General features: G+C 47.5%; 50 protein-coding genes (1 of these 50 running past the window's edge). 20 read left to right on the top strand and 30 right to left on the bottom strand.

Features of this window, described 5'->3' with window-relative positions; translation table 11 throughout:
- Positions 1-190: 190 nt before the first annotated feature.
- From QUA02_RS04735 to QUA02_RS04745, 3 genes are all read left to right on the top strand, one after another.
- On the top strand, positions 191-517 hold the full coding sequence (locus tag QUA02_RS04735; protein ID WP_333025694.1) for a hypothetical protein: 327 nt from the start codon (positions 191-193) through the stop codon (positions 515-517).
- Between the two features lie 113 nt (positions 518-630).
- Positions 631-1,425, top strand: a complete 795-nt coding sequence (locus QUA02_RS04740) for a YdcF family protein (protein ID WP_333025695.1) — start codon at positions 631-633, stop codon at positions 1,423-1,425.
- Between the two features lie 241 nt (positions 1,426-1,666).
- Positions 1,667-1,942: a hypothetical protein gene (locus tag QUA02_RS04745; protein ID WP_445305143.1), complete on the top strand. Its 276-nt coding sequence runs from the start codon at positions 1,667-1,669 to the stop codon at positions 1,940-1,942.
- A gap of 296 nt (positions 1,943-2,238) precedes the next feature.
- Here QUA02_RS04745 and QUA02_RS04750 read toward each other — a convergent pair whose 3' ends face one another.
- From QUA02_RS04750 to QUA02_RS04760, 3 genes are read right to left on the bottom strand one after another with little or no spacing between them, the layout of a single operon-like run.
- A complete protein-coding gene (locus tag QUA02_RS04750) occupies positions 2,239-2,472 on the bottom strand; it encodes a ferredoxin-thioredoxin reductase variable chain (protein ID WP_333025696.1) in 234 nt (77 codons plus the stop codon).
- Between the two features lie 51 nt (positions 2,473-2,523).
- A complete protein-coding gene (locus QUA02_RS04755) occupies positions 2,524-2,688 on the bottom strand; it encodes a hypothetical protein (RefSeq protein WP_333025698.1) in 165 nt (54 codons plus the stop codon).
- A 49-nt stretch (positions 2,689-2,737) separates the two neighbouring features.
- Positions 2,738-5,521, bottom strand: a complete 2,784-nt coding sequence (locus QUA02_RS04760; RefSeq protein WP_333025699.1) for a DUF3536 domain-containing protein — start codon at positions 5,519-5,521, stop codon at positions 2,738-2,740.
- Between the two features lie 510 nt (positions 5,522-6,031).
- On the opposite strand from QUA02_RS04760, the gene QUA02_RS04765 reads away from it, so the two are divergent.
- The 4 genes from QUA02_RS04765 to QUA02_RS04780 all read left to right on the top strand — a co-directional run bounded on the left by QUA02_RS04765 (position 6,032) and on the right by QUA02_RS04780 (position 8,550).
- Complete coding sequence (locus QUA02_RS04765) at positions 6,032-6,481, top strand: DUF1016 N-terminal domain-containing protein (protein WP_333025701.1); 450 nt, start codon at positions 6,032-6,034, stop codon at positions 6,479-6,481.
- Positions 6,482-6,714: 233 nt separating this feature from the next.
- Positions 6,715-7,458, top strand: coding sequence for a DUF4145 domain-containing protein (locus QUA02_RS04770; RefSeq protein ID WP_333025702.1), 744 nt, complete (start codon positions 6,715-6,717; stop codon positions 7,456-7,458).
- Between the two features lie 55 nt (positions 7,459-7,513).
- Positions 7,514-8,011 (top strand): DUF4365 domain-containing protein, encoded by a 498-nt coding sequence (locus QUA02_RS04775; protein ID WP_333025704.1) that lies wholly within the window; start codon positions 7,514-7,516, stop codon positions 8,009-8,011.
- Positions 8,008-8,550 (top strand): hypothetical protein, encoded by a 543-nt coding sequence (locus tag QUA02_RS04780; RefSeq protein WP_333025706.1) that lies wholly within the window; start codon positions 8,008-8,010, stop codon positions 8,548-8,550. The genes QUA02_RS04775 and QUA02_RS04780 overlap by 4 nt, the downstream gene beginning before the upstream one ends.
- Before the next feature lie 27 nt (positions 8,551-8,577).
- On the opposite strand, the gene QUA02_RS04785 is transcribed toward QUA02_RS04780, so the two are convergent.
- The 6 genes from QUA02_RS04785 to QUA02_RS04810 form a co-directional block, all read right to left on the bottom strand.
- Positions 8,578-9,393 (bottom strand): alpha/beta fold hydrolase, encoded by an 816-nt coding sequence (locus tag QUA02_RS04785; RefSeq protein ID WP_333025709.1) that lies wholly within the window; start codon positions 9,391-9,393, stop codon positions 8,578-8,580.
- 32 nt (positions 9,394-9,425) lie between these two features.
- On the bottom strand, positions 9,426-10,625 hold the full coding sequence (locus QUA02_RS04790; protein WP_333025710.1) for an FAD-dependent monooxygenase: 1,200 nt from the start codon (positions 10,623-10,625) through the stop codon (positions 9,426-9,428).
- A gap of 78 nt (positions 10,626-10,703) precedes the next feature.
- The gene (locus QUA02_RS04795; RefSeq protein ID WP_333025712.1) at positions 10,704-11,300 is read right to left on the bottom strand and encodes a Uma2 family endonuclease; all 597 of its coding nucleotides are present in this window, start codon (positions 11,298-11,300) and stop codon (positions 10,704-10,706) included.
- 67 nt (positions 11,301-11,367) lie between these two features.
- Positions 11,368-11,784 (bottom strand): VOC family protein, encoded by a 417-nt coding sequence (locus QUA02_RS04800; protein WP_333025714.1) that lies wholly within the window; start codon positions 11,782-11,784, stop codon positions 11,368-11,370.
- Between the two features lie 64 nt (positions 11,785-11,848).
- Positions 11,849-12,388, bottom strand: coding sequence for a GrpB family protein (locus QUA02_RS04805; RefSeq protein ID WP_333025715.1), 540 nt, complete (start codon positions 12,386-12,388; stop codon positions 11,849-11,851).
- Between the two features lie 83 nt (positions 12,389-12,471).
- Complete coding sequence (locus QUA02_RS04810) at positions 12,472-13,023, bottom strand: GNAT family N-acetyltransferase (protein WP_333025716.1); 552 nt, start codon at positions 13,021-13,023, stop codon at positions 12,472-12,474.
- A gap of 171 nt (positions 13,024-13,194) precedes the next feature.
- On the opposite strand from QUA02_RS04810, the gene cax reads away from it, so the two are divergent.
- The 3 genes from cax to QUA02_RS04825 all read left to right on the top strand — a co-directional run bounded on the left by cax (position 13,195) and on the right by QUA02_RS04825 (position 17,137).
- Positions 13,195-14,316 (top strand): calcium/proton exchanger, encoded by a 1,122-nt coding sequence (cax, locus tag QUA02_RS04815; protein ID WP_333025717.1) that lies wholly within the window; start codon positions 13,195-13,197, stop codon positions 14,314-14,316.
- A gap of 11 nt (positions 14,317-14,327) precedes the next feature.
- Positions 14,328-14,597, top strand: coding sequence for a hypothetical protein (locus QUA02_RS04820; protein ID WP_333025719.1), 270 nt, complete (start codon positions 14,328-14,330; stop codon positions 14,595-14,597).
- Positions 14,598-15,064: 467 nt separating this feature from the next.
- Entirely contained in the window at positions 15,065-17,137 is a 2,073-nt protein-coding gene (locus tag QUA02_RS04825) for a protein kinase domain-containing protein (protein WP_333025720.1), read from the top strand.
- Positions 17,138-17,281: 144 nt separating this feature from the next.
- Here QUA02_RS04825 and QUA02_RS04830 read toward each other — a convergent pair whose 3' ends face one another.
- Positions 17,282-17,923, bottom strand: a complete 642-nt coding sequence (locus tag QUA02_RS04830) for a transaldolase family protein (protein ID WP_333025721.1) — start codon at positions 17,921-17,923, stop codon at positions 17,282-17,284.
- Positions 17,924-19,008: 1,085 nt separating this feature from the next.
- On the opposite strand from QUA02_RS04830, the gene QUA02_RS04835 reads away from it, so the two are divergent.
- Positions 19,009-19,236, top strand: coding sequence for a hypothetical protein (locus QUA02_RS04835; RefSeq protein WP_333025723.1), 228 nt, complete (start codon positions 19,009-19,011; stop codon positions 19,234-19,236).
- Positions 19,237-19,542: 306 nt separating this feature from the next.
- Here the strand turns inward: QUA02_RS04835 and QUA02_RS04840 are convergent, their stop codons facing one another.
- Positions 19,543-20,706: a quinone-dependent dihydroorotate dehydrogenase gene (locus tag QUA02_RS04840; RefSeq protein ID WP_333025724.1), complete on the bottom strand. Its 1,164-nt coding sequence runs from the start codon at positions 20,704-20,706 to the stop codon at positions 19,543-19,545.
- 236 nt (positions 20,707-20,942) lie between these two features.
- On the opposite strand from QUA02_RS04840, the gene QUA02_RS04845 reads away from it, so the two are divergent.
- A complete protein-coding gene (locus QUA02_RS04845) occupies positions 20,943-23,861 on the top strand; it encodes a sensor histidine kinase (RefSeq protein ID WP_333025725.1) in 2,919 nt (972 codons plus the stop codon).
- 428 nt (positions 23,862-24,289) lie between these two features.
- On the opposite strand, the gene QUA02_RS04850 is transcribed toward QUA02_RS04845, so the two are convergent.
- Complete coding sequence (locus QUA02_RS04850) at positions 24,290-25,270, bottom strand: ABC transporter ATP-binding protein (RefSeq protein ID WP_332983421.1); 981 nt, start codon at positions 25,268-25,270, stop codon at positions 24,290-24,292.
- Between the two features lie 110 nt (positions 25,271-25,380).
- On the opposite strand from QUA02_RS04850, the gene QUA02_RS04855 reads away from it, so the two are divergent.
- Positions 25,381-25,569 (top strand): hypothetical protein, encoded by a 189-nt coding sequence (locus tag QUA02_RS04855; protein WP_333025726.1) that lies wholly within the window; start codon positions 25,381-25,383, stop codon positions 25,567-25,569.
- A gap of 68 nt (positions 25,570-25,637) precedes the next feature.
- Here QUA02_RS04855 and QUA02_RS04860 read toward each other — a convergent pair whose 3' ends face one another.
- Positions 25,638-26,567 (bottom strand): phosphoribulokinase, encoded by a 930-nt coding sequence (locus QUA02_RS04860; protein WP_333025727.1) that lies wholly within the window; start codon positions 26,565-26,567, stop codon positions 25,638-25,640.
- 205 nt (positions 26,568-26,772) lie between these two features.
- Here QUA02_RS04860 and QUA02_RS04865 point away from each other — a divergent pair, with 205 nt between their 5' ends.
- A complete protein-coding gene (locus QUA02_RS04865) occupies positions 26,773-26,952 on the top strand; it encodes an adenylate/guanylate cyclase domain-containing protein (RefSeq protein WP_333025729.1) in 180 nt (59 codons plus the stop codon).
- Positions 26,953-26,971: 19 nt separating this feature from the next.
- Here QUA02_RS04865 and QUA02_RS04870 read toward each other — a convergent pair whose 3' ends face one another.
- Positions 26,972-28,615, bottom strand: coding sequence for a YcjF family protein (locus QUA02_RS04870; RefSeq protein WP_333025731.1), 1,644 nt, complete (start codon positions 28,613-28,615; stop codon positions 26,972-26,974).
- 96 nt (positions 28,616-28,711) lie between these two features.
- On the opposite strand from QUA02_RS04870, the gene QUA02_RS04875 reads away from it, so the two are divergent.
- Entirely contained in the window at positions 28,712-29,242 is a 531-nt protein-coding gene (locus QUA02_RS04875; RefSeq protein ID WP_333025733.1) for a hypothetical protein, read from the top strand.
- 85 nt (positions 29,243-29,327) lie between these two features.
- Here the strand turns inward: QUA02_RS04875 and QUA02_RS04880 are convergent, their stop codons facing one another.
- The 3 genes from QUA02_RS04880 to ilvD form a co-directional block, all read right to left on the bottom strand.
- A complete protein-coding gene (locus QUA02_RS04880; protein WP_333025734.1) occupies positions 29,328-29,639 on the bottom strand; it encodes a hypothetical protein in 312 nt (103 codons plus the stop codon).
- 68 nt (positions 29,640-29,707) lie between these two features.
- Complete coding sequence (locus tag QUA02_RS04885) at positions 29,708-29,977, bottom strand: hypothetical protein (RefSeq protein WP_333025736.1); 270 nt, start codon at positions 29,975-29,977, stop codon at positions 29,708-29,710.
- A gap of 174 nt (positions 29,978-30,151) precedes the next feature.
- Positions 30,152-31,837, bottom strand: a complete 1,686-nt coding sequence (ilvD, locus tag QUA02_RS04890) for a dihydroxy-acid dehydratase (RefSeq protein ID WP_333025738.1) — start codon at positions 31,835-31,837, stop codon at positions 30,152-30,154.
- Between the two features lie 288 nt (positions 31,838-32,125).
- Between ilvD and QUA02_RS04895 the strand changes: the two genes are divergently transcribed.
- Both QUA02_RS04895 and QUA02_RS04900 read left to right on the top strand, forming a co-directional pair.
- Positions 32,126-32,968, top strand: coding sequence for a pentapeptide repeat-containing protein (locus QUA02_RS04895; RefSeq protein ID WP_333025867.1), 843 nt, complete (start codon positions 32,126-32,128; stop codon positions 32,966-32,968).
- A 59-nt stretch (positions 32,969-33,027) separates the two neighbouring features.
- Positions 33,028-33,891 carry a sulfite exporter TauE/SafE family protein gene (locus QUA02_RS04900; protein WP_333025740.1) on the top strand — a complete coding sequence of 288 codons (864 nt, stop codon included), beginning with the start codon at positions 33,028-33,030 and terminating at the stop codon, positions 33,889-33,891.
- 94 nt (positions 33,892-33,985) lie between these two features.
- Here QUA02_RS04900 and QUA02_RS04905 read toward each other — a convergent pair whose 3' ends face one another.
- Complete coding sequence (locus tag QUA02_RS04905) at positions 33,986-34,786, bottom strand: hypothetical protein (RefSeq protein WP_333025742.1); 801 nt, start codon at positions 34,784-34,786, stop codon at positions 33,986-33,988.
- A gap of 382 nt (positions 34,787-35,168) precedes the next feature.
- Here QUA02_RS04905 and QUA02_RS04910 point away from each other — a divergent pair, with 382 nt between their 5' ends.
- Together QUA02_RS04910 and QUA02_RS04915 are read left to right on the top strand one after the other, a co-directional pair.
- Positions 35,169-35,495 (top strand): hypothetical protein, encoded by a 327-nt coding sequence (locus tag QUA02_RS04910; protein WP_333025744.1) that lies wholly within the window; start codon positions 35,169-35,171, stop codon positions 35,493-35,495.
- A gap of 59 nt (positions 35,496-35,554) precedes the next feature.
- On the top strand, positions 35,555-36,094 hold the full coding sequence (locus QUA02_RS04915) for a GIY-YIG nuclease family protein (protein ID WP_333025745.1): 540 nt from the start codon (positions 35,555-35,557) through the stop codon (positions 36,092-36,094).
- A gap of 145 nt (positions 36,095-36,239) precedes the next feature.
- On the opposite strand, the gene QUA02_RS04920 is transcribed toward QUA02_RS04915, so the two are convergent.
- From QUA02_RS04920 to QUA02_RS04935, 6 genes are all read right to left on the bottom strand, one after another.
- Positions 36,240-37,562 carry a hybrid sensor histidine kinase/response regulator gene (locus tag QUA02_RS04920; RefSeq protein ID WP_333025746.1) on the bottom strand — a complete coding sequence of 441 codons (1,323 nt, stop codon included), beginning with the start codon at positions 37,560-37,562 and terminating at the stop codon, positions 36,240-36,242.
- 105 nt (positions 37,563-37,667) lie between these two features.
- Positions 37,668-41,798: an ATP-binding protein gene (locus QUA02_RS04925; protein WP_333025748.1), complete on the bottom strand. Its 4,131-nt coding sequence runs from the start codon at positions 41,796-41,798 to the stop codon at positions 37,668-37,670.
- Between the two features lie 75 nt (positions 41,799-41,873).
- Entirely contained in the window at positions 41,874-42,359 is a 486-nt protein-coding gene (locus QUA02_RS04930; protein WP_333025749.1) for a DUF6887 family protein, read from the bottom strand.
- Positions 42,346-42,426, bottom strand: a complete 81-nt coding sequence (locus QUA02_RS33550) for a DUF6888 family protein (RefSeq protein WP_445305144.1) — start codon at positions 42,424-42,426, stop codon at positions 42,346-42,348. Before QUA02_RS33550 ends, QUA02_RS04930 begins: the two co-directional genes overlap by 14 nt.
- Positions 42,427-42,678: 252 nt before the next feature.
- Positions 42,679-42,846: a DUF6888 family protein gene (locus QUA02_RS33555; RefSeq protein WP_445305145.1), complete on the bottom strand. Its 168-nt coding sequence runs from the start codon at positions 42,844-42,846 to the stop codon at positions 42,679-42,681.
- Between the two features lie 81 nt (positions 42,847-42,927).
- Positions 42,928-48,435 (bottom strand): PAS domain S-box protein, encoded by a 5,508-nt coding sequence (locus QUA02_RS04935; RefSeq protein WP_333025750.1) that lies wholly within the window; start codon positions 48,433-48,435, stop codon positions 42,928-42,930.
- A 229-nt stretch (positions 48,436-48,664) separates the two neighbouring features.
- Here QUA02_RS04935 and QUA02_RS04940 point away from each other — a divergent pair, with 229 nt between their 5' ends.
- Complete coding sequence (locus QUA02_RS04940) at positions 48,665-52,480, top strand: glycoside hydrolase family 2 protein (RefSeq protein ID WP_333025752.1); 3,816 nt, start codon at positions 48,665-48,667, stop codon at positions 52,478-52,480.
- 119 nt (positions 52,481-52,599) lie between these two features.
- Here QUA02_RS04940 and QUA02_RS04945 read toward each other — a convergent pair whose 3' ends face one another.
- The 6 genes from QUA02_RS04945 to QUA02_RS04970 all read right to left on the bottom strand — a co-directional run.
- On the bottom strand, positions 52,600-52,845 hold the full coding sequence (locus tag QUA02_RS04945; RefSeq protein WP_333025754.1) for an HNH endonuclease: 246 nt from the start codon (positions 52,843-52,845) through the stop codon (positions 52,600-52,602).
- Complete coding sequence (locus QUA02_RS04950; protein WP_333025756.1) at positions 52,842-53,282, bottom strand: KGK domain-containing protein; 441 nt, start codon at positions 53,280-53,282, stop codon at positions 52,842-52,844. Before QUA02_RS04950 ends, QUA02_RS04945 begins: the two co-directional genes overlap by 4 nt.
- Positions 53,283-53,310: 28 nt before the next feature.
- The gene (locus tag QUA02_RS04955; protein WP_333025757.1) at positions 53,311-53,694 is read right to left on the bottom strand and encodes a type II toxin-antitoxin system PemK/MazF family toxin; all 384 of its coding nucleotides are present in this window, start codon (positions 53,692-53,694) and stop codon (positions 53,311-53,313) included.
- Positions 53,657-53,860: a hypothetical protein gene (locus QUA02_RS04960; RefSeq protein ID WP_333025759.1), complete on the bottom strand. Its 204-nt coding sequence runs from the start codon at positions 53,858-53,860 to the stop codon at positions 53,657-53,659. Before QUA02_RS04960 ends, QUA02_RS04955 begins: the two co-directional genes overlap by 38 nt.
- 38 nt (positions 53,861-53,898) lie before the next feature.
- The gene (locus QUA02_RS04965) at positions 53,899-56,334 is read right to left on the bottom strand and encodes a dynamin family protein (protein ID WP_333025760.1); all 2,436 of its coding nucleotides are present in this window, start codon (positions 56,332-56,334) and stop codon (positions 53,899-53,901) included.
- Between the two features lie 372 nt (positions 56,335-56,706).
- On the bottom strand, positions 56,707-57,671 hold the 3' portion of the coding sequence (locus QUA02_RS04970) for a leucine-rich repeat domain-containing protein (RefSeq protein ID WP_333025761.1). The gene runs 85 nt beyond the window's last position; the window shows 965 of its 1,050 coding nt (coding positions 86-1,050); its start codon lies off the right edge, out of view; it ends in the stop codon at positions 56,707-56,709.

Consider the following 57,671-nt stretch of genomic DNA (forward strand, 5'->3'; position numbering starts at 1 on the left):
CTCGACTTTTTTTGACGCTTTTATTGATTTTAACTATTTTACACTTATTCGGATATTTACAAAACCGGGATGCTCCCCTATTAAACGAGATTTGTGGGGAATAGTTGTAGATCGATCGCCCTTGGCAATTTGATTGTCTGCTAATATTGTAAATATCTTTCTGTGTTATTACAAACACAACTTGCAGCTTATGCCAAAATTTACCGGAGACTCCAAGGGGTTTAGCCCCGCGCTGATATGGTTTGTGTTGTTTACCGTTGGGTTTCGCTTAGTAGGATGTACGCTGCCCCTGAGTCTGGGCTTTGGTGTCATCGGTGGCGTGGCAGCAGGTTTAATTGTCGCTTGGTGGCACAACGAATTACTACTCAACCCGAATATAAATTCCAAGGATAAAACCTCGGATGCTATCCTCAACAAAGAAGTAGTGCAAAGGGACGGTCATAAATATAGCAAAACCTCTAGGGGTGATGCTGCTACATTTTTTGGCTGGTTATCTGGACCAGAGGATCGTCGCTAGCTTTAGTCATTAGTCATTAGTCATTAGTTAACAGTCACTAATGCCCTTCGTCCCAACACTCAATACTTCGGCTACGCGAGCGTAGAAGTTCCCAATGCCAAATTCCCAATTGAATGTTTGTATTTCTATCGAAACTCCTGCCGCTGTTTATTTATCCTTTGGGGTTGAGTTGCCTGTTAATGATGGCGGCTTTAATCACACTTTGGAAGCGTCCCAAATGGGCGGCGGCACCAATTGCTGCGGCTCTAATTATTTTACTGCTCGGAAGTAGCGGTTGGGTTTCAAAATCGTTAGTTCGATCGCTCGAATGGCAAAACTTACCAACCGCCGAACTCCCCCAAGCTGAAGCGATTATCGTCTTGGGCGGCGGTGTCAAAGCAGCTTTACCTCCCCGTCCTTGGGTAGAATTAGGGGAAGCGGGCGATCGAATAATCTACGGTTCCCGACTTTACAAGCAAGGCAAAGCTTCCCTGTTAATTCTCAGCGGCGGTAGAGTAGATTGGAAAGGCGGCGGGTCTCCCGAATCGGCAGACATGGCAGAAATTGCCCAAACAATGGGTGTACCGGCATCAGCAATTTTGCAAGACCCCGATTCACACAACACTTATCAAAATGCCGTCCACGTGCGGAAAATTTTAGATGCTAAAGCTATAAAAGGGCCGATTTTGCTAGTGACATCGGCGATGCACATGACTCGATCGCTCTTAATTTTCCAGCGTCAGGGAATAAAAGCAATTGCCGCACCAACAGACTTTCAGATAACGCAGCAGGATATCGCAGCATCCCAAAGCAATTGGCAAGCAGTCGCCTTGGATTTATTGCCGGATACCTATTATCTACATCAGTCCACTAAAGCTTTGAAAGAATACCTCGGTTTAATCGTTTATCGTCTGCGGGGATGGCTTTAACAGAATTTTAGATTTTAAATTTTGGATTTTGGATTGAATAATTTAAACTAATATCAAATCCGGTTGCATCCCAATTATAGGGGCGGGGCGGGTTTATATAATTTGTCTATACTTATCAAATATCTGGGCGAACCGGCCCCTACAAAACTTCATCAGATAAGATTCCAAATCAAACGGATACGATCTAAAATCTAAAATCTAAAATCTAAAATCCAAAATTGATTGAGTGTGTTAGCTTAAAGTGATTACAGCCAATATTAGCCACAGTCGCCCCCAAACAATCATGCTGCCCCACGAGTTGCAAAACATTGCCCCAGAACCGACTCCCGCGGCCGAAATTTTTCAGAGACACCAAATTGTCCGCGAGTTTTACGACGAAATTAAGTACCGTCAAGAACTCGAACTTCACTGCCAGTGGTATTACGCTACAGCCAAGCAACATCAGCAGGAATTGCAGAAAATGCAGGGAGATTTGAATATCTTCGGTTGGTTTAGCCGCAGACGGTCGAAAAATTAATGATTAAATAAAAAAGATGGTTGGTAGTAAGGACTTTAGTCCCGCCGATCGACTAAAATCCACAGAAAAAACAGAAGTCCTCACTACAAACTCTACAACAGTTATATGACCACGCCCAAAAACGGATACTTGCGAAGGACAGGATTCGTGAGCCGCCCAAAATTTTAGACCAGAGTTCAAGCTCCCAGATTAATCTGTGGAGTAAATCTAAAATCTAAAATCTAAAATCTAAAATCTAAAATCGACTGACCGGATTGGATATTGTCTTTTGCCTCCGGCTTCAACTTTTGAGACAGCTAGACTTCCGAAGATATCAATTCGACCTCATCCTCTTTCAGGTGAGCTTTAAATTTTTTGTCAAACTGAACTAGAACCGGCCAATTGGCACTGACAGGTCTGCCGTGCCATTCGTGAACGATCGCCACGACTTCTCCTTCCATACCCTTAATATCAAATGGTTGACTGCGATTTTGAGGGTGGTGGTAGACAACAACAGAGTTTTTAATGCAAACGCGATCGCCAACTTTCATAGACTTATATTTAGTGTTCTCTCTTCAAAACTCTGCAAAGCCTACGGGTGCTTAACACTTGTACGCTTTGCCGACAGTCTTCTTATCTTCCCACAAGTAGAGCGAAAACTTAAACAAAGTTGGCGTTTCCCTGTCGGTGCTTCGATCGCCAGCCGCGATCCCGGGAAGCCTCCTGGCCGATCGATCCTCGGTTGAACCCGCAGGCCCGATCGGCATTTAAACCCCGATCTGGCGGATTTTCAAGCGCGGGAATTGATTTGGTTGGCTAATCGAGAAGTGATCGACTTAACTGGTTCAACCAACACTCAACATCAACGGCCAGAGTTTGACCCAACTCCAGCAACTGCCGGATCGAAGGCAACTCCCAGCCGCCGTCTGGTCGGGCGATATCCAAGGCAACGGGATCGACCGCACTTTCGCCCACCGAAGCAGCTCGCCGTTGCAGCCAGCCCAAACACAGAGGCACAATTTGACTGTACAGAGAATGGAAATACAGTTCCTGCGATTTGTCCAAACACAAACCCAGACTCAGCCGATCGCCCACAGCAATCAAACGCTCGATCGTGCGGATATCAGCTTCCAACATGAGGGGCGAGCGCTCCTCCACGCCCGATCCTGCTTGCAGCAGCGCGTCTAGCGATCGCCAAACCAGCTTTTCCAAAATTTGCTTGACTTCGGGAACGTTCAACCGACAGCGGAGATGGCCGCTTTCAGTGGCGATCGCCTCAATTTCCGCCAGCAGCGGTTCCACATCCTCCGTTTCCAGTTCCAGGGCCTTGGCCGCCGTCAAACAGCGGTGTCCCAAAGCCACCTCAGCAGCCACCTGCAACTCTACGGGCACCGGCAACTCGTCTCGGTGGAACGCCATCATCACCCCGTAATTTTCCCGGTAAACCTGAGTGTAAAGCTGATCCAACCGAGTCAAATTTTCCTGACTCAGCAACTGCACGATCCGGTGGCGTTCCTCAGCGAATAAATCCCGCAAGCTAAAGGACTGATCCCCAAACAAGCGTACCATTTCCAGAATGGCGTGGGCTGCCGAAGCTTCTTGCATAACTCCAAACAACCGCTCTTTCAGCATAGTGTAAGACCGGCGGCTGCCAAAAGGCTGAATGCAGCAGTGGAAGTCCCAGCCGCCGAGGTGGAACGCAGCAAACACATAAACCTCTGTTTCCCGCGTAATTTCCGAGGTTAACTGCAATTGACCCACAGCCAGAGTCATCGAGCCCATGCGCTGAATTTGGAAATCTTGCTGCTGGGCTTGATAGCAGTAAACTCGCTGTTCGCGCGGAAACTTGGCAAACAGAGAACTGATCGCGTAGTGGGCGGCCACTTGTCTGAGACTAATTTGGGCTGTCACAACCTGTAGGCGATAAACTTCGGCCCCTGTTTTGAAATAGTCAACGTTGCTGGGTACGAGGGCTAGTCGAGCGACAAAATCCTTTTCTAGCTGCACGCCGGTAACTTCGCCCGCCAATTCCAGCGCCCGGGCCGCGTAGCGCAAAATTTGCACGCCTTCTGGCCGCGAGATTTCTTCAAAAAACCAGCCGCAGCTAGTGAACATTAACAGGGTGTGGCGCTGCATTTCCAGCAGTCGCAGGGCGTCCACCTGTTCTCCGGCATCGAGGGGGCGCACTTGATGGCGTTGGAGGAAACTGTCAACATTAGCGGGCGATCGATCCCGGATGACCTCAATATATTCATCTCTGGCCTTCCAGGGATCGCACAACAGCTTGCGCCCCGCTTCTTCGTAAATCGGAATCAGCCGATCGCGCAGCCAATTGAGAGTATCCCGCAAAGGGCGGCGCCATTTTTGGTTCCACTCGCCGCCACCACCGCAGCCGCAATCATCTTGCCAGCGATCGACCCCGTGAGAGCAACTCCAGGCCGTCACGGGTTTGAGTTCCACTTCCCAAGCGGGAGGATTTTGACTTAAATAATGAGCAAAATTCGTCACCGTCCAGCCGCGGCGGGGAAACTCTTCTGTGAAGGCGTAGGCGAGGCATTTTTCGGTACTGTGTTTGTGGTGGCCGAAAGTTTCGCCGTCCGTCGCCACGCAGATTAATTGAGCCGGTCGGTGGTCTCCCCGTACTGCTTGACCCAAGCGCCCCGCCAAGTGGTGGCTGCTGCTGAGAACGTCGTTGAAGCCCATATCCCGCGAGATCGGGCCGTCGTAGAAAAAGATATCAATGTAGGGAGTGTTGGCAGGTGTGGCTGCGGAATTTTGGAAGTGTCGGCGGCCAAAATGGTGAGTGCTCAGCGGCGAGAGTTGGTGGTCTGCCATCAACCGCATTTCCGGTTTCAAATAGCAGCGGTACGGGCGAGTCGGATCGATTTGACCGCCGCCGACTTCGTGCCAGTCGGAATTTGACGCTGGTTCCCCTTCTTGGTTTTGCCCGATTAGCAGGCGGCAGCGTTCGGCTTGGGAGGGGGCTAATACAATGAAGCGGATGCCTTCAGCAACTAAAACTTCGAGGGTGGCGTAGTCTACGGCGGTTTCGGCGAGCCACATTCCTTCGGGATCGCGACCGAACCGGGAGCGAAAATCTGCGATCCCCCACCGAATTTGGGTGTATTTGTCTCGCTCGTTAGCCAGCGGCATGATGATGTGATTGTAGACTTGGGCGATCGCGTTGCCGTGACCGTTGAGACGCTGACAGCTTTTGCGATCGGCTTCCAGAATCCGCTGGTAGACTTCCGCGTCGTAGCGTTCCAGCCAGCTCATCAGGGTCGGCCCGATGTTGAAGCTCATATACTCGTAGTTGTTGGCGATCCCCGTGACTTCGCCGCGATCGTTGAGTATGCGGGCAAAGGCGTTGGGGCGGTAGCACTCGTTGTCAATGCGTTCGTTCCAGTCGTGGGCGGGAGAGGCGCTGGCTTGGCGTTCGATCGCGTCCAGGTAAGGGTTTTCCCGGGGCGGCTGGTAAAAGTGACCGTGAACCGTCACGCACACACCTGTTGCAGCAGTCACGCTGCTTTGGGTTGCAGCCGTAACGGTTGGCGAAGACAAAGGTAGCACATCGGATTGAGTTTTAGAAATCGAAACCATGCGATCGAATCCTCAAGTAGTTAAAGACAATAAAACCAGCCTAATTAAAAACTGAAACCTTACGCAGCAAGAGTTTCAGCTAGGTATCTGTTAGGGCTAAATTTGGCTGAGAAGTTTTGATACATTTGTAGTATTGCGAGCAAAGCATTCGATCCAAGATGCCAACCGTCGATCCCTGGGTTTTTCTGCCAATGCTTTGCTGTTGAAAGAGTTAAAAAAGGTAGCTTTTGCTGCTTTTTGGCACTTGCGACCCATTTCGGGTTAGTGTTTGCAGAGCTGTTCATTGAGAGTTTGATTTACATTGCTGGATTGTAAAGTGTTATTCATTAAATAGCAACTTTTCGCCGGAAAATTTTAATGTTTGGCAATAAATCTTGGCGGTTGTGGAGATCGGTTTAATGCCCGATCGATTTATAGAATAAGAGCTTTGCCCGAGTTTCGCATCATACTTTAGGTGCTTTTTACCTAAGTCTTGGAGAAGTTAGGCCAGTTGGGTTCGGGCGGGGCTGATTGGCTGCAAATGTACTTTCCAGAAGAGTTGTAACACTGGTGCGGAGTCAAAAGGCAACAAAAAAGCAAAACGGTAAGTGTTATGTTTTAACTCCTGAGAGGTATGTGAGGGCGGAGGGATTGGAGGAGGAGGAGGAGGGTTTGGACGAGAAGATGCTGCATTTGACGGCGAAGTTGGAGAGGCAATTTGCCGAGAGTGCGAAGTTAGAGGCGATGATTCGGGAAAATCTGCGGGGGTGGGTTCTGGCGGATAGTTCGTCAATTGCTGAAGATTATCACGATTTTTTGCCAGGACTTAAGGAAGGTATTGTGCAATATCAAGTGCGGGCCGTACTTTCTGTTAACTGCGAATTAGTGTTGCTTTACTGGCCAATTGAACGGAATATTTTAAACAGGCAACAGCAGCGAGGATGGGGAGAAAAAGTTATAGACCATTTAGCTGTTGACTGAGAAACAGCTTTTCCTGAAAGGATGTTTGCCGACGATTGAGCAGTTGGAAGCTGAGTTAGAAGCGGTGGATGTGGAAATTGAGGAGTAATGATAAAATCGGAGAGTGCGAAGTCAAGATAACTATTATCGAAAATCGCGCACACTTGGAGCCATTCGCGATACCCTACTCCACAAGGTTCTCTCGGGCGAGCTTCGTGTGAAAGATACGAATTTTTTTTTGAGGCATCATTGTAATGACACTACCGCCTAAAGTTTTCAACAAATATCTCGATCGATTTGATGAACTTATACAAGAAGGAGAAAGGATTTATAAAGTTATTAAATATGTTTCCAATGGTTTCTTCAGGGACCCGGTTCAAGTACCTCGACCTCTAACTCAACAAGAACTTGAAGAGCCACAAAAACTAGAGGCGTGGAATTTAAACTATTTAACGTTACTAGATCAAATCATTCCTCCAAGGAGTGTTAATCGAAAATTATTGGATGAAAAAGGAATAGTTCCCAGGGAAGCCCATGATAAATTAAATACCCGCATTTCTCGATTAAAAGGATTGAAAGATGACTTTCAAAAAGGTTATTTAGGAGATTTGGGACTTGAGATAGAAGCTGCAATAGTCGCAGATTATATGGGTCAAGCAGAACAGTTGTTAGCAGAGGGTCAGTCTGGTAAATATGACCATGTACCAGCAGCCGTATTAGCTGGAGCTGTTTTAGAGAAATCTCTACGAACTCTCTGTGATAAGCAGAGTCCGTCCATATCAACAGTCAATGATAAGGGTAAACCCCTAACACTCACCCCTTTGATTGAGGCATTGAAAAAAAATAAGGTATTTAATGAAGTAACAGCTAAGCAGCTTAGAGGTTGGGCTGATATTCGCAATAGTGCAGCTCACGGACATTTTGATAATTTTAATCGTAGCGATGTGGATCTGATGATTCAAGGAATTAATCATTTTTTGGCAACCCACATGATATGAATTTATCTATAATGTCCTACCAAATAGATTAACAAGAATAATCGCTACGTAAAAAGTGGACATCAACCAACAAAAAGAACAATTCAGCAACATCTACCTGCAAGCTGTCACCACCGTTGCCGGCTATTCCCTCTACAAACCTTTCGTAGACGATGACAGCGTGGATTGGGGAGTAGCTGCGAAAGGCGGGACAGGCCCCATCAGAGCACCTCGCTTAGAATTGCAGTTAAAATCTACATCAAGAGATATCCAAGACGATAACTCCATCCGCTACCCCCTCAAGCTCAAAAACTACGACGACTTAAGAATGGATAACTTCGCCATTCCCCGAATTTTAGTTGTCGTTTTAATCCCCGAAACACCGGAAGACTGGTTAACCCAGTCCGAAACAGAACTCTGCATCAGAAACTGCGGATATTGGATCTCGCTGCGGGGAAAGCCAAAAACACAAAACACAAACGCTGTCACCGTCGCCATCCCCAGAACCAACCAATTTACAGTCGCCGCCCTTCAGTCAATTATGGAGGGAATTAGCCAAGGAGTTCAACCATGAAAATCACCGTAAAAGATAGCCAAACTCTCGAAACAATCAAGCTAAATCAACTGAGAAATTACTTACAAACTCACGGCTGGCATGAAGACCAACCTTTCTTAGATAATGCCACACTTTGGCACAAACCAACAGCCGATGCAGAAGAATTTGAAATATTGCTACCTAACCGGGAAAACCTGGGAGATTATGCAGCCCGCATCCGCGAGGCAATCCAAACCCTAGAAAACGCAGAAAATCGCCCTCAAATTGAAATTTTAAGCGAACTACTTACCAGCATTCCCAACACGATTATTCAGGGAATTGTCATGCAAATTCACACCCCCAACACCGACAAATTAAGTGGCGAAATAACCTTAATAGGCGTCATTGCTGACAAATTGCGGAAAATTCAAACTTCACTCGCAGACAAAGATTATATCCTGGCGATTAAAGCTTATCAAGAACGCTTACCGATTCTCTGTAGCGGTGACTTAATCAAAGACAACAACGCCTTCATCCTCAAAAACCCCCACAACTTAACCCTCGATGAATTGTGGTAAAACTAACAGATTTTGTCGAAATCTATATTAAACACCTTCCAAACAGATATCAAGTTCCCTAGCAAAGGCCTCCGGCGCATCCAGCATCAGCCAGTGTCCGGTATCCGGGATCGTAGTTGTTGTCAGTGTGGGACGGAGGATGTGGAGGCTGAAGGGAAAAGTGTTTGAGGGAGCAATAATTGCGTGGGCTCGCGTTCCAGGGGTGGCTTTGTAGCGATCGAGAGCATCCACTGCGTCAAAGGCAAACATCCCGCGATACATTCCAAATAGCCGATCGCGTGGAGTCGTCGCCAAATTAGCCAGAATCCGATCGCGCGTATCCGCCGTGCTTCCTGTCAGTGCGTCGTTGAAGCCCGCTTCCACAGCCGATCGCCAATCCTCCGTCTCCAGCACCCTCTGGAACGGAACTAGCTGTGCCTCGTACACCTCTACAGGGAGCTTCGTAAAGTCTCCAGGCGGGTCTGCCAGGATCAACTGCGCGATGCGGTGCGGTGCTGCTGCTGCTGTGGCGAGGGCAATACAAGCACCGAAACTGTGCCCGACGATCGCCACTCGATCGAGTCCCAGCCCATCCAGTACCGCCAAAACATCCGCTGCACAGGAGGCGGGCGCATAGTTGCCGTCCTCCGGCGGTGCAGAATCACCGTGTCCCCGCATATCAAGGGCGATCGCGCGTCGGGTACGGGCGACACGGGCAAGCTGCGCCTCCCAGATGCTCGCGGAAACCGCCATACCGTGCACGAACACCACCGGCAGCGGTTCCGACTCCCCAGCGGTGACAGGGGCGCTGGCTTCGATGATGTGAATACTGCCGATCGGTCCTTTGATATTTGTCGATCGCATAAAATCTTCTCCTAACTTTGAATTTCCTCTTTTCACACAACCAATTTTACCTGCGTTACTCCTTGGCGCAATTCATACTGTTTTTTTACCCAAAATTGTTTAATTTTTTCACCCAAAAACGGATCAGTTTGCATCATCAATAAACGCAATAATCCATTTTTTCGCAGTTGTTCGCCTTTCCACGCTTCTTGCGCTTGCAGTTGTTGGGCGCGAATAATTTCTGGTTCGCGTTCTGCCTGAATCCGCGATAATGCTGAGTCAATATCCTCGTAATTAGCCCCTGCTTTCAATAAAGGTACAAGGTGATTGGCCGCAACAATTACATCGCGAAACGCCATGTTAATTCCTTGAGCGCGAACCGGAGACATGGGATGTGCAGCATCCCCCAAAAGTAGGATTCCTGGTCGATGCCAGCGCGGACAGCGACCAACTACAACAGATAATCGCATCGGAGATTCGATCGTATCGGCACAGTTGCGGAAATGTTCTGCCATCCACGCAGGAGATAGCGATGCGAAAGTTTCTGCCCAGTCTGTGTGTTTCCGATCGGTTTTGTCATCTGCCGATAGCACCCAAGCCAGATGAAGTTTTCCTGATTCTGCCCCGTGAAAGACACTGAATCCGCTACCGCCATTCAGGATGGAATAAAATACATTATCCGCCACAAACCGAGGATGAGCGGCAAGTTTAAACCACAGCACATCGATACTATTCTGCTGTTTTACTAACTCTAATTCTGCACGTTGTCGTACAACCGAGTTTCTACCATCTGTGCCAATGACAAGTGCAGCAGGAATCTCTCGCCCATCTCCTAGCTTTACACCCGCAATGCGATCGTTGCTGTAGAGTAAATCTTTTACGGGAACACCTGAGATAAATTCAAACTCTGGATGCAACTGAGCTTCTGAAATTAGTGTTTCTAGCAAAGGCGGTTGCGATACCAGCGTACAAGGTCGATTTGACCCCATTGGTTCATCAACTCGAAATAGTTGCCGATCGCCCACAATGAACTCCCAGGCATCAATTTGTCGGTGTGGAACACTTTCTAGCATTGTGGATAAGCCCATTTGTGCGATCGCATCCAATCCGCTGGGCATTAACGCTTCACCGCGAAACACTCGGTAAGAATCTTTTGCCGCCTCAACCAAAGTTACGGCAATACCTCGTTTCACCAGCAGCAAGGCAAGTGCCGCACCAGTTGGTCCCGATCCCACAATTACAACTTGCATCATTGCCATTCCCCATTGCTTTTTGCGGATATTGAGATGCGAACAGAGGTGGTGAAAGGATGCGCGACAATCTATCCCCAGCTATTTCTGGAGTGCCTGTTGAAAAGTCTTAACCGCATCAACATGATTCACCATATTGATGCAACGTAACAACAAATCCAAATCGATTCCTCTCACCTCCTCACTACTAGAAACCTTTTCATAATGAAGTGTATTGCCCTCTCCCCGCAGGTGATAAACCTCTAACAATCCATCTTCCCAAAACCACACTTCAGGAATTTTCAGCCGCTTGTATGCCTCCAGCTTGTCGATCCCGCCACTGGAAAACACGATCTCGATCGCCAAATCGGGTAGCCTGCGACCGGGAGCAAGTTTATAAGATTTATCGGCCTCTCGCTTGACTTTTCCGGTTTCACTTTCCAGAGTCATTGAGCCAGTTGGAGTAAAGTCAAACCCCGCCATCAGCAGGTACAGTTCCAACAATGCACCAATTCTTTCTTTAACGGTTTCGTGGGGTTCTCCAGGCATTAGTTTAATCTCCAAAACTCCATCCAGGAAAGAAAGTCGATATCCTGGACGGTCTAACAATTGCTCAACTGCTTTGAACTCTCTCCAAGTGAGTCCCTCAAACAGAAGGGGTGATTCTTTTCTGGGTGGTGCGATGATTGCTGCGGTCATTTGATTCTCCAGTCTATTTCCAGATGAGAAACGATCGGGTTTGGAGGGCGATTTGTTTATTATAACTTTAAGTAGCTTTCTCCACTGTAAATCCGATTTCTTGCCCGTAGGATAGTTCCAGGGTGTGACCGTCCGGGTCTCGCAAAAAAGCCCAGTAGCCGATCGGATATCCAGAATCTTTTGGTTCTTCAAGCAATACGCCTTCTTGACGTGCTTTGTCGCAGAGTTCGTCCATATATTCGCGACTCTTGCACCCAACTCCGAGGTGTGCGAGTGGAGACAAAACTGGATGTACGGAGTCTGTTTGAATTAGAACAATTACAAAAGGGCGAGTGCGATCGGAAAGCCAGACCACAGCAACACCAGTTTCTGCATCGATGCGGCGGTGAACGACCTGCATTCCAGCATACTTGGAGTAGAATTCAATACTGCGATCGACATCGGAAACGGGCAGTGCGATGTGTGTGAGACCGATATCACTCATATGTTATGTTGCTCCAGTCATATTAGGCTTAACATCAAGAATTGCCACTTCCAATATCATAATTTTAATGAGATGCTCGCCACTTTGCAGCTTTCAGCTCCATTGCTTTAATGAACCCATCTTTTCCGTCCATGTACCCCTGAATATTATCATGGTATTTGTTTGCGAGTTCTCGTTTGAGTTCGCTGTATTGCTGCGCGTCCTCAGAATGGGAAATTATATAATCTCGAAACGCTAAATGGCGCTCTATCTGCGCTGAGTTCACTTCAAACCCGTGAAGGTGGTGTGTTCTAATCCCTGCTTCATTACCCTTGCGAAAAAAACGACGACCGGATATCCCAAACTCACCCATTGCTTGATAACCTAATGCCTCTATTTCTGAACTATGTGTATCGATTTTAAGAATATCTTTAACCTCAACTAACATATCGATAATCGGCTTTGCATGAATTTGTGGAATGGCTGTGCTACCAATGTGATGTATAGCAACCACATTGTCCCTAAGTGCAAGTGCAATCAGTTTTGACTCACTTTCAAAGGCGCTTCGCCAATTTGGATCGTGCGGGACGACTTCTACTTTGAAAAAATCTACTTTTATTGACATGGCTGATAATTATTTGCTTTTTTTGTCATCTCATTGATTTACCATCGCATTTAACCGAAACTGATTTTATTATGCCTCATATTTTACGGGCTGCGCCCAAAGCTCTTAAACATACGGACAACGGGGAGAAACTGACTGTTTGGGAGAGAAATTTCAAACCGCTCAATCACCTGATAGTCAAATTTTGTGTAAAATGGCTCTCCTGCCAGCGTCGCAATCATCTCAACTTCCTTAAATCCAGCACGCTCAGCAGCCAGTTCACATACTCGCATAATCTGACTTCCAATTCCTCGACGTGCCCATGCTGGATGAACAAAGAATGCACGAATCTTTGCCGAGTCGCTGTCTGGGTTGAGGAGGCTGTCTTCTGCATTATTTTTGCCTGAATCACCTCCATAAAGCGTTTTACGCTTACTCCAACCACCGCAACCGACAATTGTTTGGTTATTGTTCTGAGCAACAAAGTATGTTTGGTCTAGAATCAGTTGAGTATCAACCCCAAAAACTATGCCCAGTGCGCCTTCAATCTGCTCTGAAGTGTAGTAGCCTGCTTGCAAAGCTCTAGCAGAATCAGGAATTAAAGTTGTCAGCTTAGGAATGTCTTCTAAGGAAGCTAATCGAATACCAAAATCCATTGAACCGATCGGCTAAACAAATCGCTCTCCTAGTTTGTCACATCCGTGAAAGCCGCATTGCAGCGATCGCCCGCCCCCAGCTTTAAGCCAACACCCAAATCCCTCACCCTCATCCTTTTTTTCATTTGGTCACAGGCTATGATTGACGGTTGGCAGCTTTTGAGAATCTAAATGCTAAACACAAATACAATTATTTCCAGCCTGCTGTTATTTATCCCAGTTTCCATCGCCGGACACTTTCTCGGCTGGGAATCCTCCACAATCTTCGTCACCTCGGCTTTAGCCATCATCCCTCTAGCCGCGTGGATGGGGACGGCCACCGAAGAAATCGCCGTCGTCCTCGGTGCCAACTTGGGGGGTTTGCTGAACGCTACCTTCGGAAATGCCACGGAACTGATTATCGGCATCGTCGCCCTCAACGCCGGACTCATAGATGTTGTCAAGGCCAGCATCACCGGTTCAATTATGAGCAACCTGCTGCTGGTGATGGGATTTGCGATGCTGCTGGGCGGCTTGCGCTACAAAGAACAAGAATTTCAGCCGACAGTCGCCCGGTTGAACGCTTCAGCGATGAACTTAGCGGTGATTGCCATTTTGGTGCCGACGGCAGTTAATGCCACCTCTATTGGCATCCCTCCCGAAACTATGCAGAACCTTTCTAGCGCTGTTGCTGTAGTGCTGATTATCGTCTACGTGCTGACGCTGCTGTTTTCGATGAAAACCCACAGTTATCTGTACGATGCAGGGGTGGCAGAAATAGGAATGCTCGAGGAATTAGCCGAAAATAACTTAGCACCAGACAGTCCCGACCACAAAGTCAACCTGCCGCTGTGGATTGGGGTGCTGTTGGCCTGTACGCTGATGGTAGCTGTCGAGTCGGAACTGCTGGTGGGTACTCTGGAAGAAGCGACGGCGCGTTTGGGACTAACATCACTGTTTACCGGGGTGATTTTAGTGCCGATTATTGGCAATGCGGCCGAACACACGACAGCGGTGACGGTGGCGATGAAAAATAAAATGGATTTGTCGGTTTCTGTGGCCGTGGGTTCGAGTTTGCAAATTGCTTTGTTTGTTGCCCCGGTGTTGGTTTTGGCAGGTTTTGTCTTGGGCAAACCGATGGACTTGAATTTCAACCCGTTTGAACTTGTAGCGGTTGCGGTGTCGGTGCTGATCGCCAATTCTATCAGTTCTGACGGCAACTCTAACTGGCTCGAAGGTACTTTGCTGTTGGCAGCTTATACGGTTTTGGCGCTGGCGTTCTACTTCCATCCGGTAATTGAGGGACTTGTTTAACAGGCTTTCTTATGCCGAAGGAAGAGGGAAGTTCGGCAACGGATTTTGTAACGGATGTAACGGATGTCGGGAAGAAGGAAGAAGGAAGTTCGGCAACGGATTTTGTAACGGATGTAACGGATGTAACGGATGTCGGGAAGAAGGAAGGGGGAAGATTTTTCCCACTCTCCCACTCTCCCACTCTCCCACTCTCCCACTCTCCCACTCTCCCTATGTCCCTATGTCCCACTCTCCCCCTCCCTTCCCTCTTCGCTCGGACTTCTGCCGAATGCCTTCGATAGTGGTCGCCCGCGATCGTACAATGGAAATGTGGCTCCTCTCTCGTTATAGAAAAAGACGGGATGCGGAAAACGAGGGAGACTTTAGTCCGCTTGACTTCAGCGACCCCTCTGGACTTCAGTCCCCGTATTCATGAGTCTTGTACTAGGTGTGCTACGATCGTGATATGTTGAAAATTGAGTATAACTAGACAACGTAAAAACTTAACTGGAATGTTGAGTACGCAGTCACGCCTAACGGTGTTGCCGTCTAGAAAAACTCGCATTTGAACAAAAACCGAACTAGATTAAGAGGACTAATCAAGTACGGTAGGGCATACCGGAATTTACGCTTGAGGAGAAGACACCCTTACTTTGGCTGGAGTAATCCAGTCCCAAGCAAGTGACTTCGCTGAATCAAGAATCTCAGTCACGAAGAGTGCCCAGAGTGTCAAAGTAAAACTTGATAGAGCAACCTCAATCAGGGTTATGTGGCTTCTGTGAGTTATTGCCTCAATCCCAAATGCCCGAATCCCTCCGATCCAGCAAACTCTGGCAAATCCGCGTGTATCCACTGCGGGTCTCAACTTTTGTTGGAAGGTCGATATCGGCTAGTCACGCCTCTCGGAAACGGCGGCTTTGGCAGAACATTTGAAGTGGACGACAACGGCGCCCGAAAAGTGCTCAAAGTCCTGCTCAAAGAACATCCCAAAGCTGTAGAACTTTTTAAGCAAGAAGCCGACGTATTGGTCAGGCTGAGACATCCAGGTATTCCAAAAGTCGATCGCGACGGTTATTTTACATTTTCGCCAGCTCACAGCACAGAGTCTTTTCACTGTCTGGTGATGGAGAAAATTGCTGGGGCAAATTTGCAAGACTGGCTGAAACATCGGGGCCGCCCGATCAGTCAAGAACAAGCTCTGAACTGGCTCAAACAACTGTCGGAAATTTTAGACCAAGTTCACAGACTAAACTATTTTCATCGGGATATCAAGCCGCACAATATTATGTGCAAGCCGAACGGGCAGTTAGTGCTGATTGACTTCGGGACTGCTAGGGAAGTGTCGGCGACTTATTTCGCTAAGGTGGGCCAGGGGCAAAACGTCACTGGTATTGTTTCTCCTGGCTACACGCCGCCGGAACAAACTAATGGCAAGGCTGTTCCGCAGTCGGATTTTTTTGCTCTGGGGCGCACTTTTGTTTATTTGCTGACTGGGAAGCCACCGACTGCGTTTCCCGAGAACCCGCGCACGGGCAGATTAATGTGGCGCAAAGGAGCTCCTCAAGTTTCCGACCCCCTAGCTAATGTGATCGATTACCTGATGGCGCCTTTTCCGGGAAATCGACCTCAAAGTCCGCAGATGGTTTTGCAGTGCTTGGAGGAAATTAATCTCGACGACGCAGAAACTCAGTTGCCGACTCAGTTGCCGACGACGGGGCAAACTAAAATTCGCGGACTTTCCGGGGGGTCTGGGGCGACGAAGCAGAGTTCCAGGAACCGCCTCAGACCTCTAAATTCGGGCTTGAAGAAGCCCGGGAAAGAGGCTTTTGATTGGTGGAAAAATAAGTTGCTGGCGGGCACTGCTGTTTTGATGCTGGGTATTGGCGGATCTCAAATTTACGGTTCGCTGCGTTACGGGGTGTTTCCGGCAAACCCGGTGTGGCTGCTTTCTAGTTTGCCTAGCAGTCAGTTTTTGCAAAGAAGTTTGGATAATGTCGGGAGTGTAAATGCGATCGCCCTGTCGCCGGACGGTCAAACTTTGGTGAGCGCAAGCTTTGGGACGATTAGAATTTGGAATGTGAGGACGGGACGCTTGGTGCGGACTCTCAATCCGGTGCATTCTAAAAAATCGGTCAACACGCTAGCCGTGAGCCCGGACAGCTCGATTTTGGCCAGCGGCGGCGACGACAATAATGTGATTTTGTGGGATTTGAAGACGGGGCGGCGGATGCGGACAATTCCCGCTCACAAAGCCGCCGTCAACGCGATCGCTTTTAGCAGCAACGGTCAAAATCTGGCTAGCGGCAGCGATGACAAAACTGTTCGCTTGTGGAATGTCAAAACCGGCAGCAGGTTGCTGACTTTGAGCGGCCACACCGGAGGAGTAAACGCGATCGCTTTGAGCCGGGACGGTAAAACTCTCGCTAGCGGCAGCCAGGACAAGACTGTGCGTTTGTGGAATCTCGACACCGGAGAAGTCAGAAGAATTATCACAGGTCACGGGGGCGCGGTTAATGCTGTGGCTTTTAGCCCGAACGGGCAAGTTGTGGCTAGTGCTAGCAGCGACAATACGATCCGTTTGTCGAACGTCCAAGACGGCAAGCGCACCCGCACTTTTAAAGGGGATTCGAGCTGGGTGAGGACGATCGCCTTTAGCGCGGACAGCCGCAGTTTAATCGGCGGGGGCGGAGATATTATAGTTTGGGATTTGAAGACGGGAAAAGAAAGAAGCACTCTTTCCGGTCACAGTCAGTTTGTGAATTCTGTTGCTATTGCCAGAGATAGCAAGACTTTTGTGAGCGGCAGTCCCGATCGCACTATTAAGATTTGGCGAATGCCATAATCATTAGTCATTAGTCATTAGTCATTAGTCATTAGTCATTAGTCATTAGTCATTAGTCATTAGTTATTTGTTAGTTCTAATAACTAATTCTCAATGCCCAATGCCCAATGCCCGATTCCCGATTCCCAATTCCCAATTCCCAAATTATCTATAAAAAATTCCCCGCCCGTTTTTGGCAAATTCCTCCACAGTTTGCTGGGACAACTCGTGAAGTGTCATTGCCTGCAATACATCAAAAGGCAATGTTAAATGATGCGCGCCAGCTAATAAAGTTTTTACCGCTTCTTCCGGCGATTTAATGCTAGCTGCCAAAATTTCAGTATTGCTTTTCTTCAAGACATCTGCCATATCTTGCACTAAGGCAAAACCGTCTCCCAACAATCTGGTGGCGCGATTCACGTAGGCGATCGCATATTTAGCCCCCGCTTCTGCTGAGACAACGGCCTGGGCCGCGCTGTAAATAGCTGTCACCGCACAAGGAATTTCCCCCGACAAATGCGCTACTGCTTGGAAACCCGCCACCGTTGCCGGAACTTTCAAAACAGTTTGCCGCCCGATCGACTCAAAAGCAGCCTTTCCTTCTGCTACCATGCCATCAAAATCTGATGCCATTAGCTGATAGTACACTTCTCCAGGAATCAGTTGTGCCAGTTGTTTGAGCGTCACTTCAGGAGATAACTCGCTTTTTGCCAAAAGTGTCGGATTAGTAGTAATTCCCGCTATCCATCCGAACTTGCTCGCCTGTGCGGCTTCCGTTACAATTGCAGTATCAACATAAATTGCCATCGGCTCTACACCTTCAGTTTGTTAATAATTTCCCGACGCTTGTTTCAGCTTGAGATAAATCAGAGCGAAATTAATTCTTAAGCTTTAACAATATCAGAATCTCGTAAATATTACTCTTAAGCAAATATAACAATTTAGTGATGTACCTCACTGGTAGTAGTCCGTGAGTTTTGAATTCAACAGGAATTGCGTCAAGAAACCGGGTTTATGAGGGAAAGCGATCGATCGGACACGGGAGATGGTTTCAATCTCAGAATATTCCTGCGATTGGGATCGCGGACAAGTTATTGACGGTAACGGAGAATTAGTCATGGGCCAATGAATTTGAGTTGCTTGAATAAAAAAAAATCGCCTTTTTTTTTATTGTTAAAACCTTGACTTTGGTCATTAGTTGAAGTACAATTAGATAATGGAAATAGTGGCAAAATTTAATTTTGATTTACTACTTCCATTATCTAAAATATATCCCAAAAGTCCAGAAAAATCAATAGGTAATAGTTCCTTTTTTTGGGAATGATTTTTTTAACAAGATTGAAAAAAACCCGGTTTTTCAAAAATACCTTTATGAGAGCATCCGGGCGCAATCTTGTGTATGAGGGTACATAAAAACGCGAAATCGAAGCGAGATCGGGCATACTCGCACTCTTAAAAAATGCTTTTTACTCTCCCAAAGAGATGCTTCCAGTGAGTAAGTGCTATTCAAGCAGGACTAAGGCAAGTGTGTCACAATTAGTAAAGTGCTCTACTATCCTATACCCTTGATAATCCATTCACAATCAAAGTAGTAGAACACCCTACAAGTCGATTCGAGTGTGCCAGTTCCCTAAGTGCTATTCAAGATAGCTCACAACAGAATTCAAAACTTGGAAGTGATACCAGTTAAAAAAGTAATGCAACTGTAGCCAAGGCTCCAAATCCTTAATTCGTCAGTAATTTCTCATCTAAAATCTCAATTCTAAAATGGTATAAGTTGGTAACTGCGATTGTCGGGTAGGGAAAACTTGACTCGCCAAATCCCGGATACAAAGAGCTTATATTTGTAGTTAGGGTTATGTATGCAATAACTCAAGGAGGGGACTCAGAAAATGACCGAAGAACAAAATCAGCAGCCACAAGTCAGCCTTAAGACATCTTCTGAACAAGCCCAGTTGGAACAACCAGCAGCCAGCGCTGAAGAATTGTCGATAAATGTTAACTCTGAAACTCTGTCTCAATTGGTTGAAAATAGTGGCAAAGACCGTTTGAAGGCTCTAGGGCGCTTGATGATGGTGAGCGTAACTTGGACGCTGGCTGAACTTTCCCAACGCAAGTAAGTTATGGAGTGCTACCGCAACGGGCGAGTTATGAGTTGGGAGTAGGGTTGAGAATTTTGTTTGACTCAAAACTTACTAATTTCCGGTTAATTATCAGAAAACCAGTTTGTAGTGAGAACTTTAGTGGGAGCATCCCATTTTTGCTTTCATATCATGGACGGTTGCATCAGAATAATATATTTGGATGATATAGCGCGCTCACGTCGTCCATAGCGAACGGCCTTTATCGCGAGCGAGACGCTCGCACTCCTAAAAAACGCTTTTTACCAAATTGGGATGCTCCCACTTTAGTCCTATCTCTAAGGACTACTTAATATTCCCGGAACCAACTGCCTGAGAAATCGAATTAAATCCTTTTTCTTCCAACTTTTGCAGCAAACCTTGGAGAATCCGGCGCACCATCCAAGGCCCTTCGTAAACCCAACCGGTGTAAACTTGAATTAAACTCGCACCGGCGGCTATTTTTTCCCAAGCATCTTCGGCGGTGAAAATGCCGCCCACTCCAATTATTGGTAATTCGCCTTTTGTGTACTGCCAGATAAATCTGATTACTTCTGTCGATCGCTCCCGCACTGGAAGCCCGCTAATTCCGCCGGCTTCTTCGGCGATCGGTTTGCCGGTTTCTGGCAATATTTGTGTTTTCAATCCGTCGCGGCGGATGGTGGTGTTTGTGGCGATAATTCCTGCTAGTTGGTAGGTTTTTGCTAAGTCGAGGATTGATGCGATCGCAAGCGGCTCCAAATCCGGCGCAATCTTGACTAAAATTGGCTTGATGCCCTGATTTTCTTGTTGCAAAATTTCCAAAATTGTGGTAAGCCCAGCAGCATCTTGGAGCGATCGCAATCCAGGCGTATTCGGAGAGGAAACGTTGACTACAAAATAGTCGCCCCAATCTTTGAGCAGCTTAAAACTCTCCAAATAGTCGGCTGCTGCCTGCTCTAACGGTGTTACCTTAGATTTACCGAGATTGATGCCGATCGGGAACGGGGACTGAGGCATGGGGCGCGAGGCATCGAATTTTGAATTTTTCTGTGCTGCCTCAAACCGGGCTGCCATTGCCGCGGCTCCTTGATTGTTAAATCCCATGCGGTTGAGGGCTGCACTGTCCTGAGTCAAGCGAAACAAGCGAGGCTGGGGGTTTCCCGGCTGCGGTTGACAAGTGACAGTGCCGAGTTCGGCAAAGCCAAAGCCAAAATTTGCCCAAATGTCAGCAGCTACGCCGTTTTTATCAAATCCCGCAGCCAAGCCCACAGGATTTTTTAAGCTCAGTCCCCACTTCGATTGTTCGAGGCGAGAATCTTGCACTCCCAAAGATTTCTGCAATTGGGAGAGCATTCGGCTGGTTGCGGGGTTTGACTGGGTTCTGGCTGCTAGTTCGAGAACTTGGAGAGTGCGGTTGTGCACCCACTCGGCATCGGTTTTCAATACGGAAAACAACAGCGGCCGCACACCTGATTGATAAATATCCAATGAGTTGTCCTGGGGCAGTTGACAATTGAGAAGGTCAATAAAAATATTCAGGAGGAAAAAGCGAAGGTGAAGTTTTTATTTCAACTTCTATTTCAACTTCGATCGACTCGATCCAATGTTTTAGATGGAAGGATAAGTGAGACGATTATATTATAAGTTGATTCTTTTCCATTTTATTTTTTTAAATTTTTAAGTGGGTAATTTTAAATTGGACAAAGGTGGGGGGAAGCTTGGAAATGGGGCATGAGCAAAGACCGAAGGATTTAGACGAACAAATCGCTGCCCTGGAGCGCGTTCTCCAAACTCTCCGAGAAGAGGAGAATGTTGAAGTGCTGCTGGAGACAACACTCGGTTACTTGCAAGCGGAATTTGACTGGCGGTTGATTTGGATCGGGTTGTACGATCGACAAGCCCACAGATTGTTCGGGAAAGGCGGCATGACTCCTAACGGCGACCTTTCTTTTCTCAAACAGCGGTTTGCCCTCAGTCCGGGGGATTTGCTGGAACAAGTAGTGATTCAGCTTCGGCCGGTGGGAGTCCCGGATTTGCGATCGGAAAACAGAGCCGGAGAATGGCGCAAAGCAGCTCAAACTTTTAACATTCAAGGCACGACTCTGTTTCCTCTCCGCTACAAAGACCGCTGCTACGGCGTGATTTTGCTCGGCACTGACGTGTGGGGAGCGTCGCCAAAGTCGGGGGAAAAAACGCAGTTGGCGCTCGTATTTGGATCGCTGGCCACTGCTCTTTATCAAATAGAAAAAGATTGGCAGCGAGAACAAGTAAAACGCCCAGATGAGTCTCTTTTAGCGCTGATTTCGCAGTTGCGGGAACTGCGATCGCTCGACCAATACTTGCAAGCGGTTGTCGAACAAGCCCATGAATTTATCGAGCCGACGCGCACCAATGTTTATTGGTTCGAGCGAGAGCGGCGCTATTTTTGGCGTCGAGTCAGCAACCGCCAAGTTACTCCGGGTTTGGGCGGGCCGGGCCGAGCGGCTTCGGGCATCACCGTCCAAGACTTGGGCGAATTTTATCAGGCTTTGGGCAGGGAAGAAATGGTTTGGATCGGTGAATCTCAAAGTTCTCTGAAAACTGAGCTGACGGGGCGGTTGATGCAGCAAATCCGCGCTCGCTCTCTGTTGGCTGCGCCGATTGTTTCAGAAGGGGAATTGTTGGGATTTTTGGCAGTCGAAGCCGGCGAGCCCCGGATTTGGCAAGACAATGAAAAGCATTACCTGCGGGGAGCGGCGCAGTTAGTGGCTCTGACGGCTCCTGTGTCCCAGATGGAGGAGAGGATTCAGCAAACTGAGATCGATCGAGATTTAACTGCCGGAATAGCTCGCGCCATCTACAGCGATGCTGACTGGGAGGAGACTTTGAAAAATACCGCCGAGCAGTTGTGCGGGAGACTCAAATGCGAATACTTTTTGCTGCTGCTGTACGGCGAAGAACAAAATCGCTTTGAAATTGTCTGCCAAAATCAGCCCCGCAACCGCAGGCCAGTGCCGTCGCCGCTCAACGCCCTCGATGTAGCTGACGTGGGGCTGTTGTTGATGCGCGAACCTCTGGCTATTGAAAATTGGGAGGAAGACGGGCGGTTGGGCGCTTGGCGGGAAGTGTTGGCGGAGGCGGGGGTGCGCTCGCTTTTGGCATCGAGCACTCAAGGGAAAAAGTTCGAGGGAGAAAACCCCAATCGAAAATCCCCAATCCCCAATCCCCAATCGATCGAGGGTTTGCTGGTTGTCGGGCACAGTGCAACTCGCACTTGGAGGCGATCGGAGCGAGAATTAGTTGCGATAGTGAGCCAACAGCTAGGATTGATCTTGCACTCCTGGCAGCAGAGTTCGGAAATCGACAAATATCAGCAATTTGAGCGATCGCTCAAATCGGGTTTGGCGGTTTTGCAGCATTCTGGCGAGGAGCAATCTGGGCAACAGATATCTGCTGCTTCACCGACGATGTTCCCAGAGTTGCCGCTGCAAAAGCTCGATCGTAACTTTGCTCAACACGTTTCCCAGACAATTTCCTGTCCTTTAGTAGCAGTAATTACTTGGAATCCCGGCCAGGAGGAAGCTTCAATCGCAGCGGCGGTAGCTGCCAATCCCGTATTTGCCCTCAATCCCGAGGCCGTGATTCCTGTCCAAACAGATGCTTTGATCCAACAAACCCTGGCATTCGCGGGCGTGCTGCGACAGAGCATGAGCCAAATGCCGCTGGCGACGAAGCGGTGGCTCCGCAGTCCGGGAATTGGCGAAATTCTGGCGGTGGCGCTGCGGACTTCCCCCGAACACGCTCCGGCGGGCATTGTGGTGGCTGCGGACGCTCCGGGCCGCCAGTGGTCGGAGTTGTCGGTGAATTTACTCAGCTCGATGGCGTCTCAGTTGGCTTGGTGGCGCAGGTATTTGGCGGTGCAATCGGCAAGCGAGTCGCAGCGATTGGATCTGGAGCTGCTCAACTGGTACAAGCAGCGCCGTTTCGAGGATTTTTACCGCACTGTGGGAGCGGGGGTGAAGGAGTTGGGGGAGTTGAGTCAGTCGATTTTGCAGTCGGCGAAGGAACAAAAGGATGCTCTGAAAACTTTGCGCTACCAACAGGTTTTGCGACAAATTGGCAATGCTTTGGGGTCAACTCATTTGTTGCTGAAACAGGAACAGTGGCGGCTGCAATTCGGACAAGATGCGGTGCCTGTGAACGCTTGGTTGAGGCGATCGATCGATCGAACGGCTCCCCTGGTCAAACAGTCGAAAATCTTGCTGGAAGTGCACAGAGAAAGTGCTGTGTCGCTGCCTGCGGGCCAGACTTTGAGCGTTCGCGCCGACAGCATCAAGCTGGATTTGATACTGTGCGAATTGCTGGGGGCGGCTTGCAGGCGCTCCTCTGTTGGCGACAAAATTGAGATTCGCTCTCAGTTGTTGGGGGAAGATTTGCTAGAATTGTCTGTTACTGATAGCGGCGCGATCGATCGACAGTTAATTGCTGCCTTCAACCGCGGTTCCCAGCCTGATATATTAGCGGTTTCTTCAAATAGGTCGATCGTTCAAAATCTCTTAATTTGTCAGCGAGCGGTACGCTTAATGGGGGGAAACTTTTCTTTAGAAATGTTAGAAAATAATTTAATGGTCGCCCGCTTAGTGCTGCCCCTAGCCAATACCTAAAATTATGTTGGGGCGAGCTAACTCCAACGTTATATGCCAATACGGTTCAGTTAGTGCTAAAAAACCGATCGCGCTACGGTTGGGCACGAGTGAACGAACCCTCCGTTTCACTCCGCCCAACATTTTCGCTACAATTTTCCTTAACCCAAGCGTATTGCGTTAAGCTGTTGTGCATTTAAATTGAAGGTCAAAAAACAATTCGCCGTCTTGTGGGGTGTCCCGCCCGCCCTCAATATGCAATTTAAATGCGTGACAGCTTATATGCTTGCTATGCAAGTATTATAATTCATTTAGCTCGTGTTTTTTGTTTAAGTCCCGTTAGTCGATTGATGGATATGTGCTGGGCTGCGGATTTTACAACCCCGTCGTTTGATGTTGGTAATGACAAGCCCTAAACCGCCGGGTTTCAACCGCCGATTTCATTGACTTCAACTACTAGAATAAATCCCTCTTTCTTCCAGTTGCTGCATAAAAAACTCTTCCAAAGTAGGTTTAGCTAAATTCATCCCAATTAGCTGCCCTCCCGTAGCGCTCAGACTAGAAAGAAACTCCTTCGGACTGCCCTGCAAATGACCGTACCACAAATCATTATCAACTTCCATATCCGGTATCCATTTTTGCAGGATATTCAAATGGCCGCCCCTACCTTCAACCCGGTAAGTTTCAGTATTACCCAAAAGTTGGTCGATCGCACCAATGCAGATTAATTCACCCTTCGCCAAAATTGCCACTCGATCGCAAATCTTCTCCACATCAGACAATATATGCGAATTAAAAAAAATTGTTTTTCCTTGATTTTTCAGCGATAAAATTATCTCCCGCATCTGATAGCGTCCCATCGGATCTAAACCCGACATCGGCTCATCTAAAAATACCACATCTGGATTGTTAATCAAAGCTTGAGCCATGCCGATCCGTTGCAGCATTCCCTTAGAATACTGGCGCAACTGTTTTTTAATTGCTGCCGATTGAGCTAGCCCAACTAAGTCTAGCAAATGCGGAATTCGCTGCCGCTGAATCGAGGGGGGAATTTGAAATAACCCCGCCGCAAATTGCAAGAATTCCCAGCCCGTGAGATAATCGTAAAAATAGGGATTTTCTGGCAAATAGCCGACTCGCTGCTTCACTGTGCGATCGCCCAAAGGCCTCCCCAACAGTAGCGCCCTCCCGGAAGTCGGCTGCACTATACCCAGCAAAGTTTTCAGCAGCGTAGTTTTCCCCGCTCCATTTTGCCCTAACAGCCCGAAAGTTTCCCCCTCAAAGACACTCAGAGTGCAACTTTTGAGCGATTCAATCTTTTGGTTCATCCAAAAGCCAGTACGGTAGAACTTGCCCAGATTAAATGTTTCCACTACTGGGGTAGATCCGGGCATCTCGGTGGGATTGGGCGCATCTACAAGAGGTTCCATTTTTGTCAGAGAAATAACTAGCACCTGATTATATTCTATTTCATAAGTTAAGTAATAATTGATTTTTTAAATGTTAAACTAATATTAGCTGCACTTAAATTTTTCTCAATATGGACCGTTCAAAAATTATTGCTATTATCACTGGGGTGATTTCTATAATTTTAGCAGTTGCCTATCTGCTGCTCGTCACCATCCTCGACTTCCGAGGGGAAATGCTGCCCGCACCTCAAAGTCAGTTGCCAGTCTCGCTGCCAATTCAGCAATTGGCTAATGCTAATCTGAGTTTGCGAGTACATTAGTTATTGGTTAGTTGTTATCGGTCATTGCAATAACAACTAACAACCAACAACTGCCAACCAACAACTAACTAATACACATGAATTGCTTTCATCATGTGATATGCAACTAGCAACTGCGTCAAAGCTAGCGGGTAACTTTGCAAAACTTCGCCAGTTGTGCCGATAAGTTTGCCAATTTCCGGGTTGCCTTGGGCGGAGCAAAATCCCCGCAGGTGCGGCAACTCGCTGCACAAAATCTTTTCCAGTTCGTTTACTTGCTCGCTGGTAGCGTGGGAGTCTACTTCCAAAACGTCAACCGGTTTGCCCATATCCCGATCGAGCCCCAAGCGAATTGCAGGTTTAAAACTTTCACTGCCTCGACCTAAAATCTCAGTAAAATTAGGGTGAGGAATTGTAGGTCTGAGCACTAAACGGACGCTCAAATTTGATTCTTTGTCCGCTTCGGGCGGGTAAAAACTAACTACAACATCGGCAAATTGACGCTGGGGGCGAATGAAGTCTTCTGAATCCGATTCCCGCTTTTGCATTTCTGCAAGCACCTGTTCTTCAGTATAACCGCGCTTCATGATATCGCGCTTAACTTTCCACTGAGTTCGCAGCTCTTCTGGGGGAGCGAGATACACTTTTACGTCGTAAGAATCGCGGATTGTTCGGGTTGCGTAACCCAGCAAACCCTCAACTATTACAAATTTGTTGGGCTTGATGTATTCCGGCGGGTCGAATGTACCTGATGTGTGGTTGTAGATGGGTTTGAGAATTGCTTGTCCGGTGCGTAGCAGGCTGAGGTGCTGCTGCATGATGTCGAGGTGATTGCAGTCGGGATGCAATGCTGTGATTCCGATTTCTGCCCGCTGCTTTCTGTCGTAGCGGTGATAGTCGTCAGTGCAAATCACAGTGACATTTTCTGGCCCCAATACTTGGGCAATTCCCCGCGTCAGGGTGGTTTTGCCCGCTGCGCTGTCTCCGACAATACCGAGAATAATTGGTCGATCGCTCATTGTTTTTACCCGGACGCACAATAGCAAATTTTGTTGTCAATCTTAAATCTTATCAAAATTGTGTTCGATCCGATCGCTCGCTCGGATGGTTTGACTCGATCCCCCGGAGTCTCCCCAATTTGTAAAATTATTGTAAAATTTCTTAATATAATGTGACACCGGAGACTCAGGGAGTCATTCGTTTAACTAAGTTTCGTGACGATTTGTGGGGGATACAGTAAATGTTGCTCAGCGGATGGAATCAAACGGTATTCCGGGGGAAATTCAGGTGACTGCTGCGGTTTACGAGCGTTTGAAAGATAAATTTTCGTTTAAAATGGGCGGTGCTGTTGAGATTAAAGGTAAGAAAGAAATGATAGTTTATTTCTGGCTGGGGCGAAATTAGTCATTTGACTAATGACTAATTACCACTCATCGTTTCGTTTGTTGCTGTAACTTTCCCAATCTTCGTATGGCGGCGACTGATACAATGGTTCTGGTTCTATTTCTGCTTCCAATTCTGCTGACATTTCTAATTCGGGTTCCGATTCCTGCTGATAGATGTTCAGAGGTTCGACAACGCGGGCGATCGCATCTTTGACAAATGCTTTTACAAACTCGTCTTTCCTATTTAACTGAAACTGCCTTTGCACGACTTCGGCGATGCCACCGTCGCCCCAATCTTGGTCGTGGCGGAAATATTCAATAAAACTTTTACCGGCAATTCTGGTTAAATAAGCGGCGCTGACTGCTTGAATTGCTTTGCCAAGTACAAACCCGGCTACGCTTAATTGCAGCGCCCTTGACACTACTTGAATTACGCCTTCAACTATTCCCAAACTGGCTAGGGTTTTTGCTAGAGAGAATGCCAATTCTTTCGCGCGATCGATATTTAATTCGCAGCCGTAAATTTTGGCAATTTCTACTACCATTTGAGCGTTAACTGCTGCTGTCGCTAACAAATCCACAACTGGCAAAGGCGTGACAGCAATTACTCCGGCTCCAATCCACTGAAATCGCTCTACTGCTTTATCAGCTTGCCGTCTCCTTTGAGCGTCAATTAACTTGCGCGCTTGGTCTCCCAAGTGCTGAGATTGCAGCAAAATATTGTCCGCAATTAAGTCTTCGCCTTCGGCTCGCAAAATAGCAGCGACGCGCCGAATTAATGGCATAATATCCGGGTCTGGCTGAAAAATTGTGCCGTCTTCTAGTACAACTTTTTGCGGATTGGCGCTAATCGCTACTACATCCATTGCTGATACAAAACCTTTGACTCGCTGCCGCAGCCTAGTGACAATTTCATCTCTGTCGCTGTCGGGATAAAGGTCAACTTTATTAAAAACCACGATCGACCTTTTGCCAATTTCCGCCAAAGTCCGCAGCGGTTCGTACTCGGATTTTCGCAAATCGCCGTCCAAAACAAATAAGATTAAATCCGCCCTCGCCGCCAACTGTCTCGCCAATTCCTCTCTGTAAGTTCCCGCAACTCCCGCTTCCAAGATGCCTGGGGTATCAGTAATTGCTAATTCTCGATCGATTCCTTTCAATGAAAGAGTGTAAGTTTCGCCAACTTCGGTAGTTCCCATCGGCGCGCCCACCTGTCCCGCCATCCGCCCCACCAGCGCATTGACAGCGGAAGTTTTGCCCGCAGAACCGGTACCGAAAACAACTACTCGAACGCTGCCGCGAGCCATGCTAGCTTCAATTTCGCGGGCTCTCAACAGCAAAGCTTGCCGCGCTACTTCATCTTGAATGCGATCGACTTGCTGCCTGATTGCTTTGAGATTTTCCGAAGCAGCTTCACTTTTCACAACAGGAACCTTCGGCTGAATCGCCCGTTTTCCCTTAACTTTCTGAGGGCGTTGCAGCAGCCTAAAATAATAAAACAGCGCAAAAATTAGGGTTCCCAAAAGTACAATTATCAGGAAAATCAGCAAATTAGCCAACAGCGGAGAGGCAGACCACGCAACTTGACTGTAAAGCCCTGTTAAGGAACTCACCAGCCCGATAATCAGCCCCAGGGTGAGGCAGAAAGCAGCAATTAATGTTAACAGGCGCGGCAAAGGCATGAGGGAGTGGCAAATAAAAGGCTTGATGGTTTGATTTTTAGATTTTCTTAAATCTTCTGATCTATAGTTTAGCAATCACACCAAGGAGCAAAAATTATGGGACTATTTGACCAAATTTTGAGCGCGATCGACAATCCCAACCAACAAGCAAGTCCCAATCAGTTGGGTAACATTCTCGGTGCGGTAGAGCAGTTGAGCAGCAACCAGGGCGTCAATACGGGCACGACTCAGCTAGCAATGTCGGTTTTGGGCGGATACGTGCGATCGGCATTGCAAGACGTGCGATCGCAGTCGGGAGACGCACAAGCTCAAGAAGTTGTCAACGAATTTAGCGGCACAAATCCCAATCCCCAAGCGGTAGAGAGTTTGTTCGGAGCAGGCGAACTGACGCAGATAGTGAACGATATCGCCCACAGAACCGGTTTGAATAACGCCACAGTGCAGGCGATGATACCTGTTTTGGTGCCGCTGGTGCTGAATTTGCTAAAAACCGGCAGCAACGCCCAAAACCCAGCCCCAGGCAGCAATCCCGTTTTGAATACGTTTTTAGATGCAGATGGAGACGGCGACGTAGATATTACTGACGCCATGTCGATGGCTAGCCGCTTTTTGAATCAGCGCAGTTAGCACTACCGAAATCACCGTAAGGGCGGGTTTTACCAACAATTTATGCATCAAACAAATCATCTCGTAAACCCGCCCCTGCCAAACTTCACGCATCGTCTGTGTTGCGCTGCTGCAATATATCCAGAATGCGCCGATTTTCCGTCTGGAGACCTCGAATATCTAATTCCACCACCTCCATCCGCTGAAGGCTTTGAGTCATGAGTTGAAGCATCGCATCAATATTGCGCTGATTAATTTCAATATTGCGGTTCATGGTTTCAATATTGCGGTTCATGGTTTCAATATTGCGCTGGTGTACTTCGGTGGTGGAAATTAAAGCACTAACAGCTACTTTAAGATCGATCGCGTCATTTTCGACGCGCTCGACACGATTAGGGAGATCGCTGGATTCACTCATGGGGGGTTTTGCATCGGTACTATAGACTCATTATTTTAGCAAATCGCTATTTCTCGTATTGCAAAACTTCACGCATCGTCAGTGTTTCGGTGCTGCAATATATCCAGAATTCGCCGATTTTCAGTCTGAAGGCCCCGGATGTCTGATTCCACCACCTCCATCCGCTGAAGGCTCTGAGTCATGAGTTGAAGCATCGCCTCAATATTGCGGTTCATGATTTCAATATTGCGCTGGTGTACTTCGGTGGTGGAAATTAAAGCACTAACAGCTACTTTAATATCGATCGCATCATTTTCGAGACGCTCGACACGATTAGGGAGATCGCTGGATTCACTCATGGGGTTTTTGCATCGATACCATACACCGATTATTTTAGCAATTTGTAGGGTGCGTCAGCACGCGATCGTCGCACAACACACAAAAGCGCACTTTGCTGACGCACCCTACTGCCCAATTCAACTGGTCAAATAACAATCAACAATCAACCGTCAACCGTCAACAATCAACAATTATCAACCCAAACCCAAATCAGTAACAGCACCGACACTGCTAGAAGAAACCAACTTAGCGTATTTAGCCAAAACGCCTTTAGTATACCGAGGTTTAGGAGGCTGCCAAAGAGCCATGCGCTGCTCCAATTCTGCATCAGAAACATTGAGCTGCAACAAGCGATTTTGAGCATCAATCGTTATCGAATCGCCCTCTTTTACCAGAGCAATTGTGCCACCAACTTGCGCTTCTGGTGCAACGTGACCTACAACCATGCCGTAAGTTCCGCCAGAGAAGCGACCGTCAGTAATTAATCCTACAGAATCGCCCAAACCTGCGCCAATAATTGCCGAAGTTGGTGCTAACATTTCGCGCATTCCCGGCCCGCCTTTCGGCCCTTCGTAGCGGATAACAATCACATCTCCGGGTTGAATTTTGCCGGCTAAAATTGCATCCAAACAATTTTCTTCAGATTCAAATACCCGCGCCGGCCCGGTAATTATCGGTTTTTTAACGCCTGTAATTTTAGCAACGGCTCCTTCTGTTGCCAGATTTCCCCTGAGAATTGCTAAATGTCCTTGCGCGTAAAGCGGGTTGTTCCAAGGGCGGATGACATCTTGGTCGGTGCGGGGTTCGGCTGGAATATCTGCCAACACTTCAGCAACAGTTTGACCGGTAATTGTCAGCGCGTCTCCGTGCAGCAAACCCTTTTCTAGCAGCATTTTCATTACTTGAGGAATGCCGCCGGCTTTGTGCAAATCGGTTGCTACATATTTACCGCTGGGTTTGAGGTCGCACAGCACCGGCACTTTCGCTCTAATATTTTCAAAATCGTCGAGGCACAACTCAACGCCGATCGCATTTGAAATCGCCAATAAATGCAGCACAGCATTGGTTGAACCGCCGATCGCCATAATTACCGCGATCGCATTTTCAAAGGCCTTGCGAGTCAAAATTTGGCTCGGTAACAACTGTTTGCGGATCGCTTCCACCACAACTTTTGCAGATTCGGCAGCGCTGTCAGCTTTTTCGGCATCCTCAGCAGCCATTGTCGAAGAATAAGGCAAACTCATGCCCATTGCTTCAAAAGCGCTGGACATGGTATTTGCTGTGTACATTCCGCCGCAAGAACCAGCGCCGGGACACGCTTTTTGTTCGACTGCATTGAGTTCTGTTTCGTCAATTTTGCCGGCGCTGAATTGACCGACTGCTTCAAAAACGCTGACGACGGTTAAATCGCGTCCGTTGTGGTGTCCTGGTTTGATCGTGCCGCCGTAAACAAAAATAGCAGGAATGTTCATGCGGGCGATCGCAATCATCGCCCCCGGCATATTTTTATCGCAACCGCCGACAGCCAGCAACCCGTCCATACTTTGGCCGTTGCAAACAGTTTCTATCGAATCAGCAATCACCTCTCTCGACACCAGAGAATATTTCATCCCTTCAGTTCCCATCGAGATCCCGTCGCTGATAGTAATCGTACCGAACATCTGCGGCATGGCACCGGCTTCCTTTGTCGCCGCAGTAGCCCGCAAAGCGAGGTCGTTCAATCCCATATTGCAGGGCGTAATCGTGCTGTAGCCGTTGGCAATGCCCACAATCGGCTTCGTGAAATCGCTGTCGCCAAAACCGACGGCCCGCAGCATTGCCCGGTTGGGCGCGCGCTGCACGCCTCCAGTCACAGCTTGGCTTCTCAAATTTTCAGGCATTTTAAAATTTCCTTTGTCAGTTGTCTGTTGTTGACTTGTCAGTTGTCTGTTTTTCTTTGCTGCTGGCTGTTTTACTGCCCAGTGCCGAGAGTTTTACCCTATGTTTGATTTTCTCAGAAGCGTTGATATTTGTCAGGCCCTTGAGGAGGGAGCACCACAGCAGTGCCACCAAAGCAGTGCAAAGATTCTACAGATACTACAGCCTGCAGGGTGAATACCGTGGTTATCTGGGATGATGTGGTAACACCCATCACTCTAACGTTTGAAAACAATTGCGAGGCGAATGACATGGAGGCCGATCGAATTCTGAGGCAATATGCGGCCGGAGAAAGAATTTTTCGAGAAATTAACCTCGCCGGGGCCGACTTACAAGGGGTAAACCTCAGCGAGGCTAACTTTACCAGAGCGAATTTCCAAGACGCAAACCTCAAAGGCGCTAACCTGACAGGAGCGAACTTGCGCGAGGTGAAATTGGCAGGGGTGGACTTGACGGAAGCTAATTTGACCGAAGCAAATCTGATCGGTACCGATTTGAGCCGCGCCAATCTCAGCGGGGCTAACCTGGTGGGAGCCAACCTGCGCGGCTCAATGGCGAGAGAAGTCAACATGACCAAGGCTAATTTGACGGAAGCTAATTTGACCGAAGCCAACTTTACCGAAGCGAATTTGTTTGCGGCCAACTTAACCGACGCTAGCATGATTCGCACTAATTTGATGAAAGCAAATTTGAGTTGGTCAACTCTCAAAGCGGTAAACCTGACAAATGCCATCCTCAGCGAGTCGCTTTTAGAAAGAGCTAACCTGAATCAGGCAATTCTTAGCGGGGCGATGCTGAGCGGGGCCAACCTGACTGGTGCAGACTTGCGCCAAGTAACGATGGTTGGAGCTAATCTGAGCGAAGCTAATCTGAGCAATGCTAATTTGAGAGTTGCTAATGTGAGCTGGTCAACGCTGGCAAGAGCTAATTTGAGCGGTGCTAATTTGTACCGGGCAAAGCTGTACTGGTCTAATTTCAGCGGGGCTGTTTTGGTGGAAGCGGTTTTGATTGATGCTAATCTCAATCGAGCTAACTTCCGCGATGCAGATTTGAGGCGGGCAATTATGCCCGACGGCACAACTAATGACTCTTAAAATTTGATTGTTGACTGTTGACTGTTGACTGTTCACTGTTAACTACAGACTAATGACTAATGACTATCAGTGAATTATTGATGTTGGGTGCGGCCGGAATTTTTGCCGGAATTCTAGCTGGATTTTTGGGCATCGGCGGCGGTACGGTGATCGTGCCTTTGTTGGTGACTCTCAATTACACTCCGGTGCAAGCGGTTGCTACTAGCGGTTTGTCGATCGTCATTACAGCTATTTCTGGCAGCATCCAGAATTGGCGCATGGGCTACCTCAGCTTGAGCCAAGTCGCAGGCATCGGATTTCCCGCCGTCATCACAGCACAAATCGGTGCTTATTTGGCGGGGATATTTCCGCCTTACTTGCTGTTACTTACTTTTGGGCTGTTGCTGTGGCTGAATATTTATTTGATTGAAGTTCGCAAGCGCGTGACAGCTAAGAAGAAAGCGGAAGCAGAACAAGGGCAACTGGGAGGACAAGCCGGACAAGGGGAAAATCCTCAATTACCAATTACCAATTACCAATTACCACATAATTCAAATATTTTATTCAATCCAACTTTTGCTAAAATTGCTACCGGCAGTGCCGCGGGTTTATTAGCGGGTTTGTTTGGCGTAGGCGGCGGCGTGATTATGGTTCCCCTGCAAATTTTGCTGTTAGGAGAAAGCATTAAAACCGCAATTCAAACGAGCTTGGGCGTCATCGTCATTACGGCAATTTCGGCGACGGCTGGACACGCGGCGCGCGGGAATGTTTTGTGGGTTGTGGGGTTGATTCTGGGCGGCGGCGGTTTGTTGGGCGTGCAGGTGAGCACGCGGTTTTTGCCGAGATTGCCCGATCGTATTGTTAGTTTAGCTTTTCGATCGCTCTTGGCAATCTTATCGATTTATATTTTCTGGCAAGCTTGGCAAAAATTTAGTAACGGGTAACTGGTAATTGGTAAGGTGCGCGGCCCGGCGCACCCTACGAAAGAAGGAGGGAAAGTGCGCGCGCAGCACCCTACGAAAAACTCCTAACTAACGACTAATTTGTGGATAGTTTCTTCACGGCGCGAGTCAGACGCTGCAAATAAGGCTTGACAATTTCTTGATTTTGCCGCTGCAATTGGGAAACTTGCTGCTGCAAATGCTGAATCTCGGTTTGCAGCTTCCCTGCGTCTATTGTGGGTCGATCGAGCACATCCTGCAATTGCTTCAAAGAACCTGGGATTTGATCCAAGTCTACTTTGTTCGATCGCTCCTGCAACTGAGCCGTAATAGTTTTAACTTCAGTTAACTTTTCGTCCATCAATAAAAATCGGACGTTGACATTTTCCCAATCTTGTGCTCTGAGGGCGCTATTTTCCAAAATGCCGAGTTTTTGCTGCAAATCCAACAGTTGCGTGTTGAACTCCTGAGAGTCTCCCGGAAGCGCCTGCGCTTGGCGTTCGAGTGAGGCTACGGCAGCTTGTACCTCGGCGATGGCGCCGGATTCCAAGCCCAGGATTTTATGCTGCAAGTCGGAGACAGCGGTGTAGAGTTCCGCAGGTTGTACAGGTAGCATCTGAACTTGCTGCGATCGACGTTCTACTGCGGCCTGTACGTCCGCGATCGCAGAATTTGCCTTGTGTTGCATTTGTTGCTCGAAACGCTGGCGATTGGCGAGATTCAGGGAGATTGCTGCGGTTAAAGGGGCAGCAGCGTAGAGAATTTGGCCCGACAATCCAGCAGCAATCGCGCCAATCGCTGAACCGGCAACAGAGGCGTATTCTGCGAATTCTAGCCAGTCCGGCTGGTTCGGGGCACTTCTGGAAGCTGGGAATGATGCTTTTTCAATCTTCTGCATAGCCTTTTAGTCGTAGTCTGATAGATGGCGATAGGGACATGATAAAAGCGATCGGCAAATAAATCAGGGCTATTTGTCAAAATTTCCTGATTGTGGTATTTTTGTTGACCGAAAGCATCCAGGATACAAGCCCCCGGATTCATCCGTCCAGAAATAAAAAACCTGTATCCGATGAAACTTGCCCCGCGAATTTATCCGTGGGGTCAATCCTTCAATTCTTTAATCTAAAATCTTTAATCTAAAATCTAAAATCGATTGACCTCATGCCGGATACCTTGTGCGTTTAAAACGGTCAGTCTCGGGTAAAATTCAGAATTAAGTCGATCGCTCAAAACATTTAACCGATAACCGTTAACCGCCGTCTGTCAGGAGTATACAGAAAATGGGTCTTAAGATTATTGAAAGCTACGATAGCAGTTTTGTCCTCGAACCTGATGCTAAAACTGCACTGTTCGGTTCATTAACCGGTGAAAGCTTTCTCCAACAAGTAGCGCTACAATTGCAATGCTCGCGCATTGAGTTTGCCGAGTTACTTTTTCAGCCCGTGCCTTACAGCAGCGAGACGCCGAAGGGAATGCCTGCTGAATTTGAAAAGTATCACGAATCGAGCGATTTTGCGATCGTCAACGTCCCGCCTAATTTCATGTTCCAAGCCAAAATATTTAAACCCAGCCGCCTCTGTGCAATTTATCGCGTTTTCAAGAGTTAGGTTAAGGCTGGTTCAACTGTGGTTTAATCTAAAATCTAAAATCTAAAATCTAAAATCGGATGACAGAAGACATTCACTCTCTCGCCAGCTTAGAATTCATTCCCTACATTGACTCCGAGGGAAAATTGCCCGAGTTGATCCAGGGAAAAATTGGCGTTTACGCGATTTTTGACAGCGAGAAAGTCCTGCAATTTGTCGGCTATTCTCGCGACATTTACCTCAGCCTCAAACAGCATTTGGTACGCCAAACCCAGTATTGCTACTGGCTGAAAGTCCAAACTATTGACAAGCCCAGCCGCACTATCCTAGAAAGCATCCGATCGAGTTGGATTGCGGAAAACGGTTCGCAGCCCCAAGGCAACGGTGTCGATGCTGCCAAGTGGAACGATCCCATCGACACCAAAACAGTGATGACTGCCCAAGAAACGGCAAATTATGAAGGTATCTTCGCCGATGAAATTGCCAAAGATAAATTGTTGAAAAATGTCGCGCGGCGCGTAGAAAATGAAATTTTATCGCTGCTGAAAGCTCGCGGTGTAACTGAAGAAATTCGGTTTAATCCCAAGCTAAAAACTAGCGGATTGCTCGATTTAAAATAAATACAATAGTCCTTACTGCGAACCGTAGGGAAACGGCAATGCCGTTTCCCTAATTCCCGCGCCGGACACGGCATTGCCGTTTCCCTACAGATTCTTGGCTACAATCTATCTGATATATCATCTCCGTCTGTTAACATTTTAACAGTTAAGATTTAACACAGATCGGAATCTGCACAATTAACTTAGCTCCTCGGCCCGGAGCAGAAATACAACTGATTTGCCCTCGATGTTTTTCCACTACAATATCGTGACTGATTGCCAACCCTAATCCAATACCGCTGCCTACAGGCTTCGTAGTAAAAAATGGGTCAAATATCTGGTGGCGCACTTCCTCACTCATCCCACAACCGTTATCGGCAATGTGAATAACAACGGATTTATAGTTGTGAGTGGCTAATTTTGAATCTTGATTGTGCAGGGCCGATTCTGACTCACAACTTACTGAAGTGCTGATGGTAATTTTTCGGGGAGACGGTTGGGTTTCCAGGGCATCAATAGCATTACTTAGGAGGTTCATGAACACCTGATTTAATTCACTGGCGTAACAGGTGACTCTTGGCAGTTGGCTGTAGTCTTTAATGACCTCTATCTCACCGGCCTTGTGTGCTCCCTTCAGCCGGTGCTGCAAAATAACTAAAGTATTGTCAATGCCTTCATGAATATCCACTGGCTTGTACTTTTCTTCGCCCAGGCGGGAGAAGTTGCGCAAAGACAGCACAATTTTGCTAATCCGAGAAGCACCATCTTTCATCGAATTCAGCAGTTTTGAATAATCCTCTGCGATGAAGTCGGGTTGAATCGCGTCCAATTCGTCGGTAATTTCTGCAACGGGGTGCGGGTAGTAATGTCGGTACAATTTGACGAGGCGAAGTAAATCTCGCGCATAGTCCGCCGCTAGAGCAATATTGCCGTAGATAAAGCTGACGGGATTGTTGATTTCGTGAGCAATTCCTGCCGCTAGCTGACCTAAAGAAGCCATTTTTTCCTTCTGTATTAACTGAGCTTGAGTCTTCTTGAGTTCAGTTAAGGTTTGTTGGAGTTGCTGGGCGTAGGATTGTGTTTGTTGGAACAACTGGCGCTGCACGAGTTGATTTGAGACGCGCGCCACAACTTCTTGTTCGTGAAACGGTTTTGTGATATAATCTATACCGCCAACTTCAAAGGCTTTGACTTTATCTAACACATCATTTAAAGCACTGATAAAAATAACGGGAATGTCCTTGGTTGTGGGAGAAGCTTTCAACGCTTGGCAGACTTTGTAGCCGTCCATACCGGGCATCATGATATCCAGCAATATCAAGTCAGGAGCAGTTAATTCGATCGACCTCAGAGCTAGTTGACCGTCGGGTGCCGTGCGTGTTTTGTACCCTTGCTTCGAGAGTATTTGAGCTAAAAGTTGCAAATTAGCCGAAATATCATCAACAATTAAAATATTCCCTTTTAAGAGGGTAGTTGCTTCGTAATTCATATCTAGTCTGGTAAAATAACCTTTGTAGGTTTGTAGTAAGGACTTTAGTTCTCTGGGTTTTATGAGGACTAAACTCCTCACTACAAACCCGATATAATATCGTTCTTATTGTGTTTCTGGATGGATGAGAGCTAGTATTTGATTGAAGTGAAACTCATTAGCTAATGCGGCTAAAGCGCTAGCTAAAGCGTCATTTCGATCGCGAATTAGTTCAATTTGGATAAGTATTAACTCTAAATCGCACTCAATTGTGGCTTTCTCTAAAGCTGCCAGCAAATCTGCGGGTAAAGCTGCAACAGTCTCTGGAGTGAGAGCTTCGATTTGAGTTGAGTCGGGAACACTCTCCGGTTCATCGTAAATGTAACGCACTCCGAGATGTTTGTGCAGGGTGGCAAAGATTTCTGTATCTCGAAAGGGTTTGTGGATAAAGTCATCGCAATCATCTGATGCAGTAACGGTTCGCGCTTCCTCGGCGTTACCGGCACTCACGGCAATAATTGCGGTAGCTTGACCTTTAACAGTGGCTTTAATGCGTTTCGTCGCTTCCTGTCCATCCATCACGGGCATCCACATATCCATAAAAATTAAGTGCGGCTCAAAACTCGACCATATGTCAATAGCTTCTATGCCGTTGCTGGCTTGTTTGAGTTCAAAGTCAAAGGCAGCGAGGAGTTCGATCAGCAGTTGGCGGTTGTCCGACCGATCGTCCACAATCAAAATACGATAGCGCGGTTGATTGGGTTCCAGGGCGATCGCCCGACGCGGTGCCTGTACGGGTTGAATGACCGCCACATCAACGGCGCTGACGGGGATATCAAACGCGAAGGTTGTGCCGGAGTGTACTTTGCTGCGCACAGTAATGATGCCGCCCATCAGCTTGACAAACTGTTGGCTGATAGCCAGCCCCAAGCCTGTTCCCTGCTGAGATATTTTCCCTGTTTTGGTTTGCACGAAGGCTTGAAAAAGCTTCTCTAACTCATCAGGAGCGATGCCGAAGCCAGTGTCTTCTATTTCAAAATGTAATTGATAATTACTGGTTGGTAATTGCTGATTTTCACCCTCCCTAACCGCACTTACTCTTACCGCAATGCCTCCCTCTTTCGTAAACTTAATGGCGTTAGAAAGTAGATTAATTAAAACTTGGCGCAACTTAAGTTGATCGGTTTGCACGTATTCGGGAATATCGCTAGAGCAGTTAAATATTAACTGCAAGTGTTGCTCCCGTGCCTGGAGTTGAAACATCTCTTCCACCTCGTTCAGCAGGCTGCTTAATTTAAAGTCTGTGGGGTTGAGGGTAATGCGTCCCGCCTCTATTTTGGCTAAATCTAATATTTGATCGATCAGAGCTAGCAAGTGTTCTCCGCTGCGGTTGATGATGCGGATATTTTCCTGCTGTTGGGGATTGAGGTTGGCAGAGCGCTGCATCAATTGGGAGAATCCCAGAATTGCGTTGAGGGGGGTGCGGAGTTCGTGGCTCATATTTGCCAGGAAAGTGCTTTTGGCGAGGTTGGCGGCTTCTGCTGCCCAGGCGGCTTGTTGGAGCTGTAGTGATTGCTGCTGAGTTGCTTCGAGCAATTGAGCTTGTTGTAAGGCGACTCCCAGTTGAATGCTAATTTGCAGCCCAATATTGATTTCTGCTTCGCGCCAAGTGCGGGGTGCAGAATTTTGATAGCTGGCGAGCAAACCCCAAAGTTGACTGCCGCAAAATATGGGGAAAATAACGTAGGATCTAGCTTGAAATTGTTTTAACACTTCCAGGTAACAAGGACTCAACCCAGCGCTGTATATGTCTTCAATTATGCGGTAAGGAACGCCTCTAGCGTACATACCGCCTTGATTTTTTTGTAGATAGGTATCCAGCACCGGTTCACCGCAGGCTTGCAGAGTTTTGACGGTACAGCTAGAGTCTTCTAAGAGATTGTTTGGCCAATTAAAATCGTCGGGTTGTTGCATCAGAGACATCCAGCCCGGAGCCATTGACTCGGCAACAAATTCCCCGCTCCAATCAGGATTAAAGCGATAGATACCGACACGATCGCACTTTAGGGTTTGTCGCAGTTCAGAGGTTGTGGTTTTGAATATTGTGTCAATATCTAAGGAGTGACGGATGCGATCGATGCTGCGGGCGATGGCTTGTTCCCGCTGCGCGCTTTCTCGCAAAGCTGACTCGGCTTGTTTGCGATCGCTAATATCCAAGACAGTGCCGAACAAACGGAGCAACTGCCCTTTTTCATCATAAACCGGTTTCCCTCTGACTTCAATGTAACTGAGCGAGCCATCTCTGCGGATCAGCCGCAGATCGATTTCAAAGCTTTGTCCTTTCATAGCTTTCTCGCGAAGTATTGTGAGATAGCGCGATCGATCTTCTGGATGAAAACGCTCGATTAATTGTTCGGTTGACAGCGGTTTTTGAGTCGGATCGAGCTCGTAAATGCGATAGAGTTCCTCACTCCAAGTGGTTGTTGCTGTGGCGAGATCGTGTTCCCAACTGCCAATACTGGCAATTTTTTGGGCTTCGAGCAGTCGCGATTCGGCCAACTGGCGATCGCTAATGTCGCGGGCTACCCAAACCGCAGAGCGATCGGACAGCGGCGAAATTTTAGCAGCAAACCAAACTTCTTGGTTATTAATCTGTAGACTGTAATCAAAACTAATCGTTTGTTGGATTTCCAATGCGTGTCGAACTTGAGCGAAATAAATCTCCTCGCTTTCGTCCTGAAAAAATAGTTCGATGATGGAGTCGCTCTGATTCGTCTGAAAGTTGTATTGAAAAATTCCCTTAGTCGGTATAATTTGGATGGTTTTTGCTCGCGGCTCTAAAATCAATACAATATCTGCGATCGACTCGAATATTTTCAGAACTTGCTCGGTAGAAGTGTAAAGTTTTTGTTCGAGCAATTTGCGATCGGCAATTTCATGTTGTAATACTTCGTTAGCACGAGCTAAGGCGCAGGTACGTTCTGCTACTTCGGCTTTTAAAGTGCGATTGTAGTCGGTTAAGATTTTTTCAGATTGTTTGCGCTGTGCGATGTTAGAAAAAATATTGATGGCATAAATAATGTTTCCGCCTGCGTCGAAAATTGGTGTGGCGCGCACCTCAAAAGGAATAAATTCCCCATCTCGATGAAGTTCTAAATCTTCCAGGAATACCGTTTCGCCGCGCAGCGCTCGGAATGCGGGCAGTTCTTCAGTTGGATACGGCTGGTTTTGGCGGTAGATTTGATAAACTTCTACTGCTTCTTCTAAAGTCCCATCGGGGATAGTTTCGACGCCGAGCCAATGCTTGGCAGTTTCGTTGAAGTACACGACTTTACCGGAGGCATCGTGGATAGATACTCCCGCAGGTATGGCTTCAATAAATTGCTTGAGTTGGCTCTCGCTCTGCGCTAAAGCTTCATTTAAAGATTTTTGGTCTGCAAAAGCCTGTTGCAGTTGCGCTGCCATAAGATTGAAGGAATTGGCGAGTTCTCCGACTTCATCCAAGCGTCTAATTTCTAACGGTCGATCCCAGTCGCCTTTTGCCACATTTTTGGCGGCCGTATTCAAGCGTCGAATTGGCTTTGTCACCCAACGGGAAGTCAACAATCCGATCGCGATCGCCAGCGGCAGCGTACCGACGCACAACCACAATGTGTTGCGGGTATTTGCTTGAAGGCGATCGATGAAATCAGACTCTGGCGCCACCACCACAATCAACCAATCCAAGCCGCGGGTATTTCGATAAGGAGTGACGCCGACAAACTGCCGCGAGCCCTTGCTCGTCAGGGTAAATTGCTGGGTTGTTTGCAGGGTGCGGAAGTTGCCAAATCGGTTGGCGAGTTGGCGAGCAATATCTCGCGTTCGGGCATCCTTGCTGTTGGTGGCTAGCAATGGCGTCGGTTGCTTTTTTGCTGGCGTCACCAAGGGTTTTTCTAGTGTTGATGTGGCAATCAGATTGCCCGATCGATCCATAATAAAAATATGTCCCGACGAGGAGAAGTGCAGCCTAGCCAGAAAGGTATTGATTTCCGAGGGCCCATCATTATCGGTGAGGCGATCGCGGGTACGTTCTCCTACTTGTTCGATTAGCTGATGCGCTACATCCTCGACTGCTTCCTGAGCGTTTTTGAAAGAAAGATAGCCCACTAGCCCGACTACACTTACCGTTTGCAAAACAAAGGGAACAATCAGAACCGTTCGCAGGGGAAGCTTGCTGAAAAGTTTGGCAACTGGGCGGTTGAGGGAATAAATGGGCATGGGTGTGAGGGAATTGCGCTCTTTATCGAATTTTAACTGCTGTAGCCTGCCTTTTCCCCCGGCAATTGGCGCGCCCTACAGGCTCTGAAATGTTCCTCCGGCTTCAATATAGCCAACTACCAGCGAAGATTGAGCGCGGATGTCAAAATTTGCTTCTGTCAGTTCTGTTTCTAGCTGTTTGGCTTTTGATTCATTTCTAGTGACAAAAACTGTCATAACTTCTCTATTTTTTTTCGGTGTCTCGGCAATTAGGTCATTAATTAAAAGCTCTATAAATGGCTTATTGGTTGGCAGAGAACTGCCCATTGTTTGAATTTTCACTTCTGTTTGATTTCCCTCTAAATCTGTCAAAGTCAAGCTAGAGTAGCTTTCGGGAAGTTTATTAATAGTTTGATTCGGGTGCTGGAAGTGCAACCATTTAACAACTGCTGCCTCTGTTACGGCTACAGATTCATGCAGCCGATCGACAAAAGTATAGAAAGCCTCATTATCTTCTCGGTGAGCAAGTACGTAAGCTCGCAATTCTTTTCGGCTCATAGTTTGAAAATTAGGTCTGTTCATCAGAGTATCTCCATTGCCCGTTAGGATAAATCTCTATTTCGATAGTTTCACCAGCCAAAATGTAGATGTTATATCAAATCCAGTAGCATCGGAATTATGTAGTGCGAGCGTCCCCGCTCGCGATCCACGCCGCGAGCGGGGACGCTCGCACTGACATTATCCAAATATATTATTCCGATGCAACCGGAAACGATATTATTTGTGCGTTCGTCGAGCCGCACTATAGCAATCCTAAATGATTTGAAAAATAGTACGCGAGCAAGATGCTCGCACTACAAGGATTCTGATCGGGATCGATTTTGCGACTGATTTAGGACTGCTATATGTAGATAGGCTGATACATATTTGTTAACTCGTAGCAAACTACAAAGCATTTGAGTAACTGCGCTGCTGTAGGAATAATTTTTGCTCCTTCACTCTCCCACTCTTTGTTGTTTAGTATACAGCAGTCAATCGATTTGAGATTTGAGATTTGAGATTGAAGAATTGAAGAATTGACCCCTGATAAATCCGGGGGCCCCGGACCAAATTACTTTTGGTCAGAGTTGGCAGTATCTCGCGGCTCGCCCTAATGCCAATTTGTTAACCGGGCTAAAACTGTGGCGAATTGAGCGGGTTCGATCGGCTTTGTTAAGTGTTCGTTGTAACCGGCCCCGATCGCCCGCTCTCGGTCTTGTTCGCTAGCATAAGCTGTCAGCGCCACGGCCGGCAAGCGCTTAATTGTGTCGGATGCGGACGATCGCACTTTGCGGATCAGCGAGTAGCCGTCCTCAACGGGCATACCGATGTCGCTGACTAAAATATCCGGCGGCGACTGCTGTAAAAAGTCGATCGCCTCCTGGGCCGAAGCAGCCGCAGTCGCAGTCGCCCCGAAATGTTCGAGCGCAACAGTCAAAAACTCGCGGTTGTCGGGTTCGTCGTCAACTACCAACACCTTTAAACCTGCCAAAATACCCTGACGCACGGCAGCGACTTTCCTTTCCCCTCTCAACTGCGGCTGCTGCCTCCGACGCTGTTTGAGCGGCAGCATTACCGTGAATGTCGCGCCGAGTCCCTCTCCGGGACTTTCGGCGCGCACAGTGCCGCCGTGGAGTTCCACCAAGTGCCGGACGATCGCCAATCCCAGTCCCAAACCGCTGTCAGCCCTAGTAATCGAGCCGTCTGCTTGTCGGAAGCGATCGAACACGTAGGGCAGAAACTCAGCAGAAATGCCTTTTCCGGTATCGCTGACAGTAATTTGCACGTAATTGGGAGATGGAGAATCGGTAACAGTTACGGCCGACAAGCGCAGTTCCACAGTTCCCCCCGAAGGCGTAAACTTGACGGCGTTAGTCAGCAAATTCGAGACTACCTGCTGCAACCTCTGGGCGTCGCCCCACATCAAGCCGACTGCGGGGTCAAATTCTTGCATAAGGGTGACAGACTTGGCATCGGCTGCAAAACGAACTGAATTCACAGCAACTTCGATCGTCTTTACCATGCCGAACCAGCCGGGTTTCAGAGCCAGCTTGCCTTGAATAATCCGGGAAACGTCGAGCAAATCTTCCACTAGCTGCGCTTGCACCCTCGACTGACGCTCGATCGCTTCCAAACCGCAAGCTAAAGAAGCTTCCGTGTACGGGCGGCCGCGCAGCATCTGCGCCCAGCCCAGAATCGCATTTAAAGGCGTCCGCAGTTCGTGGGAAAGAGTGGCTAGAAACTCGTCTTTGAGGCCGTTGATGGCTTCTGCTTGGGCTCTGGCGGCTTGTTCGCGATCGAGCAACTGAGCGCGTTCTGCGTCGGCTTGCTTGCGATCGCTGATGTCGGCGACGATCGACATACAGTTGATGTTGCCCTTGCCGTCGCGGACTGGAGTTGCCCACCAACCGATCTCGATCGAACTGCCGTCTTTCCTTTGGCGCTGGGTTTCCACTCCGGCGATCGCGTTTCCTTCGCGAATTCCTTTCAACTTCGCCATGAATTCCTGCCGCTTGTCTGCGGGAACGCTGGGCGCGAATTGACCTACCGCCTCTGATTCTGACCAGCCAAAAATCCTCTCGGCGGCTGGGTTCCACATTTTCACAGTGCCGTCGTCGGCACTCAAAACGGTAATTGCTAGGGGACAAGCCTGAATCAAGGCTTCCAAAGTTTGATTGATTTGCGATCGCGCTTCTTCTGCTTGTTTGCGATCGGTGATATCGACGTTCACCCCGATCATCCGCCAAGGCAAACCGCGATCGTCGGGAAACACCTTAGCCCTGCAAGCAATCCAGCCCACGCTTCGATCCGGGCGGCAGATGCGGAACTCAATGTTTAATTCCTCCCCGGACGCGCCCGCAGCCTGCACCTGCTGTTCGGTAACAGCGCGATCGTCTGGATGTACCATTTCCGCCCAACTTTGATAGCTGTCTAAACTGCCGGCCGGCAGCCCGTACAAAGCCTCTAATTCCGGGGTACACGCGACGGAGTTGGTTTGGACGTTCAATTCAAAACTTCCGATTTTGCCTGCTTGCTGAGCGATTTGCAGCCGTTCTTGATTCTTTTTGAGTTCTGCTTCCACCCGCGATATCTCGGTCAAGTCGATGTAGAATGCGACGATCGTCTCTGGTTCGCGGTTGTCCGGGCACAGGATCGTCCCGCCCATCAGAATCGGGACGCGGCTGCCGTCTTTGCGGATGTACTCTTTCTTGAAAGGAGTTGCGACTCCCTTAGCCCGCAGTTCCCCGGCCGCCTTGGCGTCGAGGTGCAGGTATTCGGGGGGGGTCATCCTGTCCCAGCGCATTTGACCGGAGAGCAAGTCCGAGCGGGTGTAGCCGACCATTTCGAGCAGGGATTCGTTGGCGTAGGCGATGCGGCCGGTAAAATCGCCGATCGCGACTCCGAAAATATTTGACTCGAACAGCCGCCGGAACATGGCTTCGCTTTGCTGGATTACCCGTTTTGCTTGCTTGCGATCGGTGATTTCGGCAACCACGCTGCTGACTCCCAACAGCGTTCCCGATTCATCGGTAACGGGGTAAAAGCTGACTTGCCAATCCCGCAAAACTCCCGGCTGTTGCAGGGTTTCGGCCTTAATTTCCAAGTCGAGCACGGGGGTTTGCGTCGCGATCACTTGGCGGTAAATCGGCTCTAGCATATCTGCCATTTCGGGAATCGCTTCTCTGACGGTGCGCCCGATGCGATCTGCGATCGAGCGGCCGTCGATCGCAGCGAGGCATTTGTTGATGCGGATGTAGCGCATATTGGTATCCACAAAGGACAGCCCGACCGGTGTGGTGTTGTAAACTAAATCGAGTTCTGCTAGTTGGCGGCGAATGCGTATTTCGTTTTCTCGAAGCTGGTTTTGGGCTTGTTTGCGATCGGTGATATCGAGCACGAAGAACGATCCTTTGTCTGTGCATCCTTGCAAGTTTCCGGCTCCGACTAAAATTGGGAAGCGCGTCCCGTCTTTGCGGATGTATTCTTTTTCATAAGGCGCGCAACTTCTCGATCCTGCGATTTGCGCCATAGCGGCGCGATCGAGTTCTCCGTATTCCGGCGGCGTGATCTCGACCCAACTAATCTGTCCCGAAACTAATTCTTCCCTCGTATATCCGATCATTTCCAGCAAGGCGTCATTAGCTTCAGTAATTTCGCCGTTGGCATCCCAGAAACCGATGCCGATCATGTTAGATTCTACCACGCTGCGGAAGCGCATTTCGCTTTCTGTCAAAGCTAATTCTGTTTGTTTGGCTGCGGTAATTTCTGCGACAATTATCCCGGCTCCGATTATTTCTCCCTTTTCATTTTTCACTGGGTAGTAGTTGGCTAGCCAATGGCCGAAATAGCCCGGTTTCCCCTGACATTCGCCGCTAACTTCTACGTTTAAAACAGGCTGACCGGTTTCTAAAACTTGTTGAATTATCGGTGCCAATTGGGCGGCGGATTCTGGCAAGAATTGGCGGAAGTCTTGCCCGATATGCTGTTCTGCTGGCAAACCGTTGAGTTCTGCTAAGACTTGATTGATGCGGATGAAGCGCATTTGGCGATCGAGAAAGCAAATCCCTAGGGGAGATGCTTCTAGCAGCGAGTCAATTAAGGCGAAGGATTCCGATGTTTGAGATAGTGCTTGCTGCGCTTCTGCGTAAAGTCTGGCGTTGTCGAGGGCGATCGCCACGCGGTATGCTAAATCTTCTAGCATTGCCATGTCTCCTGCACTGTAGCGGCGGCCCAACTTTGAGGTAAAGCAAGTGATGGAACCCATTACCCGCCCGCGGGCTTTTAGCGGTACGCAAGCGTGAGATCCGATATTGAGCGATCGCAATATTTCGATTTCTGCTGCATTTTCGGCTCCTGCTGCTAAAATTTCCTCATCCACTTCGGCAATTAGTTCGGATTTTCCGCTGCGGATTACCAGCGGATAGCCGTTAACAGCACCATCGGCGATCGGGTTGCGGATTCTCAAGTTATTCAGACTATCAACTATAGAGGCTTCTGCGTGAGCCGCAGCGACTCGGCGCACTTTTGAGTCGGTTTCGATCAAATGAATGCAGCACCCGTCGGCGATCGAATTTACCGCTAATTCTGCTACATTTTGCAGCACCGTTTCCCCGTCAAACGCAGCAGCCAGCATTTTGCTGACTTCTGCTAAAAATGCCGAGCGCTGCTGTTCTATTTCCGCTTTTTCTCTCGCTGTTTGCTCGATTGTTAACTGCAATCTTTGAGTTTCTGCAAGTTTGAGTTCTGTGATATCGCGGGCGACAATTAAGGCTGATTCTGGTACGCCGTGTTTGCCAAATTCTGGAACTACGCGGGATTGATAACTTCGGATGCCGTCGGTTGAGAAAGCCTGAAATTCGATGATTTCTTCTCGACCTGTTTCTAACACTTTATGCACGGTTTCATCCCACACCTGGCACAAGTCTGGCGGCATTCCTATTTCTTGACTGGTTTTTCCCAGGAAGAATGAAAGCGGTTTTTCTTGGCTGATTTCAACTGCTTTGTTGACATACATATAACGCAGTTCTTTGTCCGTGCGGATAATGATATCTGGCGTATTTTCTAGTAGCGTTCTCAGTTGCTGTTCGCTGCTTGACAAAGCTGCTTGCGCTTGTTGTCTTTCGGTGACATCTCTCACCGTGCCCACGTGTCCGATGAGTTCGCCGGAGTCGGAGAACATCGGCGAGGCACAAACGTTAATCCAGCGCACAATCCCCTCTGGTGTTTGCAAGCGATACTCGATCGCATCTTCCCCACCTTCCCGAGTATAATCCCGCCATCGGGCCAATACGCGATCGCAGTCTTCCGGGTGAATGCAATTCTCCCAACCGTCTCCTAAAAGTTCTGCCAAACTCAAGCCGCAAATAGCCTGAGTGCGAGGGTTTGCATAGGTGTAGCGCCCCTCAAAATCCGCCATAAAAATGCCGACCGGCGAACAGGAACTCAAACAGCGAAATCGTTCTTCTTGAGCTTGCAGCGCTTCTTTAGCTACTGTCAGTTCGGCCGTTCGCTGTTTGACGCGGGTTTCTAACTTAGCGTAAGATAAAGCCAGTGCCATTTCTGCTTCTTTGCGGTCAGTAATATCGATGCCACTTGCTATCACATATTCTACCAAACCTTGACCATCGAGCGTCACAGTATTAGACCAAGAAATGAAGCGCTTCGATCCGTTTTTGGTGCGCCAATAATTTTGATATTCGCTGTAAAGTTGTTCCGAGTTGAGTTGGGTGAAAACTGTTTTAACTGGATCTACTTCTTCAGGAATTAAGAACAAATCCCAAACATATTTATTAACAACTTCTGCTGCCGAGTAGCCTGTTGTTTTTTCGCAAGCTTGGTTGAAGCGAACAATCCGTCCTTGGCTATCGAGAACTACAATCAAGCAAGCCGTTGTGTCAATTAGTTTGGAAATAATTTTGCGTTCTATTTCTACTTCTTGTTCTGCGGACTTTAAGCCAGCATACCAAACGCTAACCATTGCAGCGGCAAAAAGTAAGATTGCAGGAGTTGCCTTGAGTGCCAACACTAACAGAGTTGTCAGCAGTAAGGCCGTGGTGGCGCTAAATGTAGCAATGCTGTAAGATTTAATGGGCAAAGGCAAGACCTGGAACCGACTCATTTTTGTTGACCTGTAGCGATGGCGCGATCGCCCTACTTCTTGTGCCGATGAAACAACATTGCTAAAACTAAGCTAAAACTAATTATCTATTTTTTCTATACCAAACCACATTTGTCTGGCCCGTGCCATCTTCCAAGAGACAGATTTGCACTTCTGATTGGTGCTGAATAAGCTACTATTACAGGTGAAGGGACAAATTGGATAAGCTGATTTCTGGGAGGAACTTAGCGTGAATAACAAGCTGGCAAAAATTATCGGATTATTTTTCGCAGCCGCCACCGTCTTCGGATTCATAGGTTACGCGCTTCAAAATCCCAACTCGGCCAGCAATTCAGTAATATCGTCGATCGGCTTTCCCAATCTTACCCCAGCCACCGCCAGTGCGATCGACAACAAGCGAGACCAAATCTACCTCAACGGCACCTGGCAATTTGTCCCCGCCATTGGCAACCCCCAAAGTCCCCCCGCATCCCCCAGTTGGGGCTCCATCCAAGTACCCGGAGACTGGCAAGAAGAAAAAAGCGAATTCGTACCCGGAATCATCACTCGCGGCACCGGCAATTCTTGGGAAAAATTCAACAGCAAACAACTATCAAAAGCCTGGTATCAGAGAAATATAGAGATTCCCGGCGACTGGAAAAACCGCCGAATTTTTATCGATTTAGCCAGAGTCAGTACCGATGCAGTCATCTTTGTAAACGGCAATAACTGCGGTCAAATCGAATGGCCGTACGGCACTGTTGAGATTACCAAAGCAGCAAAACCAGGTCAAAATACAATATCTATCTTAGTTGCGGCAGTATCCGACGAAAAAGACAAAGCCGTGATTATGAGTCCCACAGAAATTTATACAACAAAATCCAACTTGCAATCGCGGGGAATCATCGGCGAAGTGCGGATTCTGGCCGTTCCCCCAGGCCCGCTAATTAGCGACGTATTCGTCCAAACTTCCACCAGAAACAAGCAAGTTAAATTAGATGTAGAACTCAAAGACGTTACCCAAAACGGTCAAGTTCAACTTGTCGCTCAAATGCTCGACGAAAAAGGCAAAATCGAACAAAACTTTACAGGAACTGCCAACGTTCAAGCTAAACCAATTCAAACCGTACAAGTCCAGTGGAATTGGCCAAATCCCCGCCTCTGGGATGTCGGTCAACCAAACCTTTACACCCTGCAATTAGCAGTAAAAGGAAGTGGCATTGATACGCAATACAACCAACCTTTCGGCTTCCGAGAATTTTGGGTAGAAGGGCGAAAGTTTTTCTTAAACGGAACCGAATTTCGCCTGCGACCAAACTTGCATTCCGATACTTGGGAAGGTGGCACAGTAGAAGTTTCTGACAGTTTAATTGACGGCTATGTAAAAGCCGGTTTTAATATAACAGAAATCTGGCCTTGGAATCACGACGAACGCGGAAAATGGCATTTCCGAGAACTATTTTCGGAACGCGCCGACCTCAAAGGTTTTCCAATTATGGCTCCCGCTTTAGACATTACTCCCATCGCTTGGAGCGAACAGTGGAATAACCGCCAAATAATAGACCGCTGGAAAGCGCGAATGACTACAGAAATGCGCCGCTACCGCAATCATCCCTCAGTATTAATGTGGGCGACAAGTCCCAACTATTTCGGCAGCGGTGACGATCAAAATCCCCGCCGCATCGGCAGAAAAAAAATAGAAGGAACTCTCGGCCCCGTGGAAAACCAGCGGATGCGCGCCAAAACCCCGCTGGGAAATGAGGCCTTTGCTGCTATGAAATCCGTCGATCCAACCAGACCTGTAATGGTACATCAAGGCGGCACTTTTGGCGATGTTTATTCTCTCAATTCTTATTTAAATGTCATGCCGTTGCAAGAAAGAGAAGAATGGATTTCCGAATGGAGCAAAACCGGAGAAATGCCCTACATGGTGGTAGAATTTGGCACGCCTCTACACGCAACAATGATGCGCAACCGCCAAGGTTTTAATAAGGTGATTGTCAGCGAACCTTGGATGACCGAGTTTGCGGCGATTTATTTTGGGAAACAAGCTTACGAGTTGGAAACTCCGGCTTATAAAGGTAAAGTTCGGGAGCAATTTGTCAAAGATCAAGAGTATAAAAGCTGGCATATGAACAAGGAGTTAGATTTTGCACCGGCTTTTCAAAAGTTGCAGCAGTTATTCAGTACGAATACTTGGCGGAGTTGGCGGACTTTTGGGATGTCTGGGGGGATGATTCCTTGGCAAGAAGGACACGGTTGGGAGGTTTCGGATGCTGGCAGAACTAAGGTGGATATTGGGGAATTTCAACCTGGTCGCCGGGGCGTTTATTTGAAGCAAGTGTCGAATAATCTTTTGCATTATTGGCAGCCAGAAGCTTACAATATGTATCCGGGAGGCGAGGCAATTGTGAATAATAATAGCTCCACCTTGGCTTGGATTGCTGGTGCTAATCAGGCTTTTACTGCAAAAGATCGCAGCTTTTTTGCAGGCGGAAAATTGGCTAAGCAAATAGTGTTAATTAACGATACGCGGGCGAAACAAGATTTTGCGTTTAATTGGCGAGTCTTGGTGGGGGGAGAAGAAGTGGGAACTGGGGAGAAGAAGGGAAGTATTGAGACAGCAGGCACGCTGTTTTTCCCAATTGACGTGAAATTACCAAATACAGTTTCTAGCAAGGCTGACGGCGAAATTCGCTTGACTGCGCGAGTGGGCGATCGCCCGCATTCTGATACATTTGCTTTCCGGGTATTTTCCACTCCATCCAAAGTCAAGGATGCGGTGGCAATCTTCGATCCAGTTGGCAAAACATCGGCAATGTTAAAACAGTTAGGTTATCCGCTTGTGCCGTGGAACGGTTCGCAAGTTTCATCGCTATTAATTATCGGTAGGGAAGCGTTTTCTAGCGGGCAAAATTTCCCGGGAAATTTAGAAACTTTCGTGCGTAGCGGCGGCAAAGCAATTGTATTTCCCCAGCGCCGGGAATGGCTGAGAAATATGGGTTTGCGGGTTGCCGAACACGTCAGCCGCCGCGCGTATCCAGTTGACAGCAACCACCCGGCAGTTAGCGGTTTGGACGATGCAGATTTGCGCGATTGGATCGGGGAAAGTACCCTGATTGAAGCGTATCCCGATACGATTCAAACCGGGGCAAGATTGAGTCCGTCAAATATGCCTTGGTACGGCTGGCATTGGGGAAATCGCGGCGGTGTCAGCAGCGCTTCAATAGAGAAGCCGCACCGCAGCGGTTGGCGGCCAATTTTGGAATCTGAGTTTGATTTAGCTTATTCGCCGCTGATGGAATTGGACTACGGAAAAGGGCGATTGATATTAAATGAGTTGGATTTGGAAGACCATTTTGCTGCGGATGGTGGGGCGGCGCAATTAGTGCAACAAATTGTGAGTTACGGGATGAATTCCCCGGTGTTGGGGAAGCCGGATAAGGTGGTTTTAATTGGGGGAGATGCGGATGCGAAGAAGTTGGATAGTTTGGGGGTAATTTATCAGCGGGCTAATGCGCTTTCTCAGGATGTTGGTTTGGCCATTGTGGGGGCTCAAGCGAATCTGAAAGATGCTGATTTGCGCGGTTATTTGAATGCTGGCGGGAAGGCGTTTTTCCTCCCGCGTCAAGTGCCGGCTGCGGGTTTGGGCGTGGGTTTGCAGCAAGCGAAGGATTTCGGCGGTTCGCTGGCGGTTCCGAGTTGGGATGAGGTGAAGGGGGTTAGCAGTTCGGATTTGCGATCGCGCTCTTTTTATGATACTTGGTTGATAAAGTCTGGGGGAGAAATCGGCGCTGGCGGTTTGTTAAGTCGGGTTGCTGTAGGTAAGGGTGTGGCGATTTTTTCTCAGATTGACCCGGATAGTTTGAATGCTGATGCTAAGACTTATTTGCGCTTTACTCGCTGGCGGCAAACTCGGGCGAATGCTCAGATTTTGGCTAATTTGGGGGCGAGTTTTAAGGCGGATGGGGTTGTTTTTAATGGTTCTAGTCAGGAGTTTTATCACTCGGATTATAAGACGGATTTTGAGATGGGGGATGATCCTTATCGGTATTATAGATGGTAGGATTTTTTAACCGCAGAGGGCGCAGAGGGCGCAGAGGAAAAGAAGAGAGAATCGATCGCAGTAGGGAAACGGCACTGCCGTGTCCTCTATCTCTGCTAGCTTACCTGAAAAATGCTGTATCACAGGTCAAAGTGTCGCCGGAAGCGGGGGTCTAGTTTGTCGGTTTTCTTTTGGTTGCAGGTGAGGCAGAGGGTTTGCAGGTTGCTGATGTCGTTGCTGCCGCCGCGGGCTAGGGGGATGATATGATCGATCGACAGTTGGGTTTCTAGTTTGGTTTGGCCGCAGCTTTGGCATTGATATTTATTGCGGGTAAATACGTATTTTCTGACTTCTGGTGGAATAGGGATTCTAGGGATTTTAGTCATGAATTATTGGGTTGATTTTCATGGTTTAGTAGTTGGCGGCGCAAATCATCAAGGGGTGATTCTGGCGGGCTGATTTCTGACTCGTTGTTTTCTGGTGTTTCTTCAACTTCTGGTTCGTCAGGGCAAAATTCTATAGTGACATTGAGTTTGAGCTTAATCTTTCCTTTCTTCCAGCCCGGAGCACCCACTCTGAGAATTTCACAATCTATACCTTCACCAAACCAGTTCTCATATAAACGACGTGTTTGATCGGTAGTTAAAGCTACATCAATATTTAGGGCTTGCTGGCTTAATAACTGATTGAGTGTTTGTCCTAACCCATTTTCAGGCAAAACTCTATTTACTGTTTCCTTAAGTTTTTCTATTTTAAGCATTGCGTTACCAAAAGATAAAGCATCATCATTACCACAGTTGTGAAAATCAAATTTATCTTCCATATTCTTCCCACCCTCGCTTAAGTCCTATTTAATCTACTATTTCTAATTCCAAAGCTACCATCAAACACCGATTAACGTGGTTTATAGCCTCATTTGAAAGGGAACCGAGTTTCCGGGTAATCATTGACTTGTTGAGGGTAAAAATGGACTCGCACCTAACTACCGACTGAACTCTAATACCAGCTACTACAATTTCATCTCCTGTTATCAAATATTGAGCCACCGTCAAAGGGCGAGTTGTCTTAGAAGTACAAGGTACAACCATCACGTCCTCAATAATTTGGTTGAGATTATCTGCCGAAATTATCACAGCCGGACGCAGTTTAAACTGTGTTAGCTGAGTAGAAGGCATTGGCACTTGAGCCAACACTACATCACCCCGCCGTAAGTTCATCGGCAAATAGTTCGTCATAAATGTCATTTTCCGCACTCAGCCAATCTTGATAAGCTTGGGATACAAGCATCGGTTGAACAGATTCTTTCCCACTTTTAAAGACAAGCGCTAGGTTCAGAAGTATGGCTAGCTTCTCATCGGGAAGTTGCTCGATTATTGTGAGAAGCTTTTGGCGAATGTTCATAGGATTAAAGTCGCTCTTTGTTAGCTATTATAGCACAATCATTCACCATCCACCGAAACACTATCATTTTGTCCAATTACAGGTAACAAATGCTCGTGCAACTTCATCGCCTGCAAACAGCTATTAATCCCAGAAACCGCCCGATCGTACTTTTCGATCTTTTCATCATTCTCCCCTTGCAGCCGCTGGTTCCGAGCGATTTTCTCCTCCGCCTCCTGCGCCAAAGTTTGCTCCAAATAATCGCGGGCTTGACTGTATTTCTGCAAAATATCATCCGCTTGCTTTTCGGCCATCGGTAACAAATGATCTTTCAGCGTCTTATTAACAGTTTGCCGGAAAGTTTGTCGGATGGTTTTAGATACTTTTGGCTCGAAATCTAAGCGCAACAATTGCCGAATTGCCGGTTGGGCATCTACCATGTTTTCGCAGTCGTAACCTTGAGATGTTTGCTGCAATGTTTGCCGGAATTGATAAATCGAAAACGTGTCTTCGTCGTAAAAACGGGGGCTTTCTCGCACGTAGCGATCGCACTCAACGCCAGCCGCATTTATCAAAGCATCAGAAACCCGCTTTGACAGCTCATCTAACTGCTGTTCAATTCCCCCGTCATTCCCCAACAATCGATACAGAAGTCGATAATATTCAGATTTGCGAACGCTGTCTTTCAAATACTGGAAAAAATTGGCAACCAGCGACGCCGTAGACTCTACTAAAATATCTTCTAACTGATTTGCTAAATAGTAAAGCGCCTCAACTAAAACAGCAATTAAAGGTGCTGTAGCATTGCGGGGATGAGTCAGCACAGTGCGCCCGTAAGCTGCCTCAACTGAAAAGCTATCTAGCAATTCATCCAAGCGCCGGATCATCCGAGATTGCAGTTGCCGAAAATCTGTATCAAAAATATCGCATTTATTCATAATCATTTCATTGATTTCTGTGGCGATATGTTCCCGAAAATCCTGTCCTACTTGCTGCAATTCTTGATTTAAGCGTAAAAGTTCCTGTGCTTTCATCGCTTCAATTTCGCGGGGTTGGCTGTCCAAATTCCGCTGGATTGTTTGGTAGTGTTTTCGCAGTTGAATGCACAAGTCTTCCAAGTCGTCGGCGAGATTTTTGAACAGTTGCGGGCGTTTTTCTTCGGTGAGGTAGCGGGTGATGGCTGTGCGAAAATCTTCGATGCCGCTATCTTGAATTAATTGGTCGATTAACGGTTTTCCTTGTTCTGCAAGAATCCGCACGTAGTTTTCATTTGGTGTTTCGTAGCTGTTAACTGAAATCCGAAATTTGCTGGGAGAAAGTTTGCCGGAATTCGCACAGTAGCGGTTAAATTCGCTGATAAATTGCGGAGTTTCTTCACTCTTTTCGATAAAATCTGAATCTAACTTAATATCTAAATCAACCCGCCCCTGACTTGCGGCAAATATTGTATTTAAACCAAAGCGATCGCGCGTTGTGGTATTTTTAATCAAACTGCCGTAAAATCCCAACAATCCGCTAGTTTTGTACACTCTCGCAGTATCGCGAAAGTCGGAATTAATCAGATTTTCTAAGCGCTGTCGCAGTTGAGTGTTGTACCAAGTTTCGTCGATGCGGTTGAAAATGTAAAAAAGCCGATCGCGAATTCCCGGATTTCCCCGCGTTTTTTCCATCAACTCGGTTTCTTCCGTCGTCATTTCCCCCGACGAAGCTGCTTTCAAAACGCAGACAACCGCCGAAGTATCGGGGCTTTCAATCTTATCATAAGTCAATTCCGCATCCCGCTGTACGGGCGCATCAATTCCCGGCGTATCGATAATAATATTGCCGTCTTGTAGCAACGGATGATAACAATAATACTCTACGCGCTTCAGCACCGCACTGTTGCTACCGCGACGGGCGTAGCTAGCAGCTTCCTTGAGATTGGAAAAGTTAAACTGTTCCATCGAGTAGGTGGCATTTTCGAGAGTGTGGATGCGATCGCGATTTGCCTCAAAACCTTCTAACAGCAGCATCAAAGCCTTAGCTTGTTTGGCTAATTCCGATTTATTTTCGCCGCCTTCTTTTTCAAGAATTATGTTACATCCCTTGCACAAAAGCGGCACTACATCTGTTTGATTAATATTAAGTTCAGTAGTTAAACCTAACTTTTCGCAAAGAGCATACGCTTGCTCTCGAATCTCAACTTCACTCAAAAAAGTGAGGACAACTCGCTCTTTTTCAGGCTCAGCAAAGGCGATATAACATTCAGTACCAGTCGCGTGTCCTTCAGCACTGTAGAGCAATTCTCGCTCTAACAAAGCATTAATCAGCATCGATTTTCCCGCACTGAAAGCACCTGCAAACACAATCTCAAACTCAGGGGAAATTGCTTTTTTTAATGAAGCTTGCACCGCTGTAATATCTTGTTGTCGCAAAGACGATTCTTGACGCAGCAGTTGCAGTAAAGAGTCAACTTGTTCTTGCAGGTTTTTGCATTGAGGTGGCATTTGAGTCATTGTGGCAGAATGCTCCCGATTGTGGAAAAATTACCTTAATGTTAATTATCGGCTATTTCAGCAATAATTACAACAGTAACTTTACGTAAATATTATCGAAAATTTCCTCTTTTCTTAGATAGCCGACTTTTTAAAGAAGTCGGCTATCTAATTATTCTGTACTGAAGGATGAATCTCAGAGAATTTGGTAATTAATAAAAACAGCTATCTGTGTATCCGTGATTTTCGTGTCGTGCTGTTGTTCATTGGTAAGGTACGCAGCGCGCACCTACACTACTTTAATCAAACGATCGGCATAAGACAATTGTAAAGATAACATATAGATCGCTGAAAAATAGCCATATTTGCATAATTACCGCCGATATCAACTCGCTACCAACTATCAATGTATGGGTATCGGTTAGGAATTGGGATGGAGTCTGGGTTATTCATTTGATGCTCTTCCCAATCTATATAACCTGTCATTTGCCCATTTCCCCAATAAAACTCAAGGAGACAGATAGATTGTGGTTTAACGGGACATTTTTTTATAGGAAGCGGGTTGTCATAGAGGTGGAGTTTAGTTAGCTTGGTTAGCGATCGAAGTTGACTGAAATCTTTGATTTGATTGCCAGGAAGGTAAAGGTGCGTGAGAGTGGTCAAAAATTTCAGCGACTCGATATTTGATATTTGATTGCTGCCAAGGTCAAGTTTAGTGAGGTTGGTCAGAAATCGCAATGGACTAATGTCAGAAATTTTATTATACATAATATCTAGTTCGGTTAGATTACTTAAAGATGCCAGCGGGCGAAGGTCTGAAATTTGATTTTGACTAATGCCGAGTGCGGTTAAATGTTTCAGAAATTTAAGTGGGTCGATTTGGGATATTTTATTGCTTCCAAGATCGAGTCTGGTTAGGTTTGTGAGAAATTTTAAAATGCTGATGTCTGAAATTTCATTGTTACTGAGAGATAGTTCGGTTAAGCCTGTCAGATATTTAAGAGGCTCGATATCTGTAATTTCATTGTCACTGAGGTTAAGCTTGGTTAGTTTGGGGAGAAATTTCAGCGACTTAAGATCGGAAATTCGATTTCCAATAATAGTGAGTTTTACCAATTTATTTAAATGTTGTATCTTGCTAAGATCGATAGTTGGTTTTGCGGAATCATCTCCAGACTGGAGGATGTTCTTATTTTGTACAATATATAATTCAGTCAGGTTTGGTGAAAATTGCAAGCGATTAATATTATCTACTTCTGTTCTAATCAGGAAAAGTTTAGTTAATTTTTTTAAGTCTTGTAAAGGAGTGATATCTTTTGTAGTTGGCTGATTTGTGGGTGCCGAACACCCAAAAAAAT

This window comes from Microcoleus pseudofavosus SVA1_A4 (assembly GCF_036700565.1).
In the GTDB taxonomy this organism is placed as follows: Bacteria; Cyanobacteriota; Cyanobacteriia; order Cyanobacteriales; family Microcoleaceae; genus Microcoleus.

What these genes read in the sequence shown, in the direction of transcription:
- QUA02_RS04925 (WP_333025748.1), bottom strand. Translation starts at nt 41,798, where the DNA reads ATGCCCATTTATTCCCTCAACCGCCCAGTTGCCAAACTTTTCAGCAAG.
- QUA02_RS04850 (WP_332983421.1), bottom strand. Translation starts at nt 25,270, where the DNA reads ATGGAACCTCTTGTAGATGCGCCCAATCCCACCGAGATGCCCGGATCT.
- QUA02_RS04795 (WP_333025712.1), bottom strand. Translation starts at nt 11,300, where the DNA reads ATGACCGCAGCAATCATCGCACCACCCAGAAAAGAATCACCCCTTCTG.
- QUA02_RS04880 (WP_333025734.1), bottom strand. Translation starts at nt 29,639, where the DNA reads ATGAGTGAATCCAGCGATCTCCCTAATCGTGTCGAGCGCGTCGAAAAT.
- QUA02_RS04870 (WP_333025731.1), bottom strand. Translation starts at nt 28,615, where the DNA reads ATGCCTTTGCCGCGCCTGTTAACATTAATTGCTGCTTTCTGCCTCACC.
- QUA02_RS04895 (WP_333025867.1), top strand. Translation starts at nt 32,126, where the DNA reads ATGGAGGCCGATCGAATTCTGAGGCAATATGCGGCCGGAGAAAGAATT.
- QUA02_RS04800 (WP_333025714.1), bottom strand. Translation starts at nt 11,784, where the DNA reads ATGAGTGATATCGGTCTCACACACATCGCACTGCCCGTTTCCGATGTC.
- QUA02_RS04750 (WP_333025696.1), bottom strand. Translation starts at nt 2,472, where the DNA reads ATGAAAGTTGGCGATCGCGTTTGCATTAAAAACTCTGTTGTTGTCTAC.
- ilvD (WP_333025738.1), bottom strand. Translation starts at nt 31,837, where the DNA reads ATGCCTGAAAATTTGAGAAGCCAAGCTGTGACTGGAGGCGTGCAGCGC.
- QUA02_RS04945 (WP_333025754.1), bottom strand. Translation starts at nt 52,845, where the DNA reads ATGACTAAAATCCCTAGAATCCCTATTCCACCAGAAGTCAGAAAATAC.
- QUA02_RS04830 (WP_333025721.1), bottom strand. Translation starts at nt 17,923, where the DNA reads ATGGCAATTTATGTTGATACTGCAATTGTAACGGAAGCCGCACAGGCG.
- QUA02_RS04845 (WP_333025725.1), top strand. Translation starts at nt 20,943, where the DNA reads ATGGGGCATGAGCAAAGACCGAAGGATTTAGACGAACAAATCGCTGCC.
- QUA02_RS04810 (WP_333025716.1), bottom strand. Translation starts at nt 13,023, where the DNA reads ATGGATTTTGGTATTCGATTAGCTTCCTTAGAAGACATTCCTAAGCTG.
- cax (WP_333025717.1), top strand. Translation starts at nt 13,195, where the DNA reads ATGCTAAACACAAATACAATTATTTCCAGCCTGCTGTTATTTATCCCA.
- QUA02_RS04910 (WP_333025744.1), top strand. Translation starts at nt 35,169, where the DNA reads ATGGGTCTTAAGATTATTGAAAGCTACGATAGCAGTTTTGTCCTCGAA.
- QUA02_RS04755 (WP_333025698.1), bottom strand. Translation starts at nt 2,688, where the DNA reads ATGCCGATCGGGCCTGCGGGTTCAACCGAGGATCGATCGGCCAGGAGG.
- QUA02_RS04885 (WP_333025736.1), bottom strand. Translation starts at nt 29,977, where the DNA reads ATGAGTGAATCCAGCGATCTCCCTAATCGTGTCGAGCGTCTCGAAAAT.
- QUA02_RS04860 (WP_333025727.1), bottom strand. Translation starts at nt 26,567, where the DNA reads ATGAGCGATCGACCAATTATTCTCGGTATTGTCGGAGACAGCGCAGCG.
- QUA02_RS04835 (WP_333025723.1), top strand. Translation starts at nt 19,009, where the DNA reads ATGACCGAAGAACAAAATCAGCAGCCACAAGTCAGCCTTAAGACATCT.
- QUA02_RS04950 (WP_333025756.1), bottom strand. Translation starts at nt 53,282, where the DNA reads ATGGAAGATAAATTTGATTTTCACAACTGTGGTAATGATGATGCTTTA.
- QUA02_RS04760 (WP_333025699.1), bottom strand. Translation starts at nt 5,521, where the DNA reads ATGGTTTCGATTTCTAAAACTCAATCCGATGTGCTACCTTTGTCTTCG.
- QUA02_RS04875 (WP_333025733.1), top strand. Translation starts at nt 28,712, where the DNA reads ATGGGACTATTTGACCAAATTTTGAGCGCGATCGACAATCCCAACCAA.
- QUA02_RS04855 (WP_333025726.1), top strand. Translation starts at nt 25,381, where the DNA reads ATGGACCGTTCAAAAATTATTGCTATTATCACTGGGGTGATTTCTATA.
- QUA02_RS04805 (WP_333025715.1), bottom strand. Translation starts at nt 12,388, where the DNA reads ATGTCAATAAAAGTAGATTTTTTCAAAGTAGAAGTCGTCCCGCACGAT.
- QUA02_RS04770 (WP_333025702.1), top strand. Translation starts at nt 6,715, where the DNA reads ATGACACTACCGCCTAAAGTTTTCAACAAATATCTCGATCGATTTGAT.
- QUA02_RS04790 (WP_333025710.1), bottom strand. Translation starts at nt 10,625, where the DNA reads ATGATGCAAGTTGTAATTGTGGGATCGGGACCAACTGGTGCGGCACTT.
- QUA02_RS04935 (WP_333025750.1), bottom strand. Translation starts at nt 48,435, where the DNA reads ATGAGTCGGTTCCAGGTCTTGCCTTTGCCCATTAAATCTTACAGCATT.
- QUA02_RS04960 (WP_333025759.1), bottom strand. Translation starts at nt 53,860, where the DNA reads ATGAACATTCGCCAAAAGCTTCTCACAATAATCGAGCAACTTCCCGAT.
- QUA02_RS04820 (WP_333025719.1), top strand. Translation starts at nt 14,328, where the DNA reads ATGCCGAAGGAAGAGGGAAGTTCGGCAACGGATTTTGTAACGGATGTA.
- QUA02_RS04905 (WP_333025742.1), bottom strand. Translation starts at nt 34,786, where the DNA reads ATGCAGAAGATTGAAAAAGCATCATTCCCAGCTTCCAGAAGTGCCCCG.
- QUA02_RS04915 (WP_333025745.1), top strand. Translation starts at nt 35,555, where the DNA reads ATGACAGAAGACATTCACTCTCTCGCCAGCTTAGAATTCATTCCCTAC.
- QUA02_RS04780 (WP_333025706.1), top strand. Translation starts at nt 8,008, where the DNA reads ATGAAAATCACCGTAAAAGATAGCCAAACTCTCGAAACAATCAAGCTA.
- QUA02_RS04785 (WP_333025709.1), bottom strand. Translation starts at nt 9,393, where the DNA reads ATGCGATCGACAAATATCAAAGGACCGATCGGCAGTATTCACATCATC.
- QUA02_RS04735 (WP_333025694.1), top strand. Translation starts at nt 191, where the DNA reads ATGCCAAAATTTACCGGAGACTCCAAGGGGTTTAGCCCCGCGCTGATA.
- QUA02_RS04955 (WP_333025757.1), bottom strand. Translation starts at nt 53,694, where the DNA reads ATGACGAACTATTTGCCGATGAACTTACGGCGGGGTGATGTAGTGTTG.
- QUA02_RS04920 (WP_333025746.1), bottom strand. Translation starts at nt 37,562, where the DNA reads ATGAATTACGAAGCAACTACCCTCTTAAAAGGGAATATTTTAATTGTT.
- QUA02_RS04900 (WP_333025740.1), top strand. Translation starts at nt 33,028, where the DNA reads ATGACTATCAGTGAATTATTGATGTTGGGTGCGGCCGGAATTTTTGCC.
- QUA02_RS04740 (WP_333025695.1), top strand. Translation starts at nt 631, where the DNA reads ATGTTTGTATTTCTATCGAAACTCCTGCCGCTGTTTATTTATCCTTTG.
- QUA02_RS04965 (WP_333025760.1), bottom strand. Translation starts at nt 56,334, where the DNA reads ATGACTCAAATGCCACCTCAATGCAAAAACCTGCAAGAACAAGTTGAC.
- QUA02_RS04930 (WP_333025749.1), bottom strand. Translation starts at nt 42,359, where the DNA reads ATGAACAGACCTAATTTTCAAACTATGAGCCGAAAAGAATTGCGAGCT.